This window comes from Gordonia oleivorans, assembly GCF_040044975.1.
Classification (GTDB): Bacteria; Actinomycetota; Actinomycetes; order Mycobacteriales; family Mycobacteriaceae; genus Gordonia; species Gordonia oleivorans.
The window spans coordinates 554,891-612,561 of record NZ_JBDZDI010000002.1; the positions used below are offsets into that span (position 1 = coordinate 554,891).

Consider the following 57,671-nt stretch of genomic DNA (forward strand, 5'->3'; position numbering starts at 1 on the left):
AGATAGGTGTAGGACCGGATCGCGAGGGTGCACTCGTCGGCGACGTCACCGACCTCCCGCACGATGTCGGCACCGGATTCGGCCATCCCGACCACCAGGACCTTCTTGCCGCGGAACCGTTCGTTGTCGCGGTATTCGGCGGAGTGGACGATCTCGCCGGTGAAGTTCTCCAGACCGGGGATGTCGCGATGCGGGGTCTTGAACGGGCCCGAGCACACCGCCACGGCATCGAAGTCCTCGATCGTCTCGACGCCGTCGTGCTGCACGGTCACCGTCCAGGAGGCCGGCTTGCGCACGATGTCGGTGACCTCGTGACCGAACCGGATGTGATCATGCAGACCGAAGGTCGTCGCGTATTCCTGCAGGTACTCGAAATACTCACGGCGCGAATAGAAGACGCGACCACCCTGGAAGGGGAAATCGGAGTAGGCCATCAGCTTCATGGAGATGGTCAGCATCAGGCTGTCATAGGCCTTCATCGTGGAGCCGTCGTCACCCTCGCGCAGCCAGATGCCGCCCGAGGAGGGGTTCTTGTCGAAGCAGACCACCTCGTGGCCCTCGTCGAGGAGTTGCTTGATGGTGGTCAGTCCGCAGGGACCGGCGCCGACGACGCAGACCTTCATGTGATGCCTTCCGGGAGTGCAACGTGACTCGACCTCGCACCTATCGAGGCCGCACGTTAGGGAAGGCTAACATTATCTCGAGGTCCGCCCAACTCGGCGGTGGCTTGCGTGACCAGCGCAAACCGCGCAAAAACGACATTCGGTCCGCGGTTCGGAACCGAAGTCGCTTGCCCGCATCGCTACCGTTGCGGTGTGTTGATGACCATCGAGGCACGCTCGGATGACCCGACGACGCCCGCCACCGATCTGGGTTTCCTGCTGCACAAGCATCCCGACCGGGTGCAGCGGTTCGAGACCACCCAGGGCGAGGCGACGGTGTTCTATCCGGTGGCCGATCCGGCCGTGTGCCGGGCGGCGCTGTACCTCGACGGCACCGACGTGATGCCCCCGCGGACGGCCGAGGTGAACCGGTACGTGAACGCGCTCCCGTACGAGGCGTCGTCACGGCTGGTGGTGGCACTGGGCAAGGTGTTCGGCGATGCGCTCGCCGGACGGTGTGCCACCCGTCCGGAGTTGGTGGCGCGCCGGTGGGAGCTGACGGTGACCGTCGCCGCCGTGCCACTCGCGTCGGCACTGACACCCGCTGACCTGTTCGGCCCGCTGGGGTGGGAGGTGGACGTTTATCGCGGGCAACTGACCCCGGGTGACTTGGGTCCGTCCGGCCACGCCCGTCTGCAGTTGAGGGGACGTCAGCGCGTCGGCGATGCGCTTCGGCATCTCGCGGTGCTGCTGCCCGTACTCGCCGACGACAAGCACTACTTCGTCGACGACTCCGAGATCGACAAACTCCGCCGTCGGGCAGGTGACTGGCTCGCCACGCATCCACACCGCCTCGCGATCGCCCGCGCCTCGGTCAAACACCTACCGGGACTTGCCGATCAGGCGGCCGAACTGGTCGGTGCCGAGGTGTCCGTCGAGTGCGGCCGGACGTCGCTGGCACGGACCCGACGTTCCCACGTGATCGAGGTCATCCGCCGGCGAGGCGCCCGCACCGTGCTCGATGTCGGCTGCGGTGAGGGCGCCCTGCTCGCCGATCTGGCCGACCTGCCGGGGATCGCCGAACTCGGCGGGGTGGATGTGTCCGCCGCAGCGCTTCGTACCGCCGGGCGGCGTCTGGAGCGGTGGCGTCACGTCGCGCTGTGGCAATCCTCGTTGATGTACTCCGATCCACGATGCACCGGTTATGACGTCGCGGTGCTGATGGAGGTCATCGAACACATCGACCTGTCGCGGTTGCCCACCGCGACGTGGACGATGTTCGGCGACATCGCCCCACGCACGGTCATCGTCACCACACCCAACCGGGAGTACAACGTGGAATACGGCATCCCGGACGGGCAGATGCGTCACCCGGATCACCGATTCGAGTTCACGCGTGCCCAATTCGCCACCTGGTGTGCAGATGTCGCCGCCGAGTACTCCTATGCCGTCGAGATCGACGGGATCGGCGACGGTTCACCCGAATACGGGAGCCCGACCCAGTGCGCCGTCTTCGAGCGCGTCGACGACCGATCAACCGAGGTGAGATCATGACCACGATCGAGATTCCGGATCTCTGCCTGGTGGTCCTCGTCGGGGTGACCGGTTCGGGCAAGTCCACCTTCGCCCGCCGGCACTTCCGGGAGACCGAGGTGCTGTCGTCGGATGCGCTGCGCGCCATGGTGTCCGACGATCCGCAGGATCAGGCGGCCACCGGTGATGCGTTCGCGGTTCTCGCTGATGTGGCCGGTCGGCGGCTGCGCCGGGGCCAGCTCACCGTCGTCGACGCGACGTCGCTGCGTCCGGAGGATCGCCGGGTACTCCTGGATCTGGCCAAGGAGAACGACGTCTTCGCCGTCGCCGTCGTCCTCGATGTCGAGACCGGCGAACTGAACCGGCGTGCGCAGCGAGATGGCCGCGACTCCGGTGTGGTCACCCGTCAGCGGGCGCTGCTGCGCTCGTCTCGGAAGTCGTTGCGTAAGGAGGGCTTTCGCTATGTCCACCTCCTGGACGGCGTCGCCGAGATCGACACGGCCACCATCGTGCGGACCCGGCTCTATCATGACAAGACCAATCTGCACGGGCCGTTCGACATCATCGGCGACGTGCACGGCTGTGCCGACGAACTCGTCGATCTGCTGACCGAACTCGGCTGGCGGATCGAGATCGATCCCACCGGTCTCGTGGCACGGGTGGACGATCACCCGGACGGGCGGAAGGCGATCTTCGTCGGCGATCTCGTCGATCGCGGCCCCGACACACCCCGGGTACTCGCGATCGTCGGTGCGATGGTCGAGGCGGACTTGGCGCTCTGTGTCCGCGGAAACCACGAGGAGAAGCTGGTGCGGGCGCTGCGCCGCGAGAGCGAGGGCACTCGGGCGTCGCGGCCGACGCCGCTCACCAACGGTCTCGCCGAATCGATGGCGCAACTCGCGCGCACGACGCCGGAATTCCGTTCCTGGGCGCTGGATTTCCTCAATTCGTTGATTGCCCACTACGTTCTCGACGACGGTCGGCTGGTGATCGCACACGCCGGGCTCGCGCAGCGCTATCACGGCCGTACCTCGGGCCGGGTACGCAATGCCGCACTCTACGGTGAGACCACCGGAGAGACCGACCGGTGGGGTTTCCCGGTACGCATCGACTGGGCGCGCGACTATCGGGGGAGTGCGGCCGTGGTCTATGGCCACACCCCCGTTCCGGTGGCGGCCTGGGTCAACAACACGCTGTGCATCGACACCGGCTGTGTCTTCGGTGGGGCGCTGACCGCGTTGCGATATCCCGAGCGCGAGATCATGTCGGTACCGGCCCGCGCCGTTCATCACGATCCGGGTCGACCCATGGGATACGGAACCAGTAACGCCGACGATCAGCTGCGGGCCCGGTTGACGCTCGCCGACGTCGCCGGAAAACGCTCGATCCGAACACGTTTCGGCCCACCGGTGACGGTGCGTGAGGACAACGCGGCCGCGGCACTGGAGACCATGTCGCGCTTCGCCGTCGATCCCCGGTGGCTGCGATACCTGCCTCCGACGATGAGTCCGGTCGGCTCCGACCGTGACGACCTGCTGGAGAGTCCCGGCGCGGCGGTGCGGCACTACGCCGAACTCGGCGTGGGCGATCTCGTGTGCGAGGAGAAGCACATGGGTTCGCGCGCGTGCCTCGTCATCGTCGACGGTCCGGACACCGCACGGAGATGCTTCGGTGTCGCCGGTGGTCGCGGTGCCATTTACACGCGGACCGGCCGGGCATTCTTCGACGACGCGGACACCGCCGAGGTGCTGGCGCGGGTGTCGGCGGCCGCCGTGCCCGTGATGGCCGATCTCGAGTGTTCCTGGATGATCCTCGACGCCGAGATCCTGCCGTGGAACATCAAGGGGGAGGGCCTGATCCGAGCCGAGTTCGCCGAGGTGTCGGCCGCCGCGACCGACGAGAACGACCTCTTGACCGACGAGTTGGCGATGGCGGGACAGCGCGGTCTCGACGTGGCCGAGCTGACGGGTCGCGCCGGTTCGCGTCGTCGCGACCTCTATGCGTTCACGGCCGCCTACGGCCGGTATGTCGTCGCCGGGGCCACACTCGCGGACGTGCGGATCGCGCCCTTCGAGGTACTGGCCTGCGGTGGTGGCGCGAGCGGTGACCGGACACTCGAGAACCGGCCACGCGCATGGCATCTGGCGTGTGCGGACGCACTCGTCGCGGCCGACCCCGAGGTGTTCACGACCACCCGGCGGATAACGGTCGACGCCCGCGACCCCGACTCCGTCGCGCGGGCCGAGAGCTGGTGGCACGAACGCACGTCCGGCGGCGCCGAGGGGATGGTGGTCAAGGCGGCGGCGAACATGGTGCGCGACACCACCGGTCGCGTTCTTCCCGTCGGCCTCAAGGTCCGCGGACCGGACTACCTGCGCATCATCTACGGCCCCGGCTACCTCGACGACCTCGGTCGCCTGCGATCCCGCGACCTGCGGCACAAGAGGTCGATGGCCGCCCGCGAGTACCGGTTGGGCCGGGAGGCGCTGTCGCGTCACGTCGAGGGTGCCCCGCTGTGGCAGGTTCACGAATGCGTCTTCGGTGTGCTGGCACTGGAATCCGAGCCGGTGGACACCCGCCTCTGACAGCGCTTACCCACACATCGACGGCGCTCTCACGGGAGTGATCAACCGAGACCGGGACGTGTGACCTCACGCATCAACCGGAGTCGGGTGCGGTGGTCGAGTGCGGCGAAGACCGATCGCATCGCCGCGAGTGTGCCGGCCAGATCGGTGCGCTCACTGAGGTAGCTGCGTTGTGCGCTCACCGGCAGTGCGAGAAACGCGGCGAAGAAGGTGACGGTTTGTGCGGGATCGAGGCCGAGCAGCACCCCGAGACCGCGCAATCGCAGCCGCCACACCTGACGCGCCGAGAAGGGCCACAGCAGTTCGGTCGGATCATCCCCGTCGCGGATTCCGCGCGCCAGCAGATCGGCACAGCGCAGGGCGGTGGCCACCCCGTACCCGCTGATCGGGTTGAGCAGCCCGCCGGCCGCACCGAAGGTCAACGGAGTTGTCTCCCAGGGCGTTCGGGTGTCGGGCAGCATGGGGAACGCCACCGTCTCCGAGCCGCGGAGGCGGGCGTCGGCGAGGCCGTAGGCGGCAAGACGACGGGCAAGACGGTCGCGCAGCTCACGAATCCGGAGGGCGGGCCGGCCCACCAGACAGGTCTCCTCGAGCAGGACCGTGTCCTCACCGAGTGGCACGGCGTAGAGAAACGAGGGCGACGGTCCGCCGTGCTGCCACGGCGCGGTGTGTTCCGGTGCGCGCCAATCCATCAGGATGGCCGGCGATCCGTCGAGCACCCGGCGCGCGTCGTCGTCTCCGACGATCACACCGTAGGCGGTCTGGCGTGGCAGGTGACGGGCCGAGGTGCCGCGACAGTCGATCACGTGGTCGGCGGTGATCGACTCGCCGTCGCCGGTGATCACCGAATGAGTCTGTACCTCTACGGCTTTCGCGTCGATCACGTGTGCATCGTCGATCGGGAGTCCGGTTTGCAGTCGCTGCGTGTCGAAGACGGTGTAGCCGCGGGCGATGTCTCGCCGCCGATACGCATAGACCGAGACCGAGTCGACGCGGGCCGCGACCAGGTCACCGCCCACCCAGGTGGGCACCTCGTCGGTCCAGGCGGCATAGGTGGGCGTCCAGCGCCGGTGCGGCGCCGGATCGATCAGCGTCACCGCGACCCCGTGGTGCAGGAGTCGGTGGCTGAGGGCACGGCCGGACGGGCCCGCGCCCACGACGATCACGGATGTGCTGCTCATCGCGACGGTGCGCCCGTCGCGCTCACATCGAACCGGTGGACATCAGGCCGCCGTCCACCCGGAGCGTCTCCCCGGTGATCCACGATGATTCGTCGCCGACGAGGAAGGCCGCCGCGCGGGCGATGTCCTCGGGTTCGCCGAGGCGACCGGTGGGGTAACCGGCGATCGCCTTGGCCCCGTTGTCGCCACTGATCAGCACGTCGGCGAACTTGGTGCGCACGATCGCCGGGGCGATCGCGTTGACCCGGATCCCGGCCGGGCCCAGTTCCCACGCGAGTTCCTCGGTGAGGCGGATCAGTGCGGCCTTCGACGCGCCATATGCGGCGATCACGCCGGTGGAGCGAAGCCCGGCGACGGACACGACATTGACGACCGTGCCGCCGGTCTCGGCCATCCCGGCCCGATATGCCTCCTGGATGAAGCCGAGTGCGGCGACGACGTTGGTGTCGAAGGTCTTGCGCACCGCGTCGAGGTCGGCATCCATCAGCGGACCCGCGGTCGGGGCGATCCCGGTGTTGTTGATCAGGATGTGGATACCGCCCTGGGCGACGGCGGCCGCGACCGCGGCGGTGCGGTGGTCGGCGTCGCCGGTGTTGCCGGGTACATCGGTGACGGTGGCATCGGGCACCTCGGCCCGGATGGCGGCCGCGGCCTCGGCGAGGGGGTCGGGTTTGCGGCCGGTGATGACGACGGCGGCGCCGCGGCGGGCGAGTTCGGTGGCGATGGCCAGGCCGATGCCACGGCTGGCACCGGTGACGAGGGCCGAACGACCGGTGAGGTCGGGAGCGGGGAATGCGGTGTTCGCACGGGGGGTGGTGTCGGTCGTCGCAGTGGTGTCGGTCACAGTGTCACCCTACGTGCGGCCGCGGTGGCGTGTACACGAGGTGCTTCCCGCGATCCCGCCCCCGGCATGTGAATGTGCTTAGGCTATCCTTAATCGCCTGGACCGGGAAGGAGGGATGTGCCGCGTGAAGCCGAGCGTCGGTGTCATCATTCCGGTCTACCGGAGTGCTCCCTATGTCCGTGGTTGCATCGAATCGGTTCTGGCACAGACCTATCCCGTCGACCAGATCGTCATCGTCGACGACTGCGGCGACGACGATTCCGTTCCCGTCGCCCGGCAGACACTCGATGACGCCGGACGTGAGTTCCGCCTGATCCGGCAACCACGTAACGGGGGACTGGGCCGGGCCCGCAACACCGGACTGGCGGCGGTCCAGACCGATCTCGTCTGGTTTCTCGACAGCGACGACGAGGCCGACGCCGATTTCGTCGCCCGGATCGTGGCCGCGATGACCGCACACGACGCGCAGATCGGCGTGACGCGGACGCGTCGTGTCGACGAGAACGGTGTGGTACTCCAGATCGACGAGGCGTCGCCGCCCGCGGCGGTCCTCACCGGCGAGCAGTATGCCCGGGAGATCCTGTGCGGACGGGCGAAGGCGTACGCCTGTACCAAACTCTTCCGCCGCGAGATTCTCGGTGAGCGACCCTGGGCACAGGATCAGGCGTATGAGGACTTCGCCACCAGCGTCCGATTGTCCCTGTCGGTGGAACGTGTGGCCCTCGTGGCGGAGCCGTTGTACCGCTACCTCTATCGCGAGGGTTCCCTGTCGACCGCCCTGAGTCCTTCGACGCTCGATCTCTTTGTCGTCGAAGACGATGTCCGCCAACTGATCTGTGCCACCACCCGCGATGCGGGGTGGTGGCGCGACTTCGTCGGCTTCCGTTATCGCGAGGTGCTCACATCGGTGGCCCATGTCGCGATGCGTTCCGCGCATGCGTCGGGCCATCGCTCCGATCTGTATCGGACCGCGCTGACCCGGGTCCGCGACGACATCTCACTGGGTGACCTGCCGACCCTGTGGGCCGGAAAATACCTCCGCGAGATGATCTTTGCGGTCCTGGTGAAGCTCGTCCCCGGACTGTACTCGGCGGTGCTGAGGTGGCGATGACCCGATGGTGAACGCCGATGGTGGCCGGGCGCCGTCGGTGACCGTGCTGATGCCGGCCTACAACGCGGCCAGATACATCGTCGAGGCGGCGGAATCGATCCTGTCGCAGGGCGTGGACGATCTGGAACTGCTGGTGATCGACGACGGCTCCACCGATGCCGGGATGGCGGAGCTGGCCACCCTCGCCGATCCGCGGATCCGGGTGATCTCACAGCCCAATGCGGGCCTGGTGGCCGCGCTCAACCGCGGGCTGTCCGAGGCCACCGGACACTACATCGCACGGATGGACGCCGACGACATCTGCCCGCCGGGCCGGTTGTCCGCCCAGCTGCAGTGGTTTGCCGGCCATCCCGACGGGATCGCGTGCGGCACCGACTACGAACTGTTCGGCGCGATGTCGGTCCGGGTGCGGATGCCGCGGACCGATCGTGCGTGCCGCGACCGGCTGCTGCTGGCCGGGTGTCTGTGCGGCGCATCGGTGATGATGCGCCGCGACGTCGTCGTACGCGAAGGGATGCGCTTTGATGCCGACTTCACCCACGCCGAGGACTACGAGTTCTACGCACGACTGTCGTGCCACGGCGCGATCGGGAATGTGCCGATGATCGGATACCTGTACCGGATCCATCCCGCCCAGGTGAGCACTCGTCACAGCGCCCAGCAGCGCGCCGCGCATCTGCGGATCGCCCTCGCCCACGCCGAACGCACCGGCGCGCGACCGGTGCCGGAGCACGTCATCCGGGATCTGCTCTGGCCCGGATCCACCGGGGTTCTCCGAACGTTCGGAGTGAGCACGCGTGCCGCGGTGCGGTGTGTGGCGCGGCGCCCGAGTCGCGAGACCGTGACATTCTGCGGCCGACGCGTCGTGGAGGCCACCCTGGCGGCGCGGCGCGCCGGGACGGCGTCGTAGAGCGTCAGGAACCGGCGTCAGGAACCGGTGGGTGCGACGTCGGCGACGGCGACATCCGGCCGCTCGTGCAGCATCTGGCGGACCCCGACGTACATCGGCCGGGCGACGATCAGCAACGTGACGGTGGCGGCGGCCAGGGAGGCGACGGCGACACCGACCAGACCCATCGGACCGATCAGCAGGTATGCGCCACCCACGGTGATGGTCACCAGGATGATCTGGCTGAACACCATCAGACCCATTCGGCGCTGGAGCTGAGCGATCAGGAAATACGTCACCACAACGGTTTCGACGACCGATTCGACCGCCATCACCACCATCAGCGGGCCCGCGGCGCGCAGGTAGTCCGGCCCGGCGATCCAGAGGATCACCGGTCCGCCGACCGCCAGCCCGACGGCCACCACACCGGTGATCAGGCCGAGCATCTTGCCCAGCTGCCGCAGCAGCCTGCCCCGGTCCGCACCGGGTTGTGAGGCCTCGACGACGAACGCCGATCCGACCGAGGCGCGCAGCATCCCGGCCGCCGAGCACATCGTCCACGCCAGATTGAAGTAGGCGTTCTCGGTGGTGCCGGCCTGGGAGACCACCACCAGGGGTAGTGCCAGTGGGGTCACCGACGACACCAGCATCAGTGCGAAGAACGCCCCCTGAAACGACATCAACTCACGGCCGGTCGGGAGTCCGGCGCCGCTGTCGGTGCGGCGCAATGCCACACGGACACAATGGAAGACGAACACGGCGGTGACGACCGCGGCCAGCACCGCCCAGGACCCGGCGATCGCGAACGCCGACGGGATACCCGCCAACGCGACGACCGGGGCGATCTTGAGCACCGAGAGGGTGATGTTCTTGATCGCCACCTCGGGAGCCCGGCGCAGCCCGGTCAGGATCGGGTCGGTCAGTGCGTACAGCGCGAAGGCCACCACCATGCCGACGAAGCCGATGCGCTCCCCGGCGGTGTGAAGGATCTTGTCGCCGAGACCGATGAGCAGGAATCCGATTCCCAGGACGACCGACATCGCGGTGGTGAGGAGATACCCGCCGACGATGTAGCGCAGTGACCTGTTGCCGGCGACGGGCAGGAATCGCTGATACGCACCGCCGAGGGACAGACATGCCAGCGACGAGAGGACGGTGGCCGAACTGATCACCGCCGAGGCGCGTCCGACCTCCGCGGTGGGAAAGAAGTGTTCGGCGACAATCCAATACACCAGCCCGAGGACGCCGGTGCCGAGCGAACTGACCATCAGCGCCGAGGCGTTGACGGTCAGTCGGTCCCGACTCGCCGATCGCCAGATCATTGCCGGACCTGCGACGGCCGGGTGGTGGTCGGGGCGATCTCGTCCACCGGCGCGGTGGTCGGTGTGGGGAGCGCGCCGCCACGCCAGGTCCACTCGGGTCCGACCTTGCGCGCGAAGAGCGCCGGGCCGGCCAGAGCCCGCCGGAGCGCATCGGCATCGAGTTCCGGCGGTGAGATCCCGTCGGGATCACTCCAGTCGATGAAGTGCTGACCGTGGATCGTCTGATCGGAGTGCACGCACTCGTCGGACAGGACGCGATAGTCGGGGTGGACGCACCCGGCGTAGTTCTGGTTCATGGCGTCGGCGAACGGCGAGGCCATCAGGATCGAATGGAAGAGGATCTCATCCGAGCACAGCGAGAACCGCAGGTCTCGGCGCCATCCCGGGTCGCGCGCCAACGTCGTGCGGATGGCGGTGACCGCGGCGTCGGTCAGCGACCACCAATTGGATCCGCGGAACAGCCGCGGATCGACCGGACGCCGCCGGATGCGTCCCGACACGCGGTGCAGGACAGGATGATCGGCGAAGTGGTACCGGGTGATGGTGGAACTGTGACGCCCCGGTGCGGAGCCGCCGGAGCCGCCGTCCACTTCACAGTCCACCCGGATGTACTCCGTGTCGTCGGCCCACGCGTCCAACAGGTCGGGGAGTGGGCGCAGCAGGAGATCGGTTCCCGAGAGCAGGGAGTGGCGGTGGTATCGCCGTCCCGTGGCGGCGGAGGTGTCGAGCAGGGTGAGCGTCGCGGTGACGACACTCGGGGCACCCCACCGGACCCGAACGCGGCGGGCCCGGTCGACGAAGTGCACGTTGGCGTCGGGGTCGAGTGCCCTCCGGAACCCTCCCTCATCCACCTTCCGGTCGATGTGGGCATAGATGTCGATGTCGGGATGCCGCAGGGAGGCAACGAGATCGGCGAAGAGATGCGGGTGATGATGGGCCATCACATGGACCGCGTACCGCGCCGTCATACCCTGGCTCCGGTGACGGCGTCGGCGACGATACCGGCCACCCGGTCGACATGCGGTGCCCGGATGATGCCGTTGTGGTCGCCGGTGACCCGATGGATGCCGACGTGTCCGGGGGCAAGCGCATCCCACCAGTGGATGGGGTCGGGATTGTCCTCGGCGAGCACCACGGTGACGGGCCCGTGCCAGGGCCGCAGGCGGTGCAGCAGCGCCGAACGCCGGCCGAGTTCGTGGAACAGCGACCACTGCTCCTCGGTGGGTCGGGGCCACCACCCGGCCGTCATCAGGGTCAGCCGGGTGCGCCACACGGCCGTGCCGGTCGGGGTGTCGGGAGTAGCGGGCAGGCCCTGCCGATCAGCTTCGCCGTGATCTCGGACGTCGCGATCACGGCAGTCCCGATGCCCCTCATCCATACCGTCGACTGTCGAGTCGAGTTCCAGCTCGGTGCGTCGCTGCAGGGGACCGGTGACGATGGTGTCGAGGCAGACGATGTGCTCGACCCGTTCGCCGTCGGCGACAAGGATGTTCGCCGCCTCCATCGCGATGACCCCGCCGAGGGAATGTCCGACGAACCGGTACGGGCCGTGGGGAGCGGCCGCCCGGATGTGGCGCACGCAGCGCCGGGCGGCGCGGCGGATGGTCCAGTCGGGTAGCCCGCGGGATTCGAGACCGTGGGCGTGCAGTCCGATCATCCGGACACCGGGTAAGCGACGCGCCAGCGGCGCGAAGGCCAGCGCCGACTCACCTGCCCCGGCGAAGGCGAAGACCGTTGTCGTCGAGCCGGTGTCGTGCGTTGAGGGTGAACCCGGCAGCATGATCACCTCGGCGGCCGCGGTGGTCGGTGAGGCGGAGTCGATCTCGCGGGCCAACCCGCGAAGGGTCGAGGCGACGACCGGCACCGAGACGGGCAGGCGCACGCCGAAGGCGTCGTCGACCCGATCGAGGAGGGTGAGCACGGTCAGTGAGTCACCGCCGAGCGCGACGAAGTCGTCGTCGCGGCCGATGTCGGTGACGGCGAGCAGGTCGGACCAGATCGGTGCGAGCAGGCGTTCGGTGGTCGTTGCCGGCGGGGCATGATCGGCGCGCACGGCCGGGTCGGGCAGCGCCATCCGGTCGATCTTGCCGCGTTCGGTGCGCGGTAGTTCCGCGAGCAGGACGGTGTGCGCGGGCACCATCCAGCTCGGCAGGGATTGCGACAACCCTTGTCGCACTGCGGCGATCGCCGGTGGTCGGGTCCCGGGCGGGGGAGATACGTAGGCCACCAGGGCGGGCCGGCCGGCGATCTCACGCACCACGACCGCCGCGTCGCCGACGTCGGGCAGGGCGCGTGCCGCTGCGGCGACCTCACCGACGTCGACGCGGTATCCGCGGATCTTGACGGTGTCGTCGACGCGGCCGGTCAGGTGCAGCTGATCGCCGAGGAGGTGCCCGGCGTCGCCGACGAGATGCCGTCGGGCGCCGTGGCCGTCCACCGTGGCGGTCACCGGGAAATCGATGATCTCGCCGCCGACGAGGTAGCCCTGCGCCAGGTAGGGCGAGGTCACCTCGATGATGCCGGTGGTTCCCGGCGGGACCGTGGCCCCGTCGTCTCCGAGTATGCGAATCTGCTTGCCGGAAGCGACCTTTCCGGCGGGAAGCGTGCCGGCTGGAAGCGGTCGATGCGGTGGGAAGACGTTGAACGCGAGGTTGCCGGTCTCCGAGGAACCGGACCGGTTGACGAAGGTTGCCGTCGGGGCCAGCGACCGCAGCCGGGCGACGTCGGCGGCGTCGATGGCCTCGCCGCAGGTGGCCACCACCTGCACCGACGCCAACGCGGCTGCGCAGCCGGGGGTCGCCATGAGGGCCCGCAGCAACGCCGGGGTCAACTGCAACGACTCCGGTGCGCAGGCGCTCAGCGTGGCCACCAGCTCGGCGGTGCCGTCCAGTCGCGGGTCGGCCAGCACCAGATGCGCGCCGTTGAGCAGGCTGGTGACGATGATGTCCAGGCCGCCGCCGAACCCCGGTGGAAGGGCTTGCGCCACCACCGTTCCGGAGGTGATGCCGAGTTGGCCGGACAGATCACGTGCCTGATGCAGCCACAGGTCGTGACCCTGGCGAACCGCCTTGGGCGTTCCCGTCGAGCCCGATGTGAACGCGAGGATCGCGCAGCCGTCCAGTGGTGCGCGGCGTGGTGATGGGTGCAGCGTCGTTGCGGTCCGGTCACCGGCTACGGCGTGATCGGGGACGGCCTGATCGGTGACCGCAGAGTCGGGATGCAGCAGGGCGCCGACCTCCGCCACGATGCCGGCGATCCGCGATACGGGTGAGGCGGCGTCGATCGGAATGAGCGGACGTGGCGACATCAGGACCGCCAGCATCGCCGGCACGGTGGTGGGCGAGCCGTCGACCACCACCGCCACCGGACGTGCGGTGTCGGGCTCGGTGCGGTCGAGTTCGGCGTTGCGTGCGCTCAGTTCGTCCGCGAGCTCGCGGTAGCTCCAGCGTCGCTCGCCGATCTGCAGTGCGACCGAATCCGGTTGCGCCGAGCAGACTTCGGCGAACCGTTGCCCGACTGTGTCAGCGCTCGTCACAGAATTCGGTGATCGGCAGACCGACGTGGCGGGCCTCGGTCGGCACATAACCCAGAAGCACGTCGCCGGCCCGGAGTTCTGTGACGTTGTTGACACTGCCGCCGGGGCCGAGCAACCGGACGTGCCAGTCGTCCTGTGCGATGACGTTGATGACCTTGCCGTCGGGGCTCGTCGCGGTGATCGAGATCAGCGGCCGGCGTTCGATCTTCACCCGGCCGATGCGCACCTCGCGCGCCGTGCCGTCCGATCGAACCGCGAGGATCGGCTGGCCCGCACGCAGTTCGCTGACGTAGCGGGTGCGGTTGTCGGGGGTGAGCACGTAGGAGTGGACGGCCCCGGCGTTCCACCGGAACGGACGCGTCGGCATGTACGGCAGCGGATGGGTTTCACTGCAGGACAGAAACATTCCGCTGGCGAAGGAGCCGATCAGGCACCCCTCGTCGAGCTCGAGAAGCGAGCAGGTGTCGATGCAGGCACGCTCACCCATGCCGATGTGCTCGACGCCGGTCACCGTCAGATGGGACAACTGCACGCGGTCGGCCGACGGGGTCAGGATGGCGGCCAGTGCGACGACGTCGTCGGCGTGCCGAGGGGCGAGCAGCAGTCCGTCCGAGCCGTGCTCGAGCACCAGCTTCACGATCTCGGCATCGGTGATGTCGTTGACGACGGTCACCGTCTTACCACCGGAGTTCTCCGCCGCCGCGATCACGATCTCGAGCGGGATCTTGGTCGGGTCGGCGAAGGTGAGCACGGTCCAGGGGGTGTAGCGGACCAGGTCGCAGGCCCGCGACAGGGTGGGGGCATCGGAGACGACCACGTGGACCGCGGTCGGGGCGTGCTCGGGCGAGTTCGCGTCATTGACCAGCACCAGATCGGCGTCGGACGAGTCGGTCTCATCGGAGTCCACGGCGCCGGTGGTGTCGGAGAACAGGATTCGACGAACGGTGGGGGGCAGGTCGCGGAGCACGGCCGGGTCGTCGGAGATGATGCCGTCCAGCCCATAGTTCAGGGCGGCGGCGATGACCGCGTCCCGGACTGAGTCCGTGAGACCGCGGACGTCCACCCACCCGAAGTGCGAGGTGGAGCGCTCGTGGGTGACACCGGATTCCGGGATGATCTGATCGGTGACGACGATCTCGTTCGAGGTGGTCGAAGACATGGGTGTTCCTGTTCTGCCGATGATGTGGGCTGTCGAAGCGAAGGGCCGGGTGGAATTGCCCTGGTGATCAGGCGGATTCGAGCGTCGAGACCCCGACGCTGCGCCGATGAACCAGATCGGCGAGGGTGTTGGCCACGCGGTAGGGGTTCTCCGCCCCGAAGATGTTGCGGCCGAAGCTCAGGCCGGCGACCCCGCTCTCGAGGACCTGGGCGCCGAATGCGATGGCGTCGTCGTCATCCCGCGTCGCGCCGCCCGCGACGTAGATCGGCACCGGGGTGGAGTCGACGACCGCGCGCATGGCCTCGGCCGACTCGGCGTAGTCCAGCTTGATCATGTCCGCACCGAGGTCGGTGGCGATGGCGGCGAGATGCGCCAACGTCGCCGTCGTGGGCCGGGCGGGAATCGCCGGGCCGCGCGCATACATCATCGCGAGCAGGGGAACGCCGAGCGTCTCGCATTCCCGCGAAATGGCCGCGAAGTCCTCGAGTTGACCACTCTCGGTCCCGGAACCGATGTTGACGTGCACGCTGACCGCGTCGGCGCCGCTGCGTAGAGCCGAATCGACGCCGCCGACAAGAACTTTGGCGTCCTGATCCGGTCCCAGGGAGGTACTGGCGGACAGGTGCACGATCAGACCCATGGAGGCGAATGCGGCCGGGGGTACCTGTCCCACCCGGCCTCGGTGCAACACCACGGCGTCGCAACCGGAATCCGACAGCAGGCGCACCATGCGTTCGGTGTGCTGGACGGGTCCGAGCGGGCCGAGGGTGATCGAATGGTCCATCGGCACGATCTGGGACCGCAACGTGGTCGGGTCGGCGATTCTCGACAGCCGAATCGCCTTGCCGCCGGTGGGCGCTGGGCGGCGATGGCCGTCCACGAATGTTGTCATCAACGTGCTCCTGAATGCCTGGTTCCCAACCTGTGCTTAGGGTAGGCTACCCTCTTGGTCATCGGCAATTCCGCCGAGGTGAGAAGAGCAACTCCAGGCTGGTCTTTGGTTAGCCTAACCTTTACGCTAATCTAAGCCAAGCTTCAGGAAGTACCGACCCCAACGAGTAGGGACCGCATGCACGAGACCCCGCGAGCCGACACTTCGACCGGATCGCCCGAGGTGTCGCCGATCTCCGACGCCAGCACGGGCCGTCCGAGTGTGTCGGTCATCATCCCGGCCATGAACGAGGCCAAGAACCTCCCGTACGTGGCATTCCGCATGCCCGACGACATCGATCAGATCGTCTTCGTCGACGGGAACTCGGCCGACGACACCGTCGCCGTCGCCCAAAAACTCTGGCCCGAAGCCACTTTCGTCACTCAGTCCCGGTCGGGTAAGGGCAACGCCCTGGCCTGCGGCATCGAGGCATGCACCGGTGACATCATCGTGATGATCGACGCCGACGGCTCGACCGACCCGGCCGAGATCCCGCTGTTCGTCACCGCGTTGATCGACGGGGCCGATCTCGCCAAGGGCAGCCGCTTCGTCGGACGTGGCGGCAGCACCGACATCACCACGCTGCGACGATGGGGCAACAAGGTCCTCAACACCATCGTCAACGTGTACTTCCATACCAAGTTCACCGATCTCTGCTACGGCTACAACGCCTTCTGGGCTCGTCACGCCGAGCAGATCGAGTTGCCGCCGACGCAGTACAGCCGCGCCCAGTGGGGTGACGGCTTCGAGATCGAGACGGTGATCAATGTCCGGCTCGCCACCGCCGGACTCGCGATCACCGAGGTCGGCAGCTTCGAGGGCCCGCGTCTGCACGGACGCAGCAACCTCAACGCCTACAGCGACGGAATGCGGGTGCTGCGCACCATCAATCAGGAGTTCAAGCACTGGCGGAGCCACCGCGCGGCGGCACGGCACGGCGTGCGTGCCGGGGCGGCCGTCGAGGTCGTCTCCGACGAACTCGCGGGGTGATCGCCGCCCGCGTCGCAGGCGAGCCGGGTCCGGGGGACCGCGGATCGGGACAGCGCGCGCCGGGTGAATCCGCAGGGCTCGCCAAGAGCTCGGGCGCCGTTGCCGTATCCGGGATGCTCACCGCAGCACTGGGGTTGGTCTACTGGGTGGTGGCCGGCCGCCTGTACCCGGCCCGCGAGGTCGGGGCCGCGGCGGCGGTGATCACCACGGCCACGATGCTCTCGGCGTTCGGGAACCTTGGTCTGGGGGCATATCTCGAGCGATTCCTGCCCGTGGCGGGTCGACGGGGCTACGCCCTGCCCACCCTCGGACTCGGCATCGGCGCCATCTGCGGCGCGGTGCTCGCGACGGGTTTCCTGCTCGTCGGGCCCACCGATGAGATGTTCACCAGCAGAATCGAACTCGTGCTGTTCCCGGTCGTGGTGATGGTCCTGTCCTCGTTTGCGTTGCTCGATCACCTGAGCATCGCCATGGGCCGGGCCACCTGGTCGGCACAGAAGAACGTCATCCACGCCGTCGTCAAACTCCTCGGCGCGATCGCCCTCGCCGGACTCGCCAGTCGAGCGGGCCTCGTCGGCACCTGGATCGTCACAGCCGCGGTGGCCGGCGGCGTCCTGTGGTGGTTCGCCGGACGGGAACTTCGACGTCGGGTTGCGCGGGCCGATGCGACCCTGATGCCGCCGCTGCGCGATCAGGGCCGGTTCCTGGCCGGCAATTACGGCGTGTACATCGCGAGTGCGATCACGCCGCTGATCCTGCCCCCGGTGGTGATCGCGCGGGTCGGCGCGGATCACAACGCCTACTTCTCGATCGTCTGGTCACTGGTGAGCGCGGTGCTCGTGCTGCTGACCATGATGCTGGGACCGTATGTCGCGTCGATGAGCGCCGCCGGCGTCGATCGCCGACCCGGCGGAGACGCCGACGGTGGTGTCGATGGTCTCGGTGCGGGGCCCGATTCGACTGCGGCACTGCGGCTCACACGACTGTTCGTGGCGATCATGATCGGCGGGGCGGCGGTGGCGGCCGTCGGCTTCGAGGTGATCGGTCCGCTGTTCCTGCGCCTGGCCGGCCCCGACTACGCCGAATACGGTGCGCCGCTCCTGCGTCTGGGAGCGGTGGCTCTGCCGTTGGCGGCGGTCGGACTGTGTTACGTCGCGATCTCCCGGGTACGGTGCCGGTTGTGGCCGGCGCTCGTCGTGCAGATCATCAGCGCCACGATCATGTTGTCGGCCACCGCATTCTGGATCGGTGAGCACGGCCTGGTCGCCGCCGGCTGGGCGATGATCCTGGCCGAGGGCACCGCGGCGGCACTGGTGATCATTCCGGTGGCGCGTGCGGTATCGGGACGCGCCCCGCTGCGTCCCGTCGTCCGGTCGTCGACCCCGGAGCGCATCGCGTCCTGAGCGGGTTCGATCCGCCGGCCACCGCGCAAGGGGGTCTCGAGATCACCTGTCGCGGAGCTGGATCGCGCCCCGGGTCGGCCGGAGGTATCCGGCGCGGGTGAACGCGGCCACGTCATCGACCGGTGCGTAGACCGTCACCCAGTCGATGTCGACCTCGGCGGTGACCGGACGCGGTTCACCGGCCGCGCACGGTGTCATTCCCCAGTCCGCGCGCCGTTCACATGCGCCGGCCTCCACCTGCATGCCCAACCACATGGGAATCGTCGGTACCATCTCGGCCGAGCGGACCTCGGCCCACACCTTGCCGTCGAGGAGGTACCGGATCAGTCCGGGAAGCCACTCGACACCGACGACATGCCAGTCGGCGAAGTCACCGGTGGCATCCGCCTGGGACTTGCGGTTCTCCCCGTCGTCCTTCCAATGCACGAACGCCGAGATCGCGTCTCTCCGTGAGGCGATGCTCTCGGCGAAGTCGATCTCCGGCGGCCACTCGTCGGATTTGGGCCACAACAGCATGTGGTAGGACAGATCCGCGCTCGGCGTCGCGCGCATGCGGATCTCCCACCGTCCGTAGGTCTGGGTGACCGGGTAATTCGAGACGCCCCCGGTGACCCATCCGGAGGGGGTCTTCTTGCCGGACAGACGCATCACGCCGGCGTCGACCGACACCATCGACTCATCCCAGTGGCCCACCGGATTGCCCCCGGGACTGCCGGAATAGGTACCCCACTGGTCGCCGAGATCGCACCGGTCGAACGTGTCGAGGAATGTTCGTTTCCACAGGGCACGGTCGACGGTCTCGGGGGTGGCACCGGATCCGTCCGGGCCGCGGTCGCTCAGACACGTCGTCCGGGCGGCATTGTGGAGACCGTGGCCGTCGCCGATGGTGCAACCATTGCTGATCATCGCCGACGCGGCGACGCCGATGACCATGGCCAGGCAACGTCTTCGGCGGTGTCCATGGCGCCTCACAGTGCCATTGCCGCCAACCGTTGCAAGGTCAGACACGCTGCCACGATGACGCATCCGGCGGTGACCAGGGTGAGTCGGTGGGCCAGCGTGCCCCGGCGGGATGCGCCGTCGGATCCCACCTCGAACTCGCGTAGCGCCGCACCCAGCACCAGCAGTACCGCGCTGATCACGAGCAGAACGACGGTGATGCTCACTGGTCCTCCAAAGGTGTTCCGGCGCGTAGGATCTCGACATTCTCGGTACGGACGACGAGGCGATATTCGCCGGTCCGTATCAGCCCGTCGACGGCGTCCCGAAGCGCGTCGGGTGACTGACCGTATTGCAGTTCGAGCATCTTCAATCCCTGATTGGTCACGTAGATATAGTCCGGCCATCGCTCGCGGGCGCACCGCGCGACGTCGTCGAGACACGGGAAGGAGTCGATGAAGGAGAACCGCGGCCCGTGTGGGTCGAGGATGCGCCGCACGCCGGTGCTCTGCGGTGCGTAGCTGAAACTCATCACCGTGGCGTCCGGCGGGACTGAGGCGATGAACTCGTCGGTCGTGGTGACCTCGTCGCGGGTGGTCGCCTCGAAGGCCGTGTTCAGACCGCGGTTGGTGGTCTCGAGCAGCGCCAGGATCATCACCACTGCCCACAGCAACCCGTATCCGAGGTATCGGAGGTGGGTGGCGCGTAGTCGTCGTCGCAGTGCGGCGCCGCCTGCGGCCAGTGCCAGCGCGGCGAACGGTCCCAGCACGGGAGACGCGAGCAGGAAGCAGCGGATGATCATCTCGCCGCCATAGCTCTGCAGGGCGACGAGGACGAAGGGTGCGGCGCAGAGCAACCCGCCGACCAGCCAGGCCTTCTTGGACCGCCAGATCAGCCAACCGATCAGTCCGACGACGGCGAAGCCACCGGAGGCGAGCATCCGCAGATACTGCATGCGGGTGTAGGTCGGATCGCCGCTGAGGCGATCGCCGAGGCCGGCCTCGACGGACTGACCCACCTTGCCCACCTCATCGACCAGGCTTTGCAGATGCCCGAGCCAGAAGTCGGTGGCGCCGTAGGAGAACCAGGCGGCGAAGATCAGTCCGGCCGCAAGCCACAGGGTGCGGTAGCGGGTGGTCCCGGTGGCGGCGAAGGCCGCCAGCGCCAGCACGGTGAGCATGGGCGTCATCTGGTGGGACACGGTGTTGGCCGCGATGATCACGATGAGGACCATCTCGATGCCCACCGTCCGGCCCGGACCGAAGCCCGGCACCCGCCCCGGAGTTCGGCGGAATCCGTTGACGATACCCGCGATCCGGCCACCGTCGAGTCGCGGCAACGGCGCGGCGCGCAACTGCCATAGCAGAGTGCCGAGGATGGCCGTGTATCCGATGATCGCCATGGACTGCGGCGAGAAGTAATCCTGCTGGTACCAATTGAACCCGTGGTAGAGCAGTACCGACACCCATGCGAGTCGGGCACGGCCGGTGATGGCGATCGCGATCGCGTAGATGCCGAATGACACGACGACCCCGGCGACGAACGGCGCCCAGAGCAGCACCGGCGTCAGGTCACCGATTCCGCCGACGACCTTCACGTGGGCCGACATCGTGAAGAATCCGGCCCAGCTGAAGCGGGCGTCGATCTGGTCGGGGAGATGGTGACTGGCGGCCAGGACGTCGATGAAGCCGCGGTGGACGAACGAGGTGGGGATGGATGTTTCGCCGGTGGCGCCGCCGACCAGCATCGAGTTGTAGGCCACCGTGACGACGGTGACGGCGCCGAGGACGAGGGTGTCGAGTCGTCGTGACAGCAGTGCCGCCACGATGACCGCGGCCAGCAGGCCGAGTCCGAGGAAATAGACGGGGTCGAGGGCGGGGATGACCCCGAATCGGCCGGTGTCGGCGACGTCGAGATCGGCGACGGCCAGCCCGAAGCATCCCAACGACGCGGCGAGCGCGGAGAGTTCCACCGCGCGGCGCCGGGTCCAATGGGCTCGGTCGAATCCGAATGAGCCCGTGCGGGTATGCGCGGGCAGGGTGCGACGGGCCCAGATGCAGGCGGCGAGCGAACCTGCGGTCAGAATCGCCTGGGAGCGCAGCGGACTCCACCAGTCGGCGACGATCGTGGTCTGGGTGAGCAGGACGGTCACCGACAACGAGATGGCGGGGATAAGGATCCCCGCCAGCGCTCGACCGGGGATCCGCAGCGCCACGACGATCGGGATGCCCGGCAGGGTGAGGATTCCGGCGAACACCAGAAGTGCGCGGACGGCGGCGGGAAGTGGGTCGGCACCGAGTCCGTCCAGCACATCGAGCACGAGAAGCGTTGCGGCCAGTACCCCACCGACGACGAGCGCTCCACCGGGCGGAAATCCGTAGGAGATGGGTGCATCCGGTGTGGTCTGCCGAGCCGAGGATCGTGAGACTGTGAGTGTCACGACGCGTGATCCGTCCGTGGCCCGGTGACCTGCTGCCGACGGCCACGGCAGCGGAGGTGGCCGCGGCCGAACAGCAGCGGACCCGCGAGATAGCCGCGCAATTCCAGGCTGCGCAGTTCGGCGGGCCACTGGGCACGCGAGAACGCCGAGGTGTTCTCCGACCCGGGAACGAGCAGCGCCCAGAGTCCGGCCGGGATCCGCTTGGCCACGGCAACGGCATGGCGGGAGAACAGCAGTTTGGTCACCGACGCCGACATTCCGGTGCCGTATCCGTAGGCCTGGGTCCGCAGATCGTCCATGTTGTCGCGGTGATAGTGGGTCACCACCGCATCCGGCCGGTACGCGATGGCCCATCCGGACAAGATGATCTCGCGCATGAGGTCAAGGTCCTCGCCGCCGTTGGACGCGGTGCCGGTCCCCAGTCGTTCGTCAAAATTGCCTGTGTCGGAGAGGATCTCGACATCCAGCGCGAAGTTGTTGCCGCTGCCGAGTTGTCCGGCGGTGTAGGGGAAGAAGAAGTTGTGCGGCCCGGCGACACCGGCGGCCACATGCTCCGGTTCGGGTGTCAACGCCCAGATCGTCGCGTCGGAGCCCTTGTCGAAAACCTTGGCATCCTCGAACAGTTCCTGGAGTTCGGTGGGAGTATCGATCCCCACCACGCGTCCGGTGACCGCCCCCACCGATCCGGTCGTATCGTCGGTGAACGCCCTGACGATGGTCGACACCCAGTCCGCCGCGGGTCTGGCGTCGTCGTCGGTGAATGCGACGACGCGACCGCGGGCCGCATGGATTCCGGCGTTGCGGGCCGCGGAGATGCCGGGAAACGTTTCATTGACGATGCGCAGACGCCGATCGTGCCGATCCGCGAGGATGACCGGGACCCGCCCATAGCCCGGGCGATTGTCCACCACGACGACCTCGATGTTCGGATGGTCTTGTGCCAGAGCGGCATCCACGGCGTCGATCAACAGGTCGCGGCCGATGGTGGGGATCACCACGGTCACCAGATCGTCGGGCGCGATCGAGGAGGCCCGCCGACGCCGCGACTGCGCCGGCACGAGCCGGGAGTCGGCGGCGGCGCGCCGGCGTGCACCGGCACCGGTGCCCCACGCGGTGCCGGCGGCGGTGACCGCGACCCCGATGATCATCATCGCCAGGCGGGCGGCGGCGGCCGGGTCGCCGCGCAGAACGTGGCAGAGGTAGCGCAGCACGCCGGAGCTGATGGTCCGCAGCACGTAGGACGTCTCGGCGGACAGCGCGTCGCCGGAACCGGCCATCCTCGACAGGACGGCCTTGGACTTGCCCTCGTTGAGGCACCGTCGCAGGAAGTAGCGGGTGGATTCGCGGTCGGCCGAGACACTGTGTGCTACGCCGAATCCGGCGTCGCGGATCACGCGCCCCCGCGGGAACGTGCGATGCAATTCGATTCCCATGAGTGTTTCCTCGCAACCCACCGGAAGGTCACCGACGCGGCCGAGTTCGGTGGCGAAACCGCCGATCTCCGCCAGGGCCGACCGGCGCACCGCCATGGCAGCGCCGATGGGATTGCGGATGTCGGCGCCGTCGTCGGCGATGCCGCGGTAGTCGCAGCCGACGACCCAGCCGAACTCGTCGGGGAACCAGCGGGGTGCGGTGCCGCCGGCCCACTCCGGTGTGACCGCCCCGCCGACGGCGACGACGGACGGATCGGCGAAAGCGCGGCGCACCGCCGCCAGACCGTCGCCGGCGAGGACCGCATCGTCGTCCAGGAAGACGAGAACGTCCTCGTCCGAACAGTCGAGGCCGGTGTTACGGGCGCCGGACAGGCCGCGGAGGTGGGCGTTGGGCACCACATCGACCCGACGCGCCCCGTCGTGGACCCGGCTCTTCACCCAGCCGAGCAGCTCATCGTTGTGGTCGGCGACCACGATCAGGCGGTCGTCTGTGCCGAGCTGAGCCGCCGCGGCGTCGATCGCGGCGCCCAGCAGATCCCGGCGTGCGGTGGTGTAGCAACAGATGATCACCCCGAGACTGATCGCACCGGCATCGGTGATTGCCGGCTGGTGGGGTGTGGTCACCGCGTATCTCCATCGGTCGGGCGCATCGGGTCGGGTCCAGGCACAAACGCTCCCCAATAAGGTGAGCCTAAGCTACTGTAGTGGACCCTTAGCGGCTCTACCCAATCGAGTGAGGTGACCGTCGCACGCGCTCGCCGATTCGGTCACCGTCGGTGGAGTCGATAGACTCGAACGTCGTGATCACCGCGACCGACCTCGAAGTCCGTGCGGGCGCCCGGACCCTGCTGTCGGCGCCCGGTTCCGCGCTGCGCATCCAACCGGGCGATCGCATCGGCCTGGTCGGGCGTAACGGAGCGGGCAAGACCACGTCGCTGCGCATCCTGGCCGGGGAGACCGAACCCTACGCCGGCACCGTGGTCCGCAGCGGCGAGATCGGCTACCTTCCGCAGGACCCGAAGGAGGGCGACCTGGAGGTGCTCGCCAAGGACCGGGTGCTGTCGGCGCGCGGCCTCGACGCCATCCTGCGGCAGATGGAGAAGCAGCAGGCACTCATGGCCGAGACCGCCGACGAGCGGGTCCGCGATCGTGCGGTGACCAAGTACGGGCAACTCGAGGAGCGGTTCTCGGCGCTCGGCGGCTACGTCGCCGAATCCGAGGCGGCGCGCATCTGTCACAGCCTCGGCCTGCCCGATCGCGTCCTCGGTCAGCCGCTGAGGACACTGTCGGGTGGACAGCGTCGTCGAATCGAGTTGGCCCGCATCCTGTTCGCCGCTTCCGACGGTGCCAGCAAATCGCAGACCACGTTGCTGCTCGACGAGCCGACCAACCACCTCGACGCGGACTCGATCACCTGGCTGCGTGGATTCCTGCAGAACCATGAGGGTGGACTCATCGTGATCAGCCACGACGTCGACCTGCTCGCCGACGTGGTGAACCGCGTGTGGTTCCTCGACGCGGTGCGCGGCGAGGCCGACATCTACAACATGGGCTGGAAGCGATACCTCGACGCCCGCGCCACCGATGAGCAACGTCGTAAACGCGAACGCGCCAACGCGGAGAAGAAGGCTTCGGCGCTGCGCACGCAGGCGGCCAAACTGGGCGCCAAGGCCACCAAGGCCACCGCGGCGCAGAACATGCTCAAGCGGGCCGACCGGATGCTCGATGCGCTCGACGAGGAGCGGGTAGCCGACCGGACCGCACACATCCGGTTCCCCGAGCCGGCCGCGTGCGGAAAGACCCCGCTGATGGCCTCCGGCCTGACGAAGAACTACGGCTCGCTGGAGATCTTCACCGGCGTTGATCTGGCCATCGACAAGGGCAGCCGGGTGGTCGTCCTGGGTCTCAACGGTGCGGGAAAGACGACGCTGCTCAAGCTGCTGGCCGGCGCCGAGGCCCCCGACACCGGCTCCATCGAACCCGGCTACGGACTCAAGATCGGCTACTTCGCCCAGGAACACGACACCCTCGACGACGCCGCGTCGGTGTGGGAGAACATCCGGCACGCCGCGCCGGACGCGGGGGAGCAGGATCTCCGAGGGCTGCTGGGCGCGTTCATGTTCTCCGGCGCCCAACTCGACCAGCCCGCGGGCACGCTGTCCGGCGGCGAGAAGACGCGCCTGACCCTGGCCGGGCTGGTGTCCTCGGCCGCCAACGTGCTGCTCCTCGACGAGCCGACCAACAATCTCGATCCGATCTCGCGTGAGCAAGTCCTCGAGGCTCTGCGCAGCTACACCGGAGCGGTGGTCCTGGTCACCCACGATCCCGGTGCGGCGGCGGCCCTGGAGCCGCAGCGGGTGATCCTGCTGCCCGACGGCACCGAGGACCACTGGAGTGACGAGTATCAGGAACTCATCGAGTTGGCCTGAGCACCACTCTCTTTCGCTGCGTCGACAGCGCCCTGAACCACGCTGACAGCGCTCTGAAATCCGTTGACAGCGCTCACTTTCGCGTTGACAGCGCTCTGAATTGCGTTGACAGCGCTTGCTTTCGCGTTGACAGCGCTCGCTTTCGCGTTGACGGCGCTCTGTGTCTTCCCAGCGCAACCTGCGGAGGTCTCGACACCTCCTCGGCTGGCGCCTCGTCGGGCTCGACCAACGGGTAGGCGAGCACAGTCAGTGGGTGGGTGGGCGCTGTCAACGCGATTGCGCATGCGGTCGGCGGTCTAGGAGCGGACCGCCCAGGCGATGATGTTGTCCCGATATCCGAGTGGTGGACCGACGAACGGTCCGCCGCAGGTCACCAGTGCCAGGGTCTCCGGTCCGTCGAGCCGGTTGAGTTGTGCTGCGGGGAAACCGTTCTCCTTGTCGGCGGTCTGGACATCCCGGACCCGGTACCGGACCGTCTCGCCGCCGGCAGTGTGCAGGGTGACCTCGGATCCCGGTGTCAGTGAACCGAATCGGGCGGCGAACCCCCGTCCCTGGTCGACGTCGTCGACGTGCCCGGTGATCACCACCGTGCCCGTTCCCGAACCGGGTAGCGCCGAGTCCACCCACCAGCCGAGGTGGCCGACATCCTGGGGCGGCAGCAATGCGCCGGAGGTGTCGGTGGCCACGGATTCGGTGGGGGCGGTCCCGCCACCCGCGGTCACCGAGGTAGGGGCGCCCGGATCGCCCGTTCGCGCACTGACCGGCGGACGCAGATCCGACTGTGCCACCGTGGAACTGCCGGGTTCGGATGACGGTGTGCCGGTGGTCGCGCAGCCGGTCAGGATCGCCGCGGCGAGGCAGACCAGGAGGAGAGCCATCCGGTGCAGCGGGCCGCGCGTAGGGTTCGCCGTGCTCACGATGGTCGTCACGGCTGGTTCACCGGTCCTGACGGGATCGACGAGAGTGGCACTCGGCCTGCGGGATTGCGTGAGCTGACATGCCCCGCGCGGGTGTTGTAGATCGACTGATCGGCGGTCTGGCCGCCGAGCACGTCGAAGGTGTAGGTCAATCCGTCGTTGAGATACCCTACCGGAGCTGCGATTTCGCGTGCGGTGTAGCAACCGCCGCGAACCCGTTTCGACGCGATGCCCTCGGCGTCGGTGGTGATCACGCCGAGGCCCTGCCCGTCGCAGGTCGCCACGGCGAACTGCGCGCCGGGCAACGTGTGGCCGTCGATCCGATCGCGTTTGGTGACCTGAAGCCAACCGAAGTTCAGTCCGCTGTCGGTGCGGGTGAAGGTGAACTCATGGCTCACCGTCTGCCCGGCGACGATGTCGACGGAGAATCCGCCGGAACCGACGAGCCGATAGCCGGCCGGAACGTCGGTGACGGTGATGCCGTACGACCCCGGGTAATTGTTGATCGACGCCGGAAGCGGAATCGGTTGGCTGCCCGACGGTCCGGCGAAGTCGATCACCACCCCGGGGACCGGGTTGCCGGCGGTGTCGCGGGTGGTGAGGTTCAGCGTTCCCTGGCCCTCCGGCGGCGTCGAAGTAGGACTGCTGGTCGATGGTGCCGACGGCGGAACCGAAACGCTGGTCGACGCGGGTGTCGACGGGGGAGCGGGATCGCTGCCGGTGGTGGATGGTGGTGTGGTTGCCGGTGACGGCGGTGTGGTCTGTGTGGTGGTGGACGCGATCGGCGGTGGGGTGGTGGTCGTGGTGTCGTCGGCCGCGGCGATGCCCGCTGTCATGGTGGCCACGACGAGCGCCACCGATGGGAGTGCAGCGGTGCGGATGACGCGGAAGTGCTTTCGGCTCATGATGATTCCCGAGGTCTCCCCGACCCTGGTTCGAATGCGGAGTGCCGGTGCCGGCATGGGGTGTGTCGCGCGACCCGGTCCGGTCGTTAGCCGTGCATAGGAAATGGGCGGACAATGTCATTCACGCGGCCGACGTCACGACCGCGTGATCGGACCCGACGGGATGGAGGTCAGCGGCACGCGGCCCGCGGGATCACGGCCGGGTACGGTTCCGCCAGGGGATCCCGGCGATGTCGATGCAGTGGTGAGATGCACCGTGTAGGTGACGGTTTCGCCGGGCGTGAGGCCGATGGTGAAGTCCGATGGACCGACGAGGGTGAGTCCGGCGGGAACGGTGAGTACCCGAACGGGGATCGAGTCGGTCGGCGAGTCGATGGTGGCAGGAAGCTCGTAGACGTACGGCGACGGTGCCGCGATGCGGACGGTCACCCCGGCGACGGTGTCATGGGCGCCGTCGAGGACGGCGGTGATCAGAGCACGGCGCAGCGGACTCGGGCTCGATTCGGACGACGACGTGACCGGTGGGCCGGGCGATGTGGTGGGGTTGGGGTGCGTGGACGGGCTGGGCTGCGTCGACGGATCGGCCGGTGTGGATGAGTCCGGGGCCGGCGTGGTGGTGGTATTGACCGGCTCGGCGGCAGCCGGGCCGACGCCGGCGATCAGCGATCAGCCGATCGTGGCGGTCAGGGCCATCGCGATTCGGATGGGAGGGCCTGTGTGGCAGCGGTTTCGATGGTGAGTTGGACGTCCGCCACGCGGCTGCGTGCGACGGTATTCGGTGAGTGTGCGCATGGCGCGGACTCGCGATCTCCCCGACCCGGAGTGGATCGTGTGGTCCCGACTGTGTGGTCCCGACTGTGTGGTCCCGACTGTGTGATCCCGACAAGGGGAATATCCGTCGGGCCGGGGAGATCGTTAGCGTCGCGCAGGAATGTTATGGGCTCGTGATCGTGGGCTACACCGGCGGCCTACACCGTCGAGGGCCAGTAGGACTTGCGCAGAATGCCCTTGACCAGCTTTCCGGTGGGTGTGCGGGGGAGTTCGTCGACGAAGTCGACCGACCGCGGAACCTTGTAGGTGGCGATGCGTGACCCGGTGAACTCGAGCAGTTCGGCGGCGAGTTCGTCGGACGGCGTGTACCCCGGGGCCAACTGCACGCAGGCCTTGGCGACCTCACCGAGATCGGCGTCGGGGACACCGATGACACCCACATCGAACACCGCGGGATGATTCACCAAGACGTTCTCGGCCTCCTGCGGGTAGATGTTGACGCCGCCGGAGATGATCATGAACGCCTTGCGATCGGTCAGATAGAGGTAGCCCTCGTCGTCGACGTATCCCACATCGCCGGTGGTGGACCACAATTCGTGTGCCGGGTGGCGGGCCTCGGCGGTCTTGGCCGGGTCGTTGTGATACTCGAAGGCCACCTCCTCGCGCTCGAAGTACACCAGCCCGACTTCGCCGACGGGGAGTTCGTTGCCGTCCTCGTCGCAGATGTGGACGACCCCGAGGAGCGGTTTACCCACCGAACCGGGGTGATCGAGGGCCTCCTGCGGGCCGATGAACGTCGCACCGGCGGCCTCGGTCGAGGCGTAGTACTCGTGGATGACCGGGCCCCACCACGCGATCATCGCCTGCTTGACCTCGACCGGACACGGGGCGGCGGCGTGGACGGCGAGCTTCATGCTGGAGACGTCGTAACGATCGCGAACCTCGCTCGGCAACTTGAGCATTCGGATGAACATCGTCGGCACCCACTGGCTGTGGGTGGCGCCGTACTTCTCGATCGCCGCGAGGGCGTCCTCGGGGTCGAACCGGTCCAGGAAGACCACGGTGCCGCCGACCGAGTTGGTCACACCGCAGTACCGCAGTGGCGCAGCGTGATACAGCGGAGCGGGGGAGAGGTACACCGAGTTCTCGTCGAATCCGTACATCGGGGCGAAGATCGCGGTGTAGGCGTCCGGGATCTCGTTGACCTGGCCCTGGGGCAGCGGAGTCTGAATTCCCTTGGGGCGTCCGGTCGTACCCGAGGAGTAGAGCATGTCGGTGCCGCGCGGTTGATCGGTGCGCGGTTGCGCGGAGGCGCTCGCGAGGACGGCGTCGTAGGACTCGAAGCCCGCGATGTCGCCGCCCCACGCAATGCGGTGGCCCGGCACGGCGAGAGCGGAGATGTCGCCGCTCTTCTCGACGGCGGCGGCCACCGAGGCGCCGGCGAACAGCACCTGGGCGTTGGAGTCGGTGAGGATGTAGTTCGTCTCCTCCGCGGTCAGATGATGGTTGATGGCGGTGATGTAGAGCCCGCTGCGGAGCGCGGCCCAATAGGCCACGAACATGTGCAGATCGTTCTCGGAGATCATGGCGATGCAGTCGCCGGGCTTCAGCCCGAGGGTCTCGAGGTGATTGGCCAGTCGGGTGGAGTACTCGTCGAGCTCGGCGTAGGTGAGTTGCTCGCCGGTGGACGCGCGGATCACGGCGGGCTTGTCGGGGGTACGGGCAGCAAAAACTCCAGGGAACACGCTCACTCCTCGGTGACGAACGACACAAGTAGAACTCAGGTTATAGCGAGCGTTCGCTCGGCGGGGCCGATTTGTCCGATGTGCGACCGGTGAGTTCCACGGTCGGCGACGGTCATCACGTATGACCGCACGTATGACCGCGGCGCACGTACCCGACCACTCGGCACCACCGGCCACACACCACCACCACGAGAGGCCCGAGATGACCACGATCGACCTGTACCACGAGATCCACGGACCCGACGACGGTTCCACACCGCTGGTCCTGGTACACGGCGGCGCCGGTGTGATCGACGTCGACTGGGGTCACGGGATCCGCGTGCTGTCCCCACACCGCACACTGATCGCCGTGGAGTTGCAGGGACACGGCCACACCCCACACCATCGCCGGCCGTACACCTTCGACAACTCCGCCGCCGACATCGCGGCGCTGGTGGAGTCACTCGGTGTGGGACAGGTCGACATCATGGGCTTCTCCAACGGCGGGCCGACGGTCCTGCGGTTCGCGTTGAGTCGGCCCGAGCTCACCAGGCGTGTGGTGGTGGCCTCGGGTTTCACGCGCCGCGACGGCATGATCGACGGTTTCTGGGACTCCTTCGACGATCCGGATCCGGACGGGGTGCCGCCGCTGCTCGCCGAGGCCTATCGCCGAATCAACCCCGCCCCGGACGACTTTCGCCGGATGTTCGAACTCGACGTCACCCTGATGCGTGGATTCGTCGACTGGACCGACGCCGCCCTGGCGAACCTGCGTGCGCCGACGATGTTCGTCGGCGGTGACCACGACATCGTCCGCGGCGAACACACCCTCGCGATGAGCCGGCTCGTCCCGGATGGTCGAGCGCTGGTGGTGCCCGCGGCACACGGTGACTACCTGGGTGCGGTGGTCGCCGACGAACTCGATGAGGCCCTCGTCGACTCCGCCTGGCGGCTGATCACCCGATTCCTCGACGGCGACTCGTGAGTGCGGGGCAGACCGGCTTTCCGCGTGCGAACGACGGTACCGATGATCCGCTCGGTGACCGCACGGTCGAGGACCGTCAGGAGGAAACCGTCCGAGCCACAGAACCTGCCGTGGATCCCGTTCGCGGCCAGCGCCCGTCCCACGGCGAGGCCGTCGGCACCCGGTAGGTAGACGAAGTTGGCGTGGCCGTCGAGGACCTGCACACCCACGGAGGCGAGGGACCGTGCGAGGTGTGTGCGTTCGGCGCGAACGGCCGACATCCGCGCGTCGAGTTCCCGGTGGGCCAGCAGTGCCACCGGCGCCGCGGCGGCCGCGGCCGCGCTGATCGCGAAGGGTATCTCCTGGCTGCGTGCGCCGGCCACCGCCGACGGCGCGCCGAATGCGTACCCGATCCGGACCCCGGCGAGGGCATGGGCCTTCGAGAAGGTGCGTAGCACACAGACATTCGGGAACTCCGCGGCAATGGCCAGTGCATCGACCGGGCGCTCGCAGTACTCGATGTAGGCCTGGTCGAGGATCACCGAAAGCGCCGTGTCGAGATCCGCGAGGAACGCGCGCAGGCGCGACTCGCCGAGCACGGCGCCGGTCGGATTGTGCGGTGAACACAGGATCACCGCGGCCGACGAGGAGTCGACCGCAGCGGCCAGGGCATCGAGGTCGGGACATCCATGCTCGTCGAGAGGTGTGGTGACGAGTCGCACGCCGAGGATCCGCGCGAGAATGCCGAACCCGTCGAAGGTCGGGGCGGGTGTGAGGATGGTGGGCCCGGCGATCCCGCGTCCACGGGCGCACAACACGGCGTCCGCCAGAATCGCCTGCGCCACCGCGGTTCCACCCGGACCGACCGTCACCTGGTCTGCGCCGATCCCCAGATGGGCGCCGATGGCCAGGCGCGGCCGGTCGGCGCTGAACTCCGGATATCGATGGGCGTCGCGGACGGCGGTCGCCATGGCCTCGACGACGGCGGGCAGCGGTGCGAACGCCGACTCGTTGAGGTCACACCGCACCGGCGTATCTGCGACGGTGGACCCGCGCGGGGTCACGACCGTCCGGACCAACGCACCGCGCAGGCCGCGGCGAAGTCACCGGCGTGGGCGAAGGCCGACATCATGATGACGTCACCGTCGGCGACCTTGCCGCTGTCGACGAGGGCGTCCAGCGTCATCGGGATACCGACCGCGAACAGATTGCCGCAGTCGTCGAAGGTGTCCGGATGCCGTGACTCCGGCAACTCGAGGGCCTCGCGCCAGTTCCGGAGGAAGATGCGGTTCGGCTGATTGGTGATGAACCAGTCCAGATCCCGCGGCGCCACCGGGATTCGGCCGGCGACCTCGTAGGACACCTCCGGCACGAGACGGTTTCCGCGGGAAAGCACCTTGGCGATCTTGGCGTCGGTGAAGCCGACGTGGATCTGGCCGGGGCCGGCCTCCCAATACTTGCGTGGCGGATCGCTGACCGCGGTCATATCCGCCGAGTACTCCCCGAATGACCGGCACACCGTGGCCAGCACCGGATTGCACCCGTCGAGGGTGAGCACGGCCACCGCGGCACCATCCCCGGGAATCGCCGCCTGCGCCTTGGGCCGCACCTGTTCCTGCGTGAAGATCTGACCGGCGGTGTTGGTGGCCACCCCGATCAGTGCCTTGCCTCCGCCGCGGACGCGCAGGAGTGCGCCGGCGATCTCGATCATGTGCACGAAGGCGGCGCATCCGCCGTTGTGGACGTCGAGGACGGTCGTCGGCCGCAACCCCAGGCGATGGGCCACCTCGCCCACGCATCCGCGCACCGGGACCTCGGGAAGCTGGCTGTGGGTGAGCACCACGTCCACGTCGTCGAGGTAGTCCGAACCGTGCCGATCGGCCAATACCGCTGCCGCAGCGACGATCATGTCGGCCGAGGTCTCCCCGTCCGCCGCATGATGGCGGTGTGCGGGGGCTCGGAACATCACATTGTCGGCGAGTGCGTCGTCGGCCGCATACTCGGCGAACCACGTGGCCGGTACCCGGTTGGTGGGGCGGTAGGTCGCCACGTCGGCCAGGCTGATCGCGGGGCTGATCGAGGCGGTCATGAACGCATCCATTCCGGGGTGAGGGGAAGACCGGCGCGGTGCCGGGACTCGGCAATCGCGGTGAGATTGTCGAGTTCGACCTGATGCCCGGCGGCGAACATGTCCCAGAGATCGCCGACCCACTCCTCCCGGCCCGCGGGGGCGGTATCCGGGTAGGGGTTCGAGTCATAGAACGGGTGCCGGCAGTTGGTCCACGTGACCACCGAACCGGGGCGATTCAGGACCACCTGCGCATCGACGACCCGCATGAGATAGACCATCCACAGGTGATCGGGTTGGTCCCACGCGCAGTGATAGTCCACCGTCATCGCGTCATCGTGGGTGACGGCCCGCACGTAGATGTCGGTGTCGTCATTGAGGCGATCCTGGCCGAGGAACAGTCCGGGCGTCCGCGTGACGCGCAGACCCCGTGTGCTGTACGTCCATTCCTCGAGTGACCGGGGGTCGGCGAGCCATGCGTACAGCGGGCGCGGCGGCGCGTCGACGTAGCCCTGCACGGTGCAGTAGTCGCCGTAGATCTGCTGATGCGGATAGACCGACCGGATTCGGTCGACGAGCATCGGTGTCGACTCGGCCCGGGAATGGGTCTCGACCCTGATCACTCCCGGCAGGTGTTCTCCCTCGGGAAGATCCGACAATGCGGTGGTGGTCGTCGTCATGGGTGTCCTCTCAGAAACGGTGCAAACGGCGGTAGGTCGTCGGCGTCGACCTCGACGACGACGCAGTTCGGCCCGGGATGTGTCAGTGCGGCGCCGAGGGCCGCGTCGAGCTCGCCGGATTCGGTCACATGCCAGACGGTCAGCGTCGGGAACATCGCGTCGAGTCCGGCGGCGAAGTCGGTGTGCCGGAAGCTGTTCAGCGATGAGGTGGCCGGGAAGTACAGATCCTCGCGGGTGCGGCACATGCCGTGCGCGTCGTTGTTCGCCACCACGATCGTGATCGGCGCATCGTGCTCGATCGCGGTGTGGATCTCCATACCGTGCATCAGGAAGGAGCCGTCGCCGGCGATCACCACCGTGCGTCGTGGTGTATCCCCGTCGCCACCGGCGATGGCGACACCGACACCGGCCGCGATCGCGTATCCCATGCCGCCCATGCCCAGGGCCACGGCGAGCCGTCCGACACCGAAGGGCAGATGGTGGATCGCGGCGGCTCCGGTGTTGCCGGCGTCGGCGAACACCGCGGCGTCGTCGGGCAGTGCCGCGCCGACGGCCTCGATCACCGAACGCATGTCGGGGTGCGGGCCGTCGAATTTCGGGGTCACGAGGGCGACGACCTCCCGGGCGGCGGCTCCGGGCACGCACCTCGACTGTCGACGAACTCGTGAGACCACCTGTGCGAGAGCGTATTCGAGGTGATCGCAGCCGATGTGGCGAACGCCGCCGGTGCGCGGTGGATGCGCGCCGAGATGAACGACGGTCCGCTCGGCGAGGATGTCGTCGAGCCCGGCGCGATCGGTCAACGACATCCGGCAGCCGAGCACCAGGATCGTCGACGCTTCAGCCAGGGCGGCATGTGCCGACGGATGACCCATCACCCCCGTCACTCCCGCGCACCCGGGCCCGGCGACGTCCCGACCGCCCGGGGACACCACCGTGGTGGCGCCGAGCAGGTCGGCGAGCTCCGTCACCGCGCCACCAAGACGATGCCGTGCCGCCTCCTCACCCGACCAGATGCACACCTGACCGGGACCTGCTGTACGGCAGAGGGTTTCGGCGATGTGGTCCAACACGTCCGGGTCCGGATGAGCCGTTACATCGGCCGGGGCGTCGATATGCGCACGCCTGTTGCCTGCTTCTTCGGAAAAATGTTGTGCCGCAATATTCTTCGGTATCACGACGGCCGCCGGCAGCGATCGGCGCAGTGTCGCGGCGCCAGTGTCGAGTGCGGCGTCGACGTCGTCGACGGTGCGCACCACCGCAACGGCGCCGACAACCCCGGACAGCACCACCTCGAGATCGATGGTGTCCGGTGGCGACAGCATGTCCTGGAATCCGCCGCGGCCGACGGTGTTCGAGGGTGGTGCACCGATGACGGCGAGTACCGGCACCCGACTGTCATACGACTCGCCGAGTGCGGCGATGACGTTGAGGGCTCCGCCGCCCGAGGTGGTCAGCACCGCCGACGGCGCGCCTCGCATGCGGGCCACGCCGTCGGCCATCGCGCCGGCCGCGAACTCGTGTTTCGCGATCACCGGCGTGATGCCGGGGTGAGCCGATGCCGCGTCGAAGATGTCCTCGATGTTGGCGCCGTGCACCCCGAACACCGTCGAGATGCCCAGTTCGTACAGTCGTGCGCAGACATGATCGGCGACCCTGGCCGATCGCGCACCCGGCGTCATCTGCGAGGCGGATCAGTGTGCGGCCAGAAAGCGGTCCATCGTCCGCTCCGCGAGTGCCGTGATGGTGAGGGACGGATTGACCAGGCCGACGGCCCCCGGGGCGAACGCACCGTCGACGACGTAGAGGTTGTCGTAGCCCTTGACCGCGCCGTTCGCATCGGCGGCCTGTCCGACCACCACTCCGCCGAGTCCGTGGAAGGTAGCGCCCGAACCAAAGCCGGAGAGACGGTCGTACACCGGAATCCCGTTGAGCGCGTGCCCGAATCGACCCTCGGTCCGGTCATGGAAGTGCCGGGCGAAGGCGATGGCCTGCCGGTCCAGGTCGCTGGTGCCCGCGGGGTGCGGATAGTTCAGCGTGGTGCGGCCGGTGGTGTGGTCGTAGTCGATGGTGCCGCGCTCGTCGGTGTGGACCTGGATGAGGTGTGTGGTCGCCAGTGAGCCGGCCGGGGCCGGGAAGGGACTGGCCTGATAGATCATCGTCGCCGGCCCGCCGGGCATGCGATCCTCCCGGATCCGGGCATACCCGGGACCACCTTGGACCGGCCCGTGCTGATCGCGCAGCGCGGTACGGATGATCAGGAAGTCGCCGTTGCCGCCGAAGCCGTTGCCGATCTTGGGGGACAGGCGCGGCAGCGTTCCGCGCGCCCGGGCCTGTACCAGCAGCGAGGTGGTGTGGAACGAGCCCGCGGCCATGAACAGGTAGTCGGCCTCGGTGGTGACGATCCGCACGGTGCGCCCGGCGTCGTCGATGAGTCGTGACCGCACGACGTAGCCCGGTCGCCGGGTGCGCTCGGTGATCTCGAAGACCTCGTGCATCGGTTTGATCGTCACGAATCCGGTGCGTTCGGCCGCCGGCAGGTAGTTGTGGTCGACGGAGTTCTTGGCGCCGCTGTTGACGCCGTAGGACAGGTCGCCGATGGATACGCCCTTCGGTGCGCGACCCGCCAACTCGGCCCGCACGCGGTCCCAGTCGATCGCGTAGTCGACGAATTGCGGCGCGATTCCATAGCGCTTGAGGATCGTCAGCCACGACCGGGCGCCGACGTAGTTGGGATGCGCCAGGATGTCATCGGGGAGCGGGCCGGTACCCAACACCTTCCGGGCGCGCGGGAAGTAGGTGCGCGACAGTTCGTCGTATCCGCTACCACCGGGGAAGACATGCTCGAAGTCGGCCTTGTCCGGCTGCAGGGTGAAGGCCCCGAACACCAGTGAGCCGCCACCGACGCCGGCCCCGTGGACCGATTCGATCCCGTTGCCGCGGATCGTGTCGAGCACACCGGGGTAGGGGGTGGTGGGCGTCCGGCCGACGCTGGAGATCCCGGCGGTGGTGTCGAACCAGGCGGCCCGCCGGTCAGGGCGGTCGAAGGTGGCGAAGGTGTTGCCGTCGCCCCGGATCGGCCATCGGCGGCCGCGTTCGAGGACCGTCGTGCGGATTCCGGCCTGCCCCAACCGCAGGGCCGCAACGGCCCCGCCGAAGCCGCTGCCGATGACGATGGCGGTGGCACCGTCGGCGGCCCTCGCGGGTGCGGCGGCGAACGTGGAACCGAGTCCGGCGGCGGCGAGGCCGGCACCCACCGACCCGACACCGATGCCGCGCAGCAGAGAGCGTCGGGTCAGGGGGGCGGTCGGGAGTCCCGTGGACGAGAAGTCTGAATGCACCCTGTGAAGCTAGCCAGAAAATTAGGCTAGGCATACCTCTTTAGGGGCACCTGGGTGTGATTCACGTCTCACTTCCCGCATTTCGCGAGACACGCACCGATTCCTCTACGAGATCGAGAACTTTGTGCAGGTCATCGGTGGGTTGGCCGGTCGCGAGCCGCGTGATCAACCCGTCGAGGACGAGGTCGAGGTACCCCACGAGGACCTCGGTGGGCACGTCGTCACGGAGTCGGCCCGAGGCGCGGCCTCGTTCGAGTCGCGCCGCCGTGGCCTTCTCCAGATCCGCCGAGTGGGCGCTCCACGCATCCCGGAACTTGGTGTCGGTGCGCAACTTCCGGGCGATCTCGAGCCGGGTGCCGAGCCAGTCGAAGTCCTGCGGGCTGGTCAACATGTCCCGCATGACCTGGACGAGGCCCTGCTCGGCCGCCACGTCGGCCATCCGCTCGGCGTCCTCCTGCGCGAGGGCGAGGAACAACGCCTCCTTGTCCCGGAAGTGGTGAAAGATCGCACCGCGCGACAGACCCGTCGACTCCTCGATGCGTTTGACGGTGGCTCCGTCGTATCCGTACTCCGCGAAGCAATGCCGCGCGCCGTCGAGAATCTCCCGACGACGCGCGGCAAGGCGGTCATCGCTGACCTTGGGCACTGTGCAGATACCCCCGATCAGCCCTTGATCATGTTGCGCAGCACGTACTGCAGAATGCCTCCGTTGCGGTAGTAATCGGCCTCACCGGGGGTGTCGATGCGCACCTTGGCGTCGAACTCGACCGTCGAGCCGTCCTCCTTGGTGGCGGTGACGTGAACCGTGCTCGGGGTGGTACCCGAGTTCAGCTCCTCGATACCGGTGATGTCGAAGGTCTCCGTGCCGTCGAGGCCCAGCGACTTGTGCGACTCGCCCTCCGGGAACTGCAGCGGGATGACACCCATACCGATCAGGTTCGAGCGGTGAATACGCTCGAAGCTCTCGGTGATGACGGCCTTGACGCCCAGCAGGCTGGTGCCCTTGGCGGCCCAGTCACGCGAACTTCCGGTGCCGTACTCCTTGCCACCGAGCACGACCAGCGGAGTACCCGCGGCGGCGTAGTTCTGCGCGGCGTCGTAGATGAAGGCCTGCGGCGCACCCTCCTGAGTGAAGTCGCGGGTGTAACCACCGGTGACATCGACGAGCTGGTTGGCCAGGCGGATATTGCCGAAGGTCGAGCGGATCATCACCTCGTGGTTACCGCGGCGGGCACCCAGCGAGTTGTAGTCCTTTCGGGCCACCCCGTGCTCGTCCAGGTACTGCGCGGCGGGGGTGCCGGGCTTGATGGTCGACGCGGGGGAGATGTGGTCTGTGGTGACCGAGTCGCCCAGCTTCGCCAGCACACGCGCGCCCTTGATGTCGCTGACCGGGTCGGCCTCGAGCTTCATGCCCTCGAAGTACGGGGGCTTACGCACATAGGTCGACTCGTCGTCCCACTCGAAGGTCTTGCCGTCCGGCGTCGGCAGGTTCTGCCACCGCTCGTCGCCCTTGAAGACGTCGGCATAGTCCTCGGCGTACTGCTCGGCCGAGATGGAGCTCTTGATGGTCTCGGCGATCTCCTCGTTGGACGGCCAGATGTCCTTGAGGAACACATCGTTTCCGTCGGTGTCCTGACCCAGCGGATCGGTCTCGAAGTCGAAGTCCATCGTGCCGGCCAGGGCGTAGGCGATGACCAGCGGCGGCGACGCGAGGTAGTTCATCTTCACGTCGGGGTTGATGCGACCCTCGAAGTTGCGGTTACCCGAGAGCACCGCGGTGGCGGTCAGATCGTTGTCGTTGATCGCCTTGGAGATCTCCTCCGGCAGCGGTCCCGAGTTGCCGATGCAGGTGGTGCAGCCGTAGCCGACCAGGTAGAAGCCGACCTTCTCCAGGTACGGCCAGAGGCCGGCCTTGTCGTAGTAGCCGGTGACGACCTGCGAACCCGGGGCCATCGAGGTCTTGACCCACGGCTTGGAGGTCAGGCCCTTCTCGACCGCCTTCTTGGCGAGCAGGCCTGCGCCCAGCATCACCGACGGGTTGGAGGTGTTGGTGCAGCTGGTGATCGACGCGATCGTCACGATGCCGTGGTCCAGCACCATCGTGCCGCGTTCGGCCGACTCCACCACGACGGGCTTGGACGGACGGCCCGCCGAACCCTTCGACGCGTCGTGCGCCGGAACCTCGTCGTCGGAGAACGACAGCTTGGCCGCACCGGGCGAGGTGGCCGGCGCGTCGGAGGCCGGGAAGCTCTCCTCGCTGGCTTCGTCCACGCCGTTGATCTGCGGGGTGTTGCCCTCTTCGACGTAGTTGTGGATGTCCTTGCGGAAGGCGTTCTTGGCGTCCCACAGTTCGATGCGGTCCTGCGGGCGCTTCGGGCCGGCGATCGACGGGACGACCGTCGACAGGTCGAGCTCCATGTACTCCGAGTACTCGGCCTCGGCGGCATCCTTCTCCAGCCACATGCCCTGTTCCTTGGCGTACGCCTCGACGAGGTCGAGGGTCTCCTGGCTGCGGCCGGTGAGCTTGAGGTAATTGATGGTCTCGCCGTCGATCGGGAACATCGCACAGGTCGAGCCGAACTCGGGGCTCATGTTGCCGATGGTGGCGCGGTTGGCCAGGGGCACCTCGGCCACGCCGTTGCCGTAGAACTCCACGAACTTGCCGACCACGCCGTGCTTGCGGAGCATGTCGGTGATGGTGAGCACCACGTCGGTGGCGGTCACACCCGGCTTGGCGGCACCGGTGAGCTTGAAACCGACGACGCGCGGGATGAGCATCGACACGGGCTGTCCGAGCATCGCTGCCTCGGCCTCGATACCGCCGACGCCCCAACCGAGCACGCCCAGGCCGTTCTCCATGGTGGTGTGCGAGTCGGTGCCGATGCAGGTGTCGGGGTAGGCGACACCGTCACGCACCATGATGGAACGGGCCAGGTGCTCGATGTTGACCTGGTGGACGATGCCGGTGCCCGGGGGGACAACCCGGAAGTCGTCGAACGCGCCCTGGCCCCAGCGGAGGAACTTGTAGCGCTCCTCGTTGCGCTGGTACTCGATCTCGACGTTGCGCTCGAGGGCCTGCGAATTGCCGAAGGCCTCGATGATGACGGAGTGATCGATGACCATCTCGGCCGGTGCGAGGGGATTGACCTTCTCCGGGTCGCCACCGAGTTCCTTGACAGCGTCGCGCATGGTCGTCAGGTCCACCACGCACGGGACGCCGGTGAAGTCCTGCATGATGACGCGCGCCGGGGTGAACTGGATCTCGATGCTCGGTTCGGCCGAGGGATCCCAGTTGGCGATCGCCTCGATGTGCTCCTTGGTGATGTTCGCGCCGTCTTCGGTGCGCAGGAGGTTCTCGGCGAGGACCTTCAGGGCGTAGGGGAGTTTCTCGGTGCCCTTGACCGCGCTGAGGCGGAAGATCTCGTAGGAGTTGTCGCCCACCTCAAGGGTGCCCTGGGCGCCAAACGAATTGATGCTCACGTTGTTCCACTCTCCTCTGGCCGACGGGCTGCGTCGGCATTGTGCGTCCCGGGCGAGAAGTCCGGGCCTACTCCGGGCTCATCGGCGAGCGTCACCATCTCGTCGACTCTGACCATCCCCCGACGGGCTGCGCCGGGGTCGTGCTGTTGTGTCATCCAGCTGTGTCATCCAGCGACCGCGGGGTTTCCGCGGCGACGCAAACCAGTCTAACAGTACGTCCGTACTGTTAACAACCACCGACACGCGCGCGAGCCACGGCGGACCCGGTGGCCCATGACCATCCCATTCTGTCGTACCGTGCTGGTCGAGGTTCGGTGAGCAGACGCCGCACCACGCACATTTAATGATCGTGAAACGTGGCCGTCCGGTTCCGGGCGGGTCACCTGGTGGTGTGAGGAAGCGACAGCATGACTCCTGGCCCCGTCGCCGACGGCTCGCTGATTCTCGCCGCTCCGGTGGCCGCCCCGGCGTCGGAGTACGACTCGCCGGGCGTCACCGACACCACGGCGCCCGGTGGCATCGTCCTCGCGACCATCGCCGACGGCCTGCGCGACGATCACGTCTACACCCAGAACCCCGATCAGGTCGACGCGTTGCGTGCCGTGGTGAATCACGCCCAGGGACAGGGCCACGACATCAACATCGTCGTCCTCGACCAGAAGATGCCGGTGTTCACCATGTACCGCGACATCGCCACCGAGTTGCAGCAACAGGTCGGTGGAACGGTCCTGGTGTTCGGACCGAACGCGGTCGGGAGTGCCTCTCCGGAGTTCAGTCGCGTGGTCCTCGAGGAGTCGACCGACAATCTCACCCTGTCCAACCCGCCGCAGGCGGCCGCGGAGATGGTCGATTCGATCACGGCTCCGAGCCTGGATTGGACGCTGATCACGCTGGTGTTGATGGTCGTCGTCGCGATCGGCGCCGTCCTCGGCCGCCTTCGGTCGTTGCGTCGACGTGCCGATGATCCAGATCATGAGGCGGAGGTCGACCCGACGCCCGCTTCCGCGGTGGCGAACGACTGATCGCCAACCGGGCAGCGTCTCGCCGTCGCCGCTCGGCTTCTCATGATCGGCCGCATCTACACGGGCCGCATCTACACCGGGGCGCCGAGCTCTCCAAGTGTCGCGACCGCCGACGCCCGGCTCTGTTACCAATTCGAAACGTGACCAGAGGTCGCGGACTTTCGGCTGTTCACGCCCATCTCTGCAGGTAATCACGTCTTTGTAATTCGTTGCGCTTGTTTTCGCGAGTGGTAGATGTGACGTACGGTTCCAATGTCACGTGTGGTGCATCTGCTCATCAGTGCGCTCCATGTGATGCGAGTTGTACATGCGACAGAGGTGCGCCTGTGCGGGGGTTTCTGACGGCCATCGGAGCCGGAGGGGCAGATCGACTGCCACGCACCCGCACTCGGCAAACGGTGAGGGAGCAGCCAGTGAGGCGAAGGACCACGGCGACACGCCGCGATGTGCCGCGGCGTCGGCTGCAGGTCACGGCCGCGGTGGCGTCCGTCATCGCCGGTGCCGCCGCCATGATGGGGCCGGCCCACGCCGCACCGACTCCGACGACCTCCCCGGTCTCGTCCCTGATCAATCAGATCGCGCAGGTCAACCAGAACCTAAGCGACCTCGACAAGGCCGTCGCATTGCGCCAGGAGGCGGCCAATCATGCGGTCGTCGACTACCAGAACGCCCTGGCCGCTCAGCGCCTGGCCAGTGTGGCGGCCACCAATGCCCGGTCGTCGCTCACCCGCGCGACGCAGGCAACCGCGGCCGCCCAGCGCGAGTTCGACGAGTTCGTCCGGTCGGTCTATCGGACCGGGGGAAATCAGGCCACCATGTCGAACTACCTGTCGTCGCCGGATCCGCAGCGTGTCCTCGACCGGGCGGCGGTGATCGACCAGATCGGTCGCGATCAACAGCAGACCATCCGCCGGCTGCAGGTGGCGCGCAATCAGCAGGCCAACCAGGTCGCGGCGCTCGAGGCGACCAAACGGCAGACCGCCTATGCCACCGAGGGAGCGGCGACCCGTCGTGACTCGGCGGTCGCGGCGGTGACCGAGGCCCGTACCGCGATCGTCGACCAACAACGTCAACGCGCCACCCTGATTCGGCAGCGTGACTCGGTGCAGGCGCGGCTCGACGCGCTCCGCGGCACCGTGCGCCCGACCCCGGTCGCCGACCCGGAGCCCACCGACCTGCTCACCGGCCTGTTCCGCAACCTCCCCGGACAACAACAACCGGGTCCCGCGGCGATCAGTCCCACCCAGGCCGAGGGCGACAACCAGACGATGCAGGTGGCCGCCGAGGCCGCGGCACGACTGGCGCTCGATGTCTCGCAGAAGGTGCTCGCCGCCCTCGTCGGGCAGCAGCAGGTGCCGCATTCGGAACTGCTCGACGAACTGGGAGTCGGCGGCGCGGGACTCGGCAGCGACGGCGGTGGCGACACCCTGAGCGCCCGCCTCGGCTCGGGCAGCCTCGGCAGCCTGTTCGGCAGTTCCGGCGGTGGCGGCGGCGTGGTCCGACCCGGTCTGCGCGGACCCCAGGCGGTCGAGATCGTCGTCAACCGGGCCCTGTCGCAACTCAACGTGCCGTACGCGTGGGGCGGCGGAAACGCCGAGGGCCCGACCCAGGGCATCCGCGACGGCGGTGTCGCCGACAGCTACGGCGACTACGCCAAGGTCGGCTACGACTGCTCGGGCCTGATGGTCTACGCCTTCGCCGGTGTCGGCATCGAACTGCCGCACTACACGGGTTACCAGTACACCTCCGGACCGCAGTTCCCCCTCGCCCAGATGCAACGCGGCGACATGATCTTCTACGGTCCCAACGCCAGCGAGCACGTCGCGTTGTACCTCGGCGACGGCAAGATGGTCGAGGCCCCGCAATCCGGCGACGTGGTCAAGGTGTCGCCGGTGCGCACCGACGGCGCCATGCCCAACGTCGTGCGCCTGCTCTGAGCCCACACTCACTCGACCGGCCGACACCCGCCCCGACCTTCGTGGCAAGTTCTCAGTCGACGCCGCTAGGCTGGCAACGGCGCGCGGCGCGAGGGTCCGCACCGCCACCACATCACCTCGCCGAGGACAGGAGTAGGGGTTGACCTCACATCCCACCGCCGATTCGTCGGCACCGACCGGCGGCGCCGGTGGCGTCGAATTGAGTGACAGCGACGTCAAGCTGGTGGAACGAGCGATCTACGAGGTCAAACGTGTCATCGTCGGACAGGATCAGCTCGTCGAGCGCATCCTCGTCGGTCTGCTGGCCCGCGGGCACATCCTCCTCGAGGGCGTGCCCGGCGTCGCCAAGACCCTGGCCGTGGAGACCTTCGCCACCGTGATCGGCGGCAGCTTCTCGCGTGTCCAGTTCACCCCCGACCTCGTGCCCACCGACCTCATCGGCACCCGTATCTACCGCCAGGGCCGCGAAGAGTTCGACACCGAACTCGGACCGGTGGTCGCCAATTTCCTCCTCGCCGACGAGATCAACCGCGCGCCGGCCAAGGTTCAGTCCGCGCTGCTGGAGGTCATGGCCGAGCGGCATGTGTCGATCGGCGGGACCACCTACCCGATGCCGGATCCGTTCCTGGTGATGGCGACGCAGAACCCGATCGAGAACGAGGGCGTGTACCCGTTGCCCGAGGCGCAGCGGGACCGCTTCCTGTTCAAGGTCCTCGTCGACTACCCCTCGGTCGAGGAGGAACGCGAGATCGTCTACCGGATGGGCAATGTGCCGCCGACGGCCTCGCAGATCCTCGACCCCGAGACGACGATCCGCCTGCAGCGCACCGCCGCCAACGTATTCGTCCACCACGCGCTGGTCGACTACGTCGTGCGCGTCATCAACGCCACCCGCCGGCCCGCCGAGGTCGGTCTCACCGATGTCGCGAGCTGGTTGTCCTACGGCGCCTCACCTCGCGCGACGCTCGGTATCGTCGCCGCGGCGCGGGCACTGGCCCTGGTGCGCGGCCGCGATTACGTGATCCCCGCCGATGTCGTCGAGATCATCCCGGACGTGTTGCGGCACCGGCTGGTTCTCAGTTACGACGCCCTCGCCGACGAGGTCACCGCCGATGCCGTCATCGCGCGCATCCTGCAGACCATCGGACTTCCCCAGGTGGGCGCGCAACCCGTCGCCCCGACCCCCGGGTATCCCGCTCAGGCGCCCGCGGTACCGCCGGCACCCACCGAGTATCCGGCACCCGGACAGGGCGGCCCCGGCGTGGGGAATCCCGTACAGCCGCCGGTGCCGAATGCGGCCGCGGCACCCGTTCCGAACCAGGCACCCGCGCAGTATGGCGGCCAATAGCGATCTGCCGTCGCTCGGGGCGGGGGTGGCCGAGGAGCCGCAGCTGACGGCCGCCCTCAAGATGCTCGAGCTGACGGTCCGCCGCAAGCTCGACGGCGTACTCCAGGGCGAGCACCTCGGACTCATCCCCGGGCCGGGATCCGAGCCGGGGGAGGCCCGTCCCTACCAGCCCGGTGACGACATCCGTCAGATGGAGTGGTCGGTCACCGCCCGCACCACCCAGCCCCACGTCCGTCAGATGATCGCCGACCGCGAGTTGGAGACCTGGCTGGTCGTCGACGCCTCGGCAAGCCTCGATTTCGGCACGGTGAACTGCACGAAACGCGACCTCGCCGTCGCCGCCGCGGCCGCGATCGTGCATCTGACCTCCGGCGGGGGCAACCGGCACGGCGCCATCATCGTGACCGGCGATCAGGTGGTGCGGATCCCGGCGCGAACCGGCCGGATGCACGCCCAGCACCTGCTCAAGGCCATCGCCACCACCCGACGTGCCTCCGCGGGCGTACGTGGTGACCTCAACGCCGGCATCGAAGCCCTGCGTCGACCGGAACGTCGACGCGGACTGGCCGTGGTGATCAGCGATTTTCTCGGTCCGATCGACTGGGAGCGATCGCTGCGGGCGATCGGCGGCCACCACGAGTTGCTGGCCGTTGCGGTCCTCGATCCCCGAGATCAGGAACTCCCGCCGGTCGGACAGGTCCGGCTGGCCGACGCCGAGTCCGGTGACATCCGCGAGGTGACCATCACCGACGGCCTGCGCCGGGACTTCGCCGCGGCTGCGCAGGCGCACGAGAATCAGGTGCTGCGCACCATCCGCAGCTGCGGTGGACCGGTGCTGTCGTTGCGCACCGATCGGGACTGGCTGACCGACGTCGTGAAGTTCGTCGGCCGACGACGCCGCGGGCTCGCGGCCGGGGTGGGGTGAGGTCGCGGTGTTCTCCAACCCCTGGTGGCTGTTCCTTGCCCTGCTCGTCGTCGTCCTCGGCGGCTGTTACGCCTACATCCTGCGTGCGCGTCGCCGGCGTACCCTGCAGTTCGCGAATCTCGAGGTGCTCGACCAGATCACCCCACCCGAGAAGAAATGGATGCGGTGGCTCCGGCACGCCCCGATCGCACTGTTGATGGTCGCGTTGTTGCTGCTGGTGGTGGCCGCCGCCGGTCCGCAGGCCGACCGCAAGGTGCCCCGCAACAAGGCCACGGTCATCCTCGTCATGGACGTCTCCCGATCCATGGAGGCCACCGACGTCGCGCCGTCGCGGATCAAGGCCGCCCAGGCCGCCGCGAAGAAGTTCGCCGACGAACTCACCGACGGCATCAACCTCGGTCTGATCTCCTTTGCCGGCACCGCGTCGAACCTGGTGACGCCCACCCCCGATCACAACGCGACGAAGGCCGCGGTCGACAAGCTGGTGCTCGCCGACAAGACCGCCACCGGTGAGGGCATCTTCGCCGCGATCCAGCAGATCCAGACCCTCAACGCGGTGCTCGGTGGCGCGGCCGGAGCCCCGCCCGCACGGATCGTGCTGCTCTCGGACGGAAAGCAGACCGTCCCGGACGACCCGGACGACCCGCGCGGGGCGTTCACCGCGGCGCGCAAGGCCAAGGAGGAGAACATCCCGGTGTCGACGATCTCGTTCGGCACGATGACGGGCACGGTCGATCTCGACGGTGATCGGGTACCGGTTCCCGTCGATGACGACTCGTTGCGCGAGATCGCCAACCTGTCCGGCGGCACATTCTTCACCGCGTCGAGTCTCGACGAACTCAACAAGGTCTACGAGACACTGCAGGAGGAGATCGGCTACGAGATGCGCAAGGGCGACAACTCCCGTCCGTGGATCATCGCCGGAACCATCCTGGCGATCGTCGCGGTGATCGGGTCGCTGGTGATCAACCAGCGACTCCCCTGAGACGCGGGCCGATACGAACCGGACCTGACGGGAACCGGACAGGGCCGAACCGATAGGTTGGGGCGCATGGTGCAGAGCAACGAAGCCGGAAATGGTGAGAAGGTGTCGCGGTCGGTGCTGGTCACCGGTGGTAACCGGGGGATCGGACTGGCGGTGGCCCGCCGCCTCGCCGCCGACGGCCACAAGGTCGCGGTGACCCACCGCGGTTCGGGAGCGCCCGAGGGGCTGTTCGGCGTCGTCTGCGACGTGACCGACACCGAATCCGTCGACCGGGCGTTCGCCGAGGTCGCCGAGCACCAGGGCCCCGTCGAGGTGGTCGTCTCCAACGCCGGCATCACCGAGGACACGCTGATCATGCGGATGAGCGTGGACAGTTTCGAGAACGTCGTGAACGCCAACCTCACCGGCGCCTTCCGGGTGACCAAGGCGGCCACCCGCGGCATGCTGCGTGCCCGCTGGGGCCGGTTCATCTATCTCGGTTCGGTGGTCGCACTCATGGGTACCCCCGGTCAGGCCAACTACGCCGCGTCCAAGGCCGGCGTGATCGGACTCGCCCGGTCGGTGACGCGTGAGCTCGGTAGCCGCAACATCACCGCCAACGTCGTCGCACCGGGCCTCATCGACACCGACATGACCCGCGGACTGCCAGAGGAATACACCAAGACCGCGGTCGATCAGGCGATTCCGGCCAAGCGCATGGGACAGCCCGAGGAGGTCGCCGCCGTGGTGAGCTTCCTCGCCTCCGACGACTCCGCCTACGTCACCGGCAACGTGATCAACGTCGACGGTGGTCTGGGCATGGGGCACTGACCGTCACGTCCCGCGACTCCCACAGCAGCATCGGCTCACGCCGACCACGGCCCCGCCAACCAGATTCGACCACGTACGACAGGAGCCCCACCATGAGCGGAATCCTGGACGGGAAGACCGTCCTCATCACCGGCATCATCACCGACGCATCGATTGCGTTCCACACCGCCAAGGTCGCCCAGGAACAGGGCGCCAAGGTGATCATCACCGGCATCCCGGAGCGGCTGCGGCTCATCGACCGCATCGCCAAGCGCCTCCCACAGGAGGTGCCGCCGGCCATTGCCCTCGATGTGACCAACGAGGAGTCGCTGTCGGCCCTGGCCGACGCCGTGCGTGAACTCGCACCCGAAGGCGTTGACGGCGTGGTCCATTCGATCGCCTTCGCCCCCAAGACGCTGATGGGACCGGACGCGGTGCCGTTCCTCGACGGTCCCGGGCCCGACGTGGCCAAGGCGTTCGAGATCTCGGCATGGAGTTACGCGTCGCTGGCACGCGCCGTGCTCCCGGTGATGAACGAGGGCGGCTCGATCGTCGGGATGGACTTCGATCCGCGCACGGCGATGCCCGATTACAACTGGATGGGCGTGGCCAAGGCGGCGTTGGAGTCGGTGAACCGTTACGTGGCCCGCGAGGTCGGCTACGCCAAGCGAGTCCGGTCGAATCTGGTTGCCGCCGGACCGATCAAGACCCTTGCGGCCAAGGCGATCTCGGGCACCGCCACCGACGATGCCAAGAAGCTGAACATGCTCAACGACTACTGGAACGGGGCCTCGCCGATCGGCTGGGACGTCAACGACCCGGGGGTGGTCGGTACCAGCGTCTGCACCCTGCTGTCGGATTACCTGCCGGGCACCACCGGATCGATCGTCTACGTCGACGGCGGCGCCAGCCACAACACCTGGTTCCCGGAGGACTTCATCAAGTGAGGGTGCGTCGGTGAGCGACGGGGGTCTCGGCCGCGCCGACGTCGTCGGTGCCGATTTCGATGCGGTGCTGTTCCTGTCCTTCGGCGGGCCCAACGGCCCCGACGAGGTGATGCCGTTCCTGGAGAACGTGACCCGTGGTCGCGGCGTGCCCCGGGAACGACTCGAGGCGGTCGCCGAACACTACCTCCACTTCGGTGGGGTGTCGCCGATCAATCGCCTCAACCTCGACATGATCGAGACGCTGCGCGCCGAACTCGATTCCCGCGGACGTGGCGCTCTGCCGGTGTACTTCGGGAACCGTAACTGGCATCCGCTCATCGAGGACGTCCTCGTCGACGCCTATGACGACGGGCATCGTCGGTTCCTGCTGTTCCCGACGTCGGCGTGGGGTGGCTACTCCGGATGCCGGCAATATCACGAGGACATCGAGCGGGCGATCGCGGCGTTGACCGTGCGACGCCCCGCATCGGCCTCGGATCCGGTACTGGTGCGCAAACTTCCGCAGTACTGGGATCATCCGGCCATGGTGGCCGCCGGTCGCGACGCCATCGACCGGGCGGTGGCCGCACTGCCTGACGATGTTCGGGCGGGCAGCGATCGGGTGGGCAGCGATCGGGCGGGGGTGCGGTTGGTGTGCACCGCGCATTCGGTGCCGACGTCCGCCGACGCGGCATCCGGACCCGCCGCCGACGGTGGTGGTCTCTACTCGCGGCAGGTGGCACGCGCCGCCGAGCTCGTCGCGCACGCTGCGGGATTCACCGAGTTCGACCAGGTGTGGCAGTCACGATCCGGCCCGCCGCAGGTGCCATGGCTGGAGCCGGACATCTGTGATCATCTGGAAAATCTTGCCGCCGAGGGCGTTTCGCGGGTGGTTGTCTATCCGGTCGGATTCGTCTCCGATCACCTCGAGGTCATCTGGGACCTCGACAACGAGGCCGCCGATCTCGCCGCCCGGCTGGGAATGGCCTACGAACGCGCCGACACGGTCGGCACCGATCGGCGTTTCGTGGCGATGATCGCCGACCTCATCGAGGAGTATGTCACCGGCACAGGCGATCTGGGAGCGATGGGATGCGGCGACAATGGGCGGGTATGCCGCGACCGCTGTTGCGTTCCGGTGCGACGCCCGGCGCGTCGGTCCTGACCGGGCGTCGAGGTCGAGCCGATCACCGTCGGCGCCCACAACCGATCACGATGCAGGGGGCAGGAATTCGGTGATGAGCCGATTCACCGCTGCGGCCCGCGCCGTGTGGGCCAGGGTCACCAGTCGCCGCAATTCGCCGTCACCGGCGGACCATTGGCCCGCCGTGTCACCGATGCCCACCCCGTCGGCGGCGAGAGCGACGATGGCCTCGACCTGTGCCGCGGTGGCAATGATGCGGGTGATGCGGGCGTCGTCGTGTGGCGGCAGTTCCACGATGTGCCGATGGGTCAGCGTGCGTAGGGTTCCGCGCAGGTCGGCCGGCGCCGTACTGGACCGGGCACCGGCACGCGTGATCAGTTCGGTGGCCGACGACACCGCCTGCCGTAGTTCGTATTCGACGTCCCCGGGCGACCGCGACGGGGCCAGCGGAACCTCGGCGTCGTAGCGCAGCACCGTCCAGCGGCAACTGCCGTCGTGTTCGGCGGGTATCAGGGCCAGCGGAGTGGCCCGACCGTCGTCGACGAGCAGGACCTCGCCGGAGGCCAGCGCCGCCGACGTCGCCGTGCCCGGGGGAAGGCCCTGTGGGTCGCCGGCCACGGGGAGCCGCGCCGAGAGCCCGCGCGCGCCGCGGAGTCGTCCGAGAAGCGCGAGGACGCCGGTGTGTGACGTGTCGGCGCCGTCGGTGCGGTCGTCGACGATGTGCAGGTCCGCCGCGGTCGCCAGGGTGTCGACGACGTCGTCGGGGGAGCAGCGACCGGCGATCCAGGCCGCGGCCCACGCCCCGAGGGCGCAGGCCGGCCAGGCCGCTGCGATGCCGTGGTCGGTACTGGTCATAGGCACTCCACAGTACCGTCGGGCATGCTGACCGGCTCGTCGGCGTGGCACCCGCGTCCTGGGGCACGTGTTAACTAGCGTGGCCGGAGTGATGAATGATCGATACGGACGAGATGTCTTGTCATCGCCGCGCCGGGCCGCACCACGAGTGCCCGAGGTCGCCGCCGAACGCGATCTGGTCGTCGAGGACGCGGCGAGCGGATTCTGCGGCGCTGTCGTCGGCCACGAGAAGAGCTACGCCGGCGACCTGGTCCGGCTTGAGGACCGCCACGGCCGCACGCGGGTGTTCCTCATGCATCCGGCCGCGTTTCTCATCGACGGGAAGCCCGTCACACTGGTGCGGCCTCGCGGCCGCGGTCCCGTCGCCGCCACACGCACCGCATCCGGGTCGCGGGTGGCACCCACGACCCGGGCCCGCCGGGCGCGCGCGAGTCGGATTTTCGTCGAGGGCGTCCACGACGCCACCCTGGTCGAACGCGTGTGGGGTGCCGACCTGCGCGCGGAGGGTGTGGTGGTGGTCGGTCTCGACGGACTCGACAATCTCGACGCCGTGCTCGAGGAGTTCGGGCCCGCCGCACATCGCCGTGCCGGCGTCCTCGTCGATCACCTCGTCGCCGGGTCCAAGGAGGAACGCCTGACCACCGATGTCGGCGAACACGTGCTGGTGTGCGGGCATCCGTTCATCGACGTCTGGGAGGCGGTCAAGCCGGCATCGGTCGGCATCGCCACGTGGCCGAGGGTGCCGCGCGGGGAGGACTGGAAGACCGGGATCTGCACCCGATTGGGTTGGGGGACACCGCAAGACGGCTGGCGTCGGGTGCTCGGCGCAGTGTCGGGGTACAAGGATCTGGAGGTCGATCTGCTCCGGCCGGTCGAGGAACTCATCGATTTCGTGACCGCCGCAGACGGCGACGCCTGACCTCGAGTCGGGCTGCCGCCGGCCCGGTGTCTGGCAGACTGGTGGTATGAGCGCATTGCTCTGGCTCGCAGCCGTCATCGTGTTGCTGATCGGCGAGATGGTCAGCGGCGATCTCGTGCTGCTCATGCTCGGGGGTGGAGCACTCGCGGCGTCGGCCACCGACTTCCTGTTCTCCCCGCCGATCTGGGTGGACGGCATCGTCTTCGCCGTCGTGTCGGTCCTGCTACTCGCATTCGTGCGCCCGGTTGCCAAGCGGCACATGCTTTCTCGTCCCGCGTTGTTGACCAACACCGAGGCGCTGGAGGGCAAGCACGCCACCGTCACCGCGCGTGTCGATGAGCACGAGGGCCTGGTCAAGATCGGTGGGGACATCTGGTCGGCCAGGTCGATGACCCCCGGTGATGTCTTCGAGGCGGGCGACGAAGTGACCGTGATGCAGATCGACGGCGCGACCGCCGTCGTATGGAAAGGGTGAGTGGCGTGGAGTATCTCGGACTGGCGATCGCGGTCCTGCTGATCGTGCTGGTGGTGGTCGTGCTGGCGAAGTCGGTGGCACTGATCCCGCAGGCGGAGGCCGCCGTGATCGAGCGACTGGGCAGGTACACCCGGACCGTGTCGGGCCAACTGACGTTGCTCGTGCCGTTCATCGACCGCATCCGGGCGCGCGTCGACATCCGTGAACGCGTGGTGTCCTTCCCGCCGCAACCGGTGATCACCGAGGACAACCTGACCCTCTCGATCGATACGGTCGTCTACTTCCAGGTCACCAATCCACGGTCGGCCGTGTACGAGATCGACGACTACATCGCCGGCGTGGAGCAGTTGACCATCACCACGCTGCGCAACGTGGTCGGCGGCATGACCCTCGAGGAGACCCTCACCTCACGTGACTCGATCAACGGGCAGCTCCGCGGCGTTCTCGACGAGGCCACCGGCCGGTGGGGACTGCGGGTGGCGCGAGTCGAACTGAAGTCGATCATGCCGCCACCGTCGATCCAGGAGTCGATGGAAAAGCAGATGAAGGCCGACCGTGAGAAGCGCGCCACCATCCTGGCGGCCGAGGGCCAACGCGAATCGGCGATCAAGACCGCCGAAGGTGCCAAACAAAGCCAGATCCTCGCCGCCGAGGGCGCCAAACAGGCCGCGATCCTCGGTGCCGAAGCCGACCGGCAGTCCCGGATCCTGCGCGCCCAGGGTGACCGTGCCGCGACCTACCTGAAGGCGCAGGGCGAGGCGAAGGCGATCCAGAAGACCTTCGCCGCGGTCAAGTCCGCCAAACCCACGCCGGAGATCCTGGCCTATCAGTACCTGCAGCAGATCCCGGAGATGGCCAAGGGTGAGGCCAGCAAGGTGTGGGTGCTGCCCACCGACTTCGGTTCGGCCCTGCAGGGCTTCGCGAAGTCCTTCGGCGTCCAGGGCGACGACGGTGTGTTCCGGTACCAACCGGCCGACGACGCGGTGCCCGACGTCGACGACTCCGAGACCGAGACGTGGTTCGACATGTCGACCGATCCCAAGGTCGCCGAGGCGGTCGCCGCCGCGGAGGCCGTGGCACGACAGCCCGTCGAACCCGAGGTTCCGATGCGGCGACCGGAGATCGCGAAGCCGGATCTCGCCGGCCCGCAGATCCCCGGCGCCGACACCGGCATCGGGATTCCCGCGGTGCCGGGTGTGCCGGAGACACCCGCCGTTGACGGGCCGGCGGAGGGGTATCAGCCCGGCTGATACCGCGGTCCGGGATCGATCAGGACCGCTGTCGGACCGGCATCCGTGCGTCGAGGATCAGGCCGACCACACCGATGGCGAAGAAGCAGCCGCTGAGGGCGATCAGCCACGGGTTGCGGGTACCGGTCAGCGCGTCACCGAGCAACACGACCGCCGTCGTGCCCGGTGCCATGGCGACGACCGTCGCGATCATGTACGGCACGACGCGCACCGACGAGAGTCCGGCCGAGTAGTTCAGAAGCCAGAACGGACAGATCGGGATCAGGCGCAAGGACCCGACGGCAAGCCAACCGCGGGTGTTGAGGCGGTACTCGACGGCGCGCATCACCGGGCGACGCAGATGCTTCTGTACGCGTTCCTGTCCGACTCGCCGGGAGATCTCGAAAGCCAGGAAGGCAGCGGTGGTGGCCGCGATCATCGCCCCGACCAAGCCCACGACCGGACCGAAGAAGACCCCCGACATGACCGTGAAGATCGTTCGGGGGATCGGGAGCAGGGTGCACAGCACGTACGCGGCGAAGAACACCCAGACGAATGCCGGCCCGAGCTGTTCACCCCAGCTTCGGACACTGGAGATCGACGGAATCGGGATGAGATACGAGATGGCCAGCACCGCGCAGAGGGCGAGAAACCCGATCACCGCGTTGCGGATATTCCGTCGTCCCTGCGCCTGGACGGATGGGTCCGCCGACTGTGCCGACGCCGACCGGTCCGCCGTCGAGGCGTCGTCGGTGATGGGAGGATCGGAGGGCACCGACTCACTTTACCGGTCGTCCCGGCGTGGTATATCTCACGCTGTCGACCACATGTGTCGAACCGAGCGAGCGATCGGCTAAGGTCATTTACGCTCTCGAACCGAGTGCACGACGGAGGTGTGTCCCACACGATGCCCGAGCAACCAGCGCAAGCTCAGCCGACACTTGATGAGGCCTATCAGACGTGGTCGGCGGCCGCGGCAGCGGTGTTGGCCAAGTCCCGACGGGTCGAGGTCGCGGATCTGCCCGACAGTCCCGAGGCCCTGCTGTCGACGCAGACGCGGGACGGTCTCACCATTCGCCCGCTCTACACACGCCGCGACGAGGCGACCGAGCCCGGAGTTCCCGGGCAGTTCCCCTATGTGCGGGGCGCCGACCCCGAGCGCGATGTGCTGACCGGATGGCGGGTGACCGAACGTTTCGGCGACCCGACCGCCGGAGACCCCGGCACCACGGCGATCTCCGAGATCAACACCACCATCCTCGAGGCGATGACCAACGGGGCGAGTGGGCTGTGGCTCAAGGTCGGCGAGGCCATCGGCGTCGACGACCTCGCCGGAGTTCTCTCCGGTGTGTACCTCGACCTCGTACCGGTCACCCTGGACGCCGGCGCCCTGGGCATCGACGCCGCTCGTGCGCTGCTCGATCTCAAGAAGGCATCCGCTTCGGTATCCGGTGCCGCGGCACCGACCGCTGCCACCACGGTGTCGCTGGGTTTGTCTCCGTTGACCGCCGCCTTCTCCGGTCGTGACACCGTCGATCCGGCGGCGGCCACCGCGCTGGCCGTCGAGGTTGCCACCGACGGCCCGGCCGGGGTGCGAACGCTACGCGTGGACGGCACCGACTTCGCGACAGCCGGCGCCGACAACGGACTCGAGCTCGCGCTCGTCGTCGCAGCTGCCGTGGCGCATCTGCGCGAGCTGACCGCCGCGGGACTCGGCGTGGATCAGGCACTCGGCCAGATCTCGTTCGCGGTCTCCGTCGACGATGACCAGTTCGCCGGAATCGCTAAACTGCGAGTCCTGCGTCGCGTGTGGGCACGGGTGGCCGACGTGCTCGGCGCACGCGCGGCCGGAGCGGCCCTGACCCACGCGGTCACCGATCTGTCGATGTACTCGCAGCGCGACCCGTGGGTGAACATGCTGCGCAGCACGATCGCTGCTTTCGGCGGCGGCGTCGGCGGTGCCGACCAGGTGACCGTCCTCGGCTTCGACGCGGCCATTCCGGCCGACCACCGCACGTCGAGCGCGACGTTCTCACGACGCATCGCACGCAACACGCAGCTGCTGCTGCTCGAGGAATCCAACGTCGGGCGCGTCCTCGATCCCGCCGGTGGTTCGTGGTTCGTCGAAGCGCTGACCGACGACCTCGCCGCCAATGCGTGGGCGGTCTTCGGCGACATCGAGGCCCGGGGTGGCTACCGTGCGGCCCTCGACGACGGCTGGATCGCCGAGCGGGTTGCCGAATCCCTGGCCACCCGCGACGTCGAGGTCGCCCACCGTCGCGAGTCGGTGACCGGTGTCAACGAATTCCCGAACCTCGACGAGAAGCCGCTGGGAGCCGATGTCTCCACCGCGACGGACCTCGTCGGTGCGACGCCACGACTCGCCCGCGTCGGCCGGGCGTTCGAGGCCCTGCGTGACCGGTCCGACGGGGTGCTCGCCGCCACCGGATCGCGGCCCCGGATCCTGCTGCTGCCGTTGGGAAGTGTCGCCGAACACAACGGCCGCACCACCTTCGTCGCCAACCTCCTCGCCGCCGGTGGCATCTCGGCGATCAACCCCGGACCACTGACCGCCGAGGCCATCGCAGGAGCCGTCGCCGACGCGGACACCGCGATCGCCGTCCTCTGCGGAACCAAGGCGCGGTACGCCTCCGACGGTGCCGCCGCACTTGCCGCCGCCCGTGCCGCGGGTCTCGAGAAGGTGCTGCTCGCCGGCCCCGATCGTGAATGGCCGGCCGGAGACGACACCCCGGATGGCTCGCTACGTGTCGGGATCGACGCGGTGACCACCCTGACCGAACTGTTCGACCGGCTCGCACCCGCCGAGCCCGCGACCTCGGGAGCATCCGCATGACCAACACCGAACAGCGAACCGCCATACCGAGTTTCGCCGACGTCCCGCTCGACGTCGACCTCCCCGAGGTGAGCGCCGACGCCGGCAACGACGTCATCGAGACGTTGTCGGGTGCCCACGGCTACACCACCGAGCAGGTCACCTGGAGCACGCCGGAGCAGATCGACGTTCAGCCGGTGTACACCCGCGCCGACCGTGACGCGGTCACCGCTGACGACGACCATCCGTATCCGCTGGATTCGATTCCCGGTGCGGCGCCGTTCATCCGGGGTCCGTATCCGACGATGTACGTGAATCAGCCGTGGACGATCCGTCAGTACGCGGGCTTCTCGACCGCCGCCGAGTCGAACGCCTTCTACCGTCGCAACCTCGCGGCCGGGCAGAAGGGCCTGTCGGTGGCCTTCGACCTCGCGACCCACCGTGGCTACGACTCCGACCATCCCCGTGTGGCCGGCGACGTCGGTATGGCCGGCGTGGCGATCGACTCGATCCTCGACATGCGTCAGCTGTTCGACGGTATCGATCTCGGCAGCGTGTCGGTGTCGATGACGATGAACGGCGCGGTGCTGCCGATTCTGGCGCTGTATGTGGTTGCGGCAGAAGAGCAGGGCGTGCCACCGGAGAAGCTCGCCGGGACCATCCAGAACGACATCCTCAAAGAGTTCATGGTCCGCAACACCTACATCTATCCGCCGAAACCTTCGATGCGGATCATCTCGAACATCTTCGAGTACACCAGCCAGAAGATGCCGAAGTTCAACTCGATCTCGATCTCCGGCTACCACATTCAGGAAGCCGGGGCGACCGCCGATCTGGAGTTGGCGTACACCCTTGCCGATGGTGTCGAGTACATCCGGGCGGGTCTCGACGCGGGTCTGGACATCGACAAGTTCGCACCGCGACTGTCGTTCTTCTGGGGCATCGGCATGAACTTCTTCATGGAGGTCGCCAAGCTGCGTGCGGGCCGTCTGCTGTGGAGTGAGCTGGTCGCCCAGTTCGATCCGAAGAGCGCGAAATCGCTGTCCCTGCGCACACATTCGCAGACCTCGGGTTGGTCGCTGACCGCACAGGACGTGTTCAACAACGTCGCCCGCACCTGCGTGGAGGCGATGGCGGCCACCCAGGGGCACACCCAGTCGCTGCACACCAACGCCCTCGACGAGGCCATCGCGCTGCCGACGGACTTCTCCGCGCGTATCGCGCGCAACACGCAGCTGCTGCTGCAGCAGGAATCGGGGACGACGCGACCCATCGATCCGTGGGCCGGTTCGAACTACGTCGAGTGGCTGACCCACCAGTTGGCGCAGAAGGCCCGCGCTCACATCGCCGAGGTCGAGGAGACCGGCGGCATGACCCAGGCCATCAACGAGGGCCTGCCGAAGCTGCGCATCGAAGAGGCGGCCGCACGTACCCAGGCGCGAATCGACTCGGGTCAGCAGCCGTTGATCGGCGTGAACAAGTACCGGGTGGCCGACGACGAGGAGATCGAGGTCCTCAAGGTCGAGAACTCCAAGGTGCGCGCCGAACAGCTCGACAAGCTCGAACGTCTTCGCGCGGGCCGGGATTCGGTGGCGGTGGAGGCGGCGCTGGCCAATCTCACCCGGGCCGCCGCGGCCACCGAGGGCGGTATGGAGAACAACCTGATGGCGCTGGCCATCGAGGCGGCACGGCAACAGGCGACCGTCGGTGAGATCTCCGCCGCGCTGGAAAAGGTCTATGGTCGGCACCAGGCAGAGATCAAGACCATCAGCGGGGTGTATCGACATGAGGTGGGCGAAGTGACCGGCGTCGACGCCGCCACCAAGATCGTGGCGGAGTTCGCCGAGGCGGAGGGCCGCCGTCCCCGCGTACTGGTGGCCAAGATGGGTCAGGACGGCCATGACCGAGGTCAGAAGGTGATCGCGACCGCGTTCGCCGATCTCGGTTTCGACGTCGACGTGGGCCCGCTGTTCGCCACGCCCGAAGAGGTGGCCGCGCAGGCCGCCGACAACGATGTGCACGTCGTCGGCGTGTCGTCGTTGGCCGCCGGGCACCTCACCCTGGTGCCGGCACTTCGGGAGGCCCTCGAGAAGGTGGGTCGGCCCGAC

Annotated in this window: 47 protein-coding genes (2 of these 47 running past the window's edge); 22 read left to right on the forward strand and 25 right to left on the reverse strand. The window is 68.0% G+C overall.

Annotated elements, in window-relative coordinates; all coding sequences use genetic code 11:
• A protein-coding gene (locus ABLE92_RS05950) for a flavin-containing monooxygenase (RefSeq protein WP_348803749.1) crosses the window boundary here: on the reverse strand, nt 1-623 show its 5' end (the start). The gene continues 1,093 nt to the left of window position 1, outside the view; the window shows 623 of its 1,716 coding nt (coding positions 1-623); the start codon lies at nt 621-623; the stop codon falls past the left edge of the window.
• A gap of 198 nt (nt 624-821) precedes the next feature.
• On the opposite strand from ABLE92_RS05950, the gene ABLE92_RS05955 reads away from it, so the two are divergent.
• Nucleotides 822-2,156 carry a 3' terminal RNA ribose 2'-O-methyltransferase Hen1 gene (locus ABLE92_RS05955; RefSeq protein ID WP_348803938.1) on the forward strand — a complete coding sequence of 445 codons (1,335 nt, stop codon included), beginning with the start codon at nt 822-824 and terminating at the stop codon, nt 2,154-2,156.
• Nucleotides 2,153-4,720 carry a polynucleotide kinase-phosphatase gene (locus ABLE92_RS05960; RefSeq protein ID WP_348803750.1) on the forward strand — a complete coding sequence of 856 codons (2,568 nt, stop codon included), beginning with the start codon at nt 2,153-2,155 and terminating at the stop codon, nt 4,718-4,720. The genes ABLE92_RS05955 and ABLE92_RS05960 overlap by 4 nt, the downstream gene beginning before the upstream one ends.
• A 41-nt stretch (nt 4,721-4,761) precedes the next feature.
• On the opposite strand, the gene ABLE92_RS05965 is transcribed toward ABLE92_RS05960, so the two are convergent.
• Nucleotides 4,762-5,901, reverse strand: a complete 1,140-nt coding sequence (locus ABLE92_RS05965; RefSeq protein WP_348803751.1) for a lycopene cyclase family protein — start codon at nt 5,899-5,901, stop codon at nt 4,762-4,764.
• A gap of 22 nt (nt 5,902-5,923) precedes the next feature.
• The gene (locus ABLE92_RS05970) at nt 5,924-6,745 is read right to left on the reverse strand and encodes an SDR family oxidoreductase (RefSeq protein ID WP_348803752.1); all 822 of its coding nucleotides are present in this window, start codon (nt 6,743-6,745) and stop codon (nt 5,924-5,926) included.
• Between the two features lie 115 nt (nt 6,746-6,860).
• On the opposite strand from ABLE92_RS05970, the gene ABLE92_RS05975 reads away from it, so the two are divergent.
• Complete coding sequence (locus tag ABLE92_RS05975; protein WP_348803754.1) at nt 6,861-7,856, forward strand: glycosyltransferase family 2 protein; 996 nt, start codon at nt 6,861-6,863, stop codon at nt 7,854-7,856.
• Between the two features lie 4 nt (nt 7,857-7,860).
• Entirely contained in the window at nt 7,861-8,766 is a 906-nt protein-coding gene (locus tag ABLE92_RS05980; protein WP_348803756.1) for a glycosyltransferase family 2 protein, read from the forward strand.
• 17 nt (nt 8,767-8,783) lie between these two features.
• Here the strand turns inward: ABLE92_RS05980 and ABLE92_RS05985 are convergent, their stop codons facing one another.
• The 5 genes from ABLE92_RS05985 to ABLE92_RS06005 all read right to left on the reverse strand — a co-directional run bounded on the left by ABLE92_RS05985 (nt 8,784) and on the right by ABLE92_RS06005 (nt 15,653).
• Entirely contained in the window at nt 8,784-10,067 is a 1,284-nt protein-coding gene (locus tag ABLE92_RS05985) for a lipopolysaccharide biosynthesis protein (RefSeq protein ID WP_348803757.1), read from the reverse strand.
• The gene (locus ABLE92_RS05990; RefSeq protein ID WP_348803758.1) at nt 10,064-11,035 is read right to left on the reverse strand and encodes a beta-1,6-N-acetylglucosaminyltransferase; all 972 of its coding nucleotides are present in this window, start codon (nt 11,033-11,035) and stop codon (nt 10,064-10,066) included. The genes ABLE92_RS05985 and ABLE92_RS05990 overlap by 4 nt, the downstream gene beginning before the upstream one ends.
• Complete coding sequence (locus ABLE92_RS05995) at nt 11,032-13,602, reverse strand: AMP-binding protein (protein WP_348803759.1); 2,571 nt, start codon at nt 13,600-13,602, stop codon at nt 11,032-11,034. The genes ABLE92_RS05990 and ABLE92_RS05995 overlap by 4 nt, the downstream gene beginning before the upstream one ends.
• A complete protein-coding gene (locus ABLE92_RS06000; RefSeq protein WP_348803760.1) occupies nt 13,589-14,761 on the reverse strand; it encodes a 3-dehydroquinate synthase II family protein in 1,173 nt (390 codons plus the stop codon). Before ABLE92_RS06000 ends, ABLE92_RS05995 begins: the two co-directional genes overlap by 14 nt.
• Nucleotides 14,762-14,828: 67 nt before the next feature.
• Nucleotides 14,829-15,653, reverse strand: a complete 825-nt coding sequence (locus tag ABLE92_RS06005; protein WP_348803761.1) for a 2-amino-3,7-dideoxy-D-threo-hept-6-ulosonate synthase — start codon at nt 15,651-15,653, stop codon at nt 14,829-14,831.
• Nucleotides 15,654-15,830: 177 nt separating this feature from the next.
• Between ABLE92_RS06005 and ABLE92_RS06010 the strand changes: the two genes are divergently transcribed.
• Together ABLE92_RS06010 and ABLE92_RS06015 are read left to right on the forward strand one after the other, a co-directional pair.
• On the forward strand, nt 15,831-16,682 hold the full coding sequence (locus ABLE92_RS06010; protein ID WP_348803762.1) for a glycosyltransferase family 2 protein: 852 nt from the start codon (nt 15,831-15,833) through the stop codon (nt 16,680-16,682).
• On the forward strand, nt 16,679-18,085 hold the full coding sequence (locus ABLE92_RS06015; RefSeq protein WP_348803763.1) for a lipopolysaccharide biosynthesis protein: 1,407 nt from the start codon (nt 16,679-16,681) through the stop codon (nt 18,083-18,085). The genes ABLE92_RS06010 and ABLE92_RS06015 overlap by 4 nt, the downstream gene beginning before the upstream one ends.
• A 42-nt stretch (nt 18,086-18,127) precedes the next feature.
• On the opposite strand, the gene ABLE92_RS06020 is transcribed toward ABLE92_RS06015, so the two are convergent.
• The 4 genes from ABLE92_RS06020 to ABLE92_RS06035 are packed head-to-tail and all read right to left on the reverse strand — an operon-like array spanning nt 18,128 to nt 23,521.
• Complete coding sequence (locus tag ABLE92_RS06020) at nt 18,128-19,018, reverse strand: glycoside hydrolase family 16 protein (protein WP_348803764.1); 891 nt, start codon at nt 19,016-19,018, stop codon at nt 18,128-18,130.
• A gap of 35 nt (nt 19,019-19,053) precedes the next feature.
• Nucleotides 19,054-19,251, reverse strand: a complete 198-nt coding sequence (locus ABLE92_RS06025; RefSeq protein WP_348803765.1) for a hypothetical protein — start codon at nt 19,249-19,251, stop codon at nt 19,054-19,056.
• Complete coding sequence (locus ABLE92_RS06030; protein WP_348803766.1) at nt 19,248-21,464, reverse strand: hypothetical protein; 2,217 nt, start codon at nt 21,462-21,464, stop codon at nt 19,248-19,250. Before ABLE92_RS06030 ends, ABLE92_RS06025 begins: the two co-directional genes overlap by 4 nt.
• Nucleotides 21,461-23,521, reverse strand: a complete 2,061-nt coding sequence (locus ABLE92_RS06035; RefSeq protein ID WP_348803767.1) for a glycosyltransferase — start codon at nt 23,519-23,521, stop codon at nt 21,461-21,463. The genes ABLE92_RS06030 and ABLE92_RS06035 overlap by 4 nt, the downstream gene beginning before the upstream one ends.
• A 176-nt stretch (nt 23,522-23,697) precedes the next feature.
• On the opposite strand from ABLE92_RS06035, the gene ABLE92_RS06040 reads away from it, so the two are divergent.
• The gene (locus tag ABLE92_RS06040; protein WP_348803768.1) at nt 23,698-25,326 is read left to right on the forward strand and encodes an ABC-F family ATP-binding cassette domain-containing protein; all 1,629 of its coding nucleotides are present in this window, start codon (nt 23,698-23,700) and stop codon (nt 25,324-25,326) included.
• Between the two features lie 296 nt (nt 25,327-25,622).
• Here the strand turns inward: ABLE92_RS06040 and ABLE92_RS06045 are convergent, their stop codons facing one another.
• From ABLE92_RS06045 to ABLE92_RS06055, 3 genes are all read right to left on the reverse strand, one after another.
• Complete coding sequence (locus tag ABLE92_RS06045) at nt 25,623-26,204, reverse strand: class F sortase (RefSeq protein WP_348803769.1); 582 nt, start codon at nt 26,202-26,204, stop codon at nt 25,623-25,625.
• Between the two features lie 47 nt (nt 26,205-26,251).
• Nucleotides 26,252-27,148, reverse strand: coding sequence for an MSCRAMM family protein (locus ABLE92_RS06050; protein WP_348803770.1), 897 nt, complete (start codon nt 27,146-27,148; stop codon nt 26,252-26,254).
• 135 nt (nt 27,149-27,283) lie between these two features.
• Complete coding sequence (locus tag ABLE92_RS06055; RefSeq protein ID WP_348803771.1) at nt 27,284-27,577, reverse strand: hypothetical protein; 294 nt, start codon at nt 27,575-27,577, stop codon at nt 27,284-27,286.
• A gap of 37 nt (nt 27,578-27,614) precedes the next feature.
• Here ABLE92_RS06055 and ABLE92_RS06060 point away from each other — a divergent pair, with 37 nt between their 5' ends.
• Nucleotides 27,615-27,887 carry a hypothetical protein gene (locus tag ABLE92_RS06060; protein WP_348803772.1) on the forward strand — a complete coding sequence of 91 codons (273 nt, stop codon included), beginning with the start codon at nt 27,615-27,617 and terminating at the stop codon, nt 27,885-27,887.
• 229 nt (nt 27,888-28,116) lie between these two features.
• On the opposite strand, the gene ABLE92_RS06065 is transcribed toward ABLE92_RS06060, so the two are convergent.
• A complete protein-coding gene (locus ABLE92_RS06065) occupies nt 28,117-29,664 on the reverse strand; it encodes an AMP-binding protein (RefSeq protein WP_348803773.1) in 1,548 nt (515 codons plus the stop codon).
• A gap of 121 nt (nt 29,665-29,785) precedes the next feature.
• Here ABLE92_RS06065 and ABLE92_RS06070 point away from each other — a divergent pair, with 121 nt between their 5' ends.
• The gene (locus tag ABLE92_RS06070) at nt 29,786-30,628 is read left to right on the forward strand and encodes an alpha/beta fold hydrolase (protein WP_348803774.1); all 843 of its coding nucleotides are present in this window, start codon (nt 29,786-29,788) and stop codon (nt 30,626-30,628) included.
• Here the strand turns inward: ABLE92_RS06070 and ABLE92_RS06075 are convergent.
• The 7 genes from ABLE92_RS06075 to ABLE92_RS06105 all read right to left on the reverse strand — a co-directional run bounded on the left by ABLE92_RS06075 (nt 30,535) and on the right by ABLE92_RS06105 (nt 40,176).
• On the reverse strand, nt 30,535-31,671 hold the full coding sequence (locus tag ABLE92_RS06075; protein WP_348803775.1) for a pyridoxal phosphate-dependent aminotransferase: 1,137 nt from the start codon (nt 31,669-31,671) through the stop codon (nt 30,535-30,537). The genes ABLE92_RS06070 and ABLE92_RS06075 overlap by 94 nt on opposite strands.
• Nucleotides 31,668-32,696: a 3-oxoacyl-ACP synthase III family protein gene (locus tag ABLE92_RS06080; protein ID WP_348803777.1), complete on the reverse strand. Its 1,029-nt coding sequence runs from the start codon at nt 32,694-32,696 to the stop codon at nt 31,668-31,670. Before ABLE92_RS06080 ends, ABLE92_RS06075 begins: the two co-directional genes overlap by 4 nt.
• Entirely contained in the window at nt 32,693-33,355 is a 663-nt protein-coding gene (locus ABLE92_RS06085; protein ID WP_348803778.1) for an SRPBCC family protein, read from the reverse strand. The genes ABLE92_RS06080 and ABLE92_RS06085 overlap by 4 nt, the downstream gene beginning before the upstream one ends.
• Entirely contained in the window at nt 33,352-35,037 is a 1,686-nt protein-coding gene (locus tag ABLE92_RS06090; RefSeq protein ID WP_348803779.1) for a thiamine pyrophosphate-binding protein, read from the reverse strand. Before ABLE92_RS06090 ends, ABLE92_RS06085 begins: the two co-directional genes overlap by 4 nt.
• Nucleotides 35,038-35,049: 12 nt before the next feature.
• A complete protein-coding gene (locus ABLE92_RS06095; RefSeq protein ID WP_484494646.1) occupies nt 35,050-36,696 on the reverse strand; it encodes a GMC oxidoreductase in 1,647 nt (548 codons plus the stop codon).
• A 61-nt stretch (nt 36,697-36,757) separates the two neighbouring features.
• Complete coding sequence (locus ABLE92_RS06100; RefSeq protein ID WP_348803780.1) at nt 36,758-37,342, reverse strand: TetR/AcrR family transcriptional regulator; 585 nt, start codon at nt 37,340-37,342, stop codon at nt 36,758-36,760.
• A 17-nt stretch (nt 37,343-37,359) separates the two neighbouring features.
• Complete coding sequence (locus ABLE92_RS06105) at nt 37,360-40,176, reverse strand: aconitate hydratase (protein ID WP_348803781.1); 2,817 nt, start codon at nt 40,174-40,176, stop codon at nt 37,360-37,362.
• 407 nt (nt 40,177-40,583) lie between these two features.
• Here ABLE92_RS06105 and ABLE92_RS06110 point away from each other — a divergent pair, with 407 nt between their 5' ends.
• From ABLE92_RS06110 to ABLE92_RS06145, 8 genes are all read left to right on the forward strand, one after another.
• A complete protein-coding gene (locus ABLE92_RS06110; protein WP_348803782.1) occupies nt 40,584-41,198 on the forward strand; it encodes an Rv1476 family membrane protein in 615 nt (204 codons plus the stop codon).
• Between the two features lie 509 nt (nt 41,199-41,707).
• Entirely contained in the window at nt 41,708-43,135 is a 1,428-nt protein-coding gene (locus ABLE92_RS06115; RefSeq protein ID WP_348803940.1) for an NlpC/P60 family protein, read from the forward strand.
• Nucleotides 43,136-43,274: 139 nt separating this feature from the next.
• The gene (locus tag ABLE92_RS06120) at nt 43,275-44,483 is read left to right on the forward strand and encodes an AAA family ATPase (protein ID WP_348803783.1); all 1,209 of its coding nucleotides are present in this window, start codon (nt 43,275-43,277) and stop codon (nt 44,481-44,483) included.
• Nucleotides 44,470-45,408 (forward strand): DUF58 domain-containing protein, encoded by a 939-nt coding sequence (locus tag ABLE92_RS06125; RefSeq protein ID WP_348803784.1) that lies wholly within the window; start codon nt 44,470-44,472, stop codon nt 45,406-45,408. The genes ABLE92_RS06120 and ABLE92_RS06125 overlap by 14 nt, the downstream gene beginning before the upstream one ends.
• A gap of 7 nt (nt 45,409-45,415) precedes the next feature.
• Nucleotides 45,416-46,393: a VWA domain-containing protein gene (locus ABLE92_RS06130; protein ID WP_348803785.1), complete on the forward strand. Its 978-nt coding sequence runs from the start codon at nt 45,416-45,418 to the stop codon at nt 46,391-46,393.
• Between the two features lie 66 nt (nt 46,394-46,459).
• The gene (gene fabG1 / locus ABLE92_RS06135; protein WP_348803786.1) at nt 46,460-47,203 is read left to right on the forward strand and encodes a 3-oxoacyl-ACP reductase FabG1; all 744 of its coding nucleotides are present in this window, start codon (nt 46,460-46,462) and stop codon (nt 47,201-47,203) included.
• Nucleotides 47,204-47,295: 92 nt separating this feature from the next.
• Complete coding sequence (gene inhA, locus ABLE92_RS06140) at nt 47,296-48,129, forward strand: NADH-dependent enoyl-ACP reductase InhA (protein ID WP_348803787.1); 834 nt, start codon at nt 47,296-47,298, stop codon at nt 48,127-48,129.
• A 10-nt stretch (nt 48,130-48,139) separates the two neighbouring features.
• Nucleotides 48,140-49,273, forward strand: a complete 1,134-nt coding sequence (locus ABLE92_RS06145; protein ID WP_348803788.1) for a ferrochelatase — start codon at nt 48,140-48,142, stop codon at nt 49,271-49,273.
• A 45-nt stretch (nt 49,274-49,318) separates the two neighbouring features.
• Here the strand turns inward: ABLE92_RS06145 and ABLE92_RS06150 are convergent, their stop codons facing one another.
• Nucleotides 49,319-50,107, reverse strand: coding sequence for an Rv1486c family protein (locus ABLE92_RS06150; protein ID WP_348803789.1), 789 nt, complete (start codon nt 50,105-50,107; stop codon nt 49,319-49,321).
• A gap of 91 nt (nt 50,108-50,198) precedes the next feature.
• On the opposite strand from ABLE92_RS06150, the gene ABLE92_RS06155 reads away from it, so the two are divergent.
• From ABLE92_RS06155 to ABLE92_RS06165, 3 genes are read left to right on the forward strand one after another with little or no spacing between them, the layout of a single operon-like run.
• The gene (locus ABLE92_RS06155; RefSeq protein WP_348803942.1) at nt 50,199-51,026 is read left to right on the forward strand and encodes a DUF3097 domain-containing protein; all 828 of its coding nucleotides are present in this window, start codon (nt 50,199-50,201) and stop codon (nt 51,024-51,026) included.
• 46 nt (nt 51,027-51,072) lie between these two features.
• A complete protein-coding gene (locus ABLE92_RS06160) occupies nt 51,073-51,501 on the forward strand; it encodes an NfeD family protein (protein ID WP_348803790.1) in 429 nt (142 codons plus the stop codon).
• The gene (locus ABLE92_RS06165) at nt 51,489-52,751 is read left to right on the forward strand and encodes an SPFH domain-containing protein (RefSeq protein ID WP_348803791.1); all 1,263 of its coding nucleotides are present in this window, start codon (nt 51,489-51,491) and stop codon (nt 52,749-52,751) included. The genes ABLE92_RS06160 and ABLE92_RS06165 overlap by 13 nt, the downstream gene beginning before the upstream one ends.
• 19 nt (nt 52,752-52,770) lie before the next feature.
• Here the strand turns inward: ABLE92_RS06165 and ABLE92_RS06170 are convergent, their stop codons facing one another.
• Entirely contained in the window at nt 52,771-53,505 is a 735-nt protein-coding gene (locus ABLE92_RS06170; RefSeq protein ID WP_348803792.1) for a TVP38/TMEM64 family protein, read from the reverse strand.
• 132 nt (nt 53,506-53,637) lie between these two features.
• On the opposite strand from ABLE92_RS06170, the gene ABLE92_RS06175 reads away from it, so the two are divergent.
• Both ABLE92_RS06175 and scpA read left to right on the forward strand, forming a co-directional pair.
• Nucleotides 53,638-55,584, forward strand: coding sequence for a methylmalonyl-CoA mutase family protein (locus tag ABLE92_RS06175; protein WP_348803793.1), 1,947 nt, complete (start codon nt 53,638-53,640; stop codon nt 55,582-55,584).
• Nucleotides 55,581-57,671 carry the 5' portion of a methylmalonyl-CoA mutase gene (scpA, locus tag ABLE92_RS06180; protein ID WP_348803795.1) on the forward strand. 174 nt of this gene lie beyond the right edge of the window, so the window shows 2,091 of its 2,265 coding nt (coding positions 1-2,091); it begins with the start codon at nt 55,581-55,583; the stop codon falls past the right edge of the window. The genes ABLE92_RS06175 and scpA overlap by 4 nt, the downstream gene beginning before the upstream one ends.

Bases quoted from the DNA above. Each gene is read 5' to 3' on its own strand.
- ABLE92_RS05955 (WP_348803938.1), top strand. From the start codon at position 822: ATGACCATCGAGGCACGCTCGGATGACCCGACGACGCCCGCCACCGAT.
- ABLE92_RS05960 (WP_348803750.1), top strand. From the start codon at position 2,153: ATGACCACGATCGAGATTCCGGATCTCTGCCTGGTGGTCCTCGTCGGG.
- ABLE92_RS05965 (WP_348803751.1), bottom strand. From the start codon at position 5,901: ATGAGCAGCACATCCGTGATCGTCGTGGGCGCGGGCCCGTCCGGCCGT.
- ABLE92_RS05975 (WP_348803754.1), top strand. From the start codon at position 6,861: ATGTGCCGCGTGAAGCCGAGCGTCGGTGTCATCATTCCGGTCTACCGG.
- ABLE92_RS05980 (WP_348803756.1), top strand. From the start codon at position 7,861: ATGGTGAACGCCGATGGTGGCCGGGCGCCGTCGGTGACCGTGCTGATG.
- ABLE92_RS05985 (WP_348803757.1), bottom strand. From the start codon at position 10,067: ATGATCTGGCGATCGGCGAGTCGGGACCGACTGACCGTCAACGCCTCG.
- ABLE92_RS05990 (WP_348803758.1), bottom strand. From the start codon at position 11,035: ATGACGGCGCGGTACGCGGTCCATGTGATGGCCCATCATCACCCGCAT.
- ABLE92_RS06000 (WP_348803760.1), bottom strand. From the start codon at position 14,761: ATGTCTTCGACCACCTCGAACGAGATCGTCGTCACCGATCAGATCATC.
- ABLE92_RS06005 (WP_348803761.1), bottom strand. From the start codon at position 15,653: ATGACAACATTCGTGGACGGCCATCGCCGCCCAGCGCCCACCGGCGGC.
- ABLE92_RS06010 (WP_348803762.1), top strand. From the start codon at position 15,831: ATGCACGAGACCCCGCGAGCCGACACTTCGACCGGATCGCCCGAGGTG.
- ABLE92_RS06020 (WP_348803764.1), bottom strand. From the start codon at position 19,018: ATGGTCATCGGCGTCGCCGCGTCGGCGATGATCAGCAATGGTTGCACC.
- ABLE92_RS06045 (WP_348803769.1), bottom strand. From the start codon at position 26,204: ATGGCTCTCCTCCTGGTCTGCCTCGCCGCGGCGATCCTGACCGGCTGC.
- ABLE92_RS06050 (WP_348803770.1), bottom strand. From the start codon at position 27,148: ATGAGCCGAAAGCACTTCCGCGTCATCCGCACCGCTGCACTCCCATCG.
- ABLE92_RS06070 (WP_348803774.1), top strand. From the start codon at position 29,786: ATGACCGCACGTATGACCGCGGCGCACGTACCCGACCACTCGGCACCA.
- ABLE92_RS06080 (WP_348803777.1), bottom strand. From the start codon at position 32,696: ATGACCGCCTCGATCAGCCCCGCGATCAGCCTGGCCGACGTGGCGACC.
- ABLE92_RS06085 (WP_348803778.1), bottom strand. From the start codon at position 33,355: ATGACGACGACCACCACCGCATTGTCGGATCTTCCCGAGGGAGAACAC.
- ABLE92_RS06090 (WP_348803779.1), bottom strand. From the start codon at position 35,037: ATGACGCCGGGTGCGCGATCGGCCAGGGTCGCCGATCATGTCTGCGCA.
- ABLE92_RS06110 (WP_348803782.1), top strand. From the start codon at position 40,584: ATGACTCCTGGCCCCGTCGCCGACGGCTCGCTGATTCTCGCCGCTCCG.
- ABLE92_RS06115 (WP_348803940.1), top strand. From the start codon at position 41,708: ATGATGGGGCCGGCCCACGCCGCACCGACTCCGACGACCTCCCCGGTC.
- ABLE92_RS06125 (WP_348803784.1), top strand. From the start codon at position 44,470: ATGGCGGCCAATAGCGATCTGCCGTCGCTCGGGGCGGGGGTGGCCGAG.
- fabG1 (WP_348803786.1), top strand. From the start codon at position 46,460: ATGGTGCAGAGCAACGAAGCCGGAAATGGTGAGAAGGTGTCGCGGTCG.
- inhA (WP_348803787.1), top strand. From the start codon at position 47,296: ATGAGCGGAATCCTGGACGGGAAGACCGTCCTCATCACCGGCATCATC.
- ABLE92_RS06150 (WP_348803789.1), bottom strand. From the start codon at position 50,107: ATGACCAGTACCGACCACGGCATCGCAGCGGCCTGGCCGGCCTGCGCC.
- ABLE92_RS06155 (WP_348803942.1), top strand. From the start codon at position 50,199: ATGAATGATCGATACGGACGAGATGTCTTGTCATCGCCGCGCCGGGCC.
- ABLE92_RS06160 (WP_348803790.1), top strand. From the start codon at position 51,073: ATGAGCGCATTGCTCTGGCTCGCAGCCGTCATCGTGTTGCTGATCGGC.
- ABLE92_RS06165 (WP_348803791.1), top strand. From the start codon at position 51,489: ATGGAAAGGGTGAGTGGCGTGGAGTATCTCGGACTGGCGATCGCGGTC.
- ABLE92_RS06175 (WP_348803793.1), top strand. From the start codon at position 53,638: ATGCCCGAGCAACCAGCGCAAGCTCAGCCGACACTTGATGAGGCCTAT.